This is a genomic window from Sporolactobacillus sp. CQH2019 (assembly GCF_028765345.1).
Taxonomy (GTDB): domain Bacteria; phylum Bacillota; class Bacilli; order Bacillales; family Sporolactobacillaceae; genus Sporolactobacillus.
On the sequence record NZ_JARAJZ010000007.1, the window covers coordinates 172404 to 228863 of the forward strand.

The 56460-nt window shown below is 44.7% G+C and carries 68 protein-coding genes and 1 riboswitch (1 of these 69 cut by a window edge); of the genes, 52 read left to right on the top strand and 16 right to left on the bottom strand.

Going from position 1 to position 56460, the window contains the following annotated elements; translation table 11 throughout:
- Positions 1 to 144: 144 nt before the first annotated feature.
- Positions 145 to 357, bottom strand: coding sequence for a hypothetical protein (locus OYT88_RS11660; RefSeq protein ID WP_274400211.1), 213 nt, complete (start codon positions 355 to 357; stop codon positions 145 to 147).
- Positions 358 to 791: 434 nt separating this feature from the next.
- A complete protein-coding gene (locus tag OYT88_RS11665; RefSeq protein ID WP_274400213.1) occupies positions 792 to 989 on the bottom strand; it encodes a hypothetical protein in 198 nt (65 codons plus the stop codon).
- Between the two features lie 309 nt (positions 990 to 1298).
- A riboswitch (cyclic di-AMP (ydaO/yuaA leader) is annotated at positions 1299 to 1437 on the top strand.
- A 102-nt stretch (positions 1438 to 1539) separates the two neighbouring features.
- Between OYT88_RS11665 and kimA the strand changes: the two genes are divergently transcribed.
- Positions 1540 to 3444 (top strand): potassium transporter KimA, encoded by a 1905-nt coding sequence (gene kimA / locus OYT88_RS11670; protein WP_274400215.1) that lies wholly within the window; start codon positions 1540 to 1542, stop codon positions 3442 to 3444.
- Positions 3445 to 3699: 255 nt separating this feature from the next.
- Here kimA and yidA read toward each other — a convergent pair whose 3' ends face one another.
- Positions 3700 to 4512, bottom strand: coding sequence for a sugar-phosphatase (yidA, locus tag OYT88_RS11675; protein WP_274400216.1), 813 nt, complete (start codon positions 4510 to 4512; stop codon positions 3700 to 3702).
- Positions 4513 to 4744: 232 nt separating this feature from the next.
- On the opposite strand from yidA, the gene OYT88_RS11680 reads away from it, so the two are divergent.
- From OYT88_RS11680 to OYT88_RS11690, 3 genes are all read left to right on the top strand, one after another.
- Positions 4745 to 6217 carry a nicotinate phosphoribosyltransferase gene (locus tag OYT88_RS11680; protein ID WP_274400217.1) on the top strand — a complete coding sequence of 491 codons (1473 nt, stop codon included), beginning with the start codon at positions 4745 to 4747 and terminating at the stop codon, positions 6215 to 6217.
- Positions 6218 to 6493: 276 nt separating this feature from the next.
- Positions 6494 to 7252 (top strand): exodeoxyribonuclease III, encoded by a 759-nt coding sequence (locus tag OYT88_RS11685; RefSeq protein ID WP_274400219.1) that lies wholly within the window; start codon positions 6494 to 6496, stop codon positions 7250 to 7252.
- 145 nt (positions 7253 to 7397) lie between these two features.
- Complete coding sequence (locus OYT88_RS11690) at positions 7398 to 8519, top strand: NADH-dependent flavin oxidoreductase (RefSeq protein WP_274400221.1); 1122 nt, start codon at positions 7398 to 7400, stop codon at positions 8517 to 8519.
- A 338-nt stretch (positions 8520 to 8857) separates the two neighbouring features.
- On the opposite strand, the gene OYT88_RS11695 is transcribed toward OYT88_RS11690, so the two are convergent.
- A complete protein-coding gene (locus OYT88_RS11695; RefSeq protein ID WP_274400222.1) occupies positions 8858 to 9985 on the bottom strand; it encodes an iron-containing alcohol dehydrogenase family protein in 1128 nt (375 codons plus the stop codon).
- A 257-nt stretch (positions 9986 to 10242) separates the two neighbouring features.
- Here OYT88_RS11695 and acsA point away from each other — a divergent pair, with 257 nt between their 5' ends.
- Together acsA and OYT88_RS11705 are read left to right on the top strand one after the other, a co-directional pair.
- Positions 10243 to 11964 (top strand): acetate--CoA ligase, encoded by a 1722-nt coding sequence (gene acsA / locus OYT88_RS11700; RefSeq protein ID WP_274400223.1) that lies wholly within the window; start codon positions 10243 to 10245, stop codon positions 11962 to 11964.
- 280 nt (positions 11965 to 12244) lie between these two features.
- Positions 12245 to 13207, top strand: coding sequence for a D-2-hydroxyacid dehydrogenase (locus OYT88_RS11705; protein ID WP_274400224.1), 963 nt, complete (start codon positions 12245 to 12247; stop codon positions 13205 to 13207).
- A gap of 106 nt (positions 13208 to 13313) precedes the next feature.
- Here the strand turns inward: OYT88_RS11705 and OYT88_RS11710 are convergent, their stop codons facing one another.
- The 4 genes from OYT88_RS11710 to OYT88_RS11725 all read right to left on the bottom strand — a co-directional run bounded on the left by OYT88_RS11710 (position 13314) and on the right by OYT88_RS11725 (position 17941).
- Complete coding sequence (locus tag OYT88_RS11710; protein WP_274400225.1) at positions 13314 to 13946, bottom strand: mannosyltransferase YkcB-related protein; 633 nt, start codon at positions 13944 to 13946, stop codon at positions 13314 to 13316.
- Between the two features lie 34 nt (positions 13947 to 13980).
- Positions 13981 to 15162, bottom strand: coding sequence for a glycosyltransferase family 39 protein (locus OYT88_RS11715; protein WP_443217513.1), 1182 nt, complete (start codon positions 15160 to 15162; stop codon positions 13981 to 13983).
- A 2308-nt stretch (positions 15163 to 17470) separates the two neighbouring features.
- On the bottom strand, positions 17471 to 17590 hold the full coding sequence (locus OYT88_RS11720; protein ID WP_443029666.1) for a YjcZ family sporulation protein: 120 nt from the start codon (positions 17588 to 17590) through the stop codon (positions 17471 to 17473).
- A 177-nt stretch (positions 17591 to 17767) separates the two neighbouring features.
- Positions 17768 to 17941, bottom strand: a complete 174-nt coding sequence (locus OYT88_RS11725) for a YjfB family protein (protein WP_274400229.1) — start codon at positions 17939 to 17941, stop codon at positions 17768 to 17770.
- Positions 17942 to 18228: 287 nt separating this feature from the next.
- Between OYT88_RS11725 and OYT88_RS11730 the strand changes: the two genes are divergently transcribed.
- The 3 genes from OYT88_RS11730 (at position 18229) to OYT88_RS11740 (ending at position 20136) form a co-directional block, all read left to right on the top strand.
- Entirely contained in the window at positions 18229 to 18465 is a 237-nt protein-coding gene (locus OYT88_RS11730) for a hypothetical protein (RefSeq protein ID WP_274400231.1), read from the top strand.
- Positions 18466 to 19301: 836 nt separating this feature from the next.
- On the top strand, positions 19302 to 19688 hold the full coding sequence (locus OYT88_RS11735; protein ID WP_274400232.1) for a Spx/MgsR family RNA polymerase-binding regulatory protein: 387 nt from the start codon (positions 19302 to 19304) through the stop codon (positions 19686 to 19688).
- Between the two features lie 160 nt (positions 19689 to 19848).
- Complete coding sequence (locus tag OYT88_RS11740; protein WP_274400234.1) at positions 19849 to 20136, top strand: ATPase, T2SS/T4P/T4SS family; 288 nt, start codon at positions 19849 to 19851, stop codon at positions 20134 to 20136.
- Here OYT88_RS11740 and OYT88_RS11745 read toward each other — a convergent pair.
- From OYT88_RS11745 to OYT88_RS20940, 4 genes are all read right to left on the bottom strand, one after another.
- A complete protein-coding gene (locus OYT88_RS11745; RefSeq protein ID WP_274400236.1) occupies positions 20087 to 21406 on the bottom strand; it encodes a tyrosine-type recombinase/integrase in 1320 nt (439 codons plus the stop codon). The genes OYT88_RS11740 and OYT88_RS11745 overlap by 50 nt on opposite strands.
- Positions 21407 to 21470: 64 nt before the next feature.
- Positions 21471 to 22385, bottom strand: coding sequence for a 3'-5' exonuclease (locus OYT88_RS11750; protein ID WP_274400238.1), 915 nt, complete (start codon positions 22383 to 22385; stop codon positions 21471 to 21473).
- A 39-nt stretch (positions 22386 to 22424) separates the two neighbouring features.
- Positions 22425 to 23594, bottom strand: a complete 1170-nt coding sequence (locus OYT88_RS11755; protein ID WP_274400239.1) for an ImmA/IrrE family metallo-endopeptidase — start codon at positions 23592 to 23594, stop codon at positions 22425 to 22427.
- A 3-nt stretch (positions 23595 to 23597) separates the two neighbouring features.
- Positions 23598 to 23909, bottom strand: a complete 312-nt coding sequence (locus OYT88_RS20940) for a helix-turn-helix domain-containing protein (protein WP_274400241.1) — start codon at positions 23907 to 23909, stop codon at positions 23598 to 23600.
- A gap of 255 nt (positions 23910 to 24164) precedes the next feature.
- Between OYT88_RS20940 and OYT88_RS11765 the strand changes: the two genes are divergently transcribed.
- From OYT88_RS11765 to OYT88_RS11840, 16 genes are all read left to right on the top strand, one after another.
- Positions 24165 to 24365 carry a helix-turn-helix domain-containing protein gene (locus OYT88_RS11765; protein ID WP_443217511.1) on the top strand — a complete coding sequence of 67 codons (201 nt, stop codon included), beginning with the start codon at positions 24165 to 24167 and terminating at the stop codon, positions 24363 to 24365.
- Entirely contained in the window at positions 24362 to 25240 is an 879-nt protein-coding gene (locus OYT88_RS11770) for a hypothetical protein (protein ID WP_274400245.1), read from the top strand. The genes OYT88_RS11765 and OYT88_RS11770 overlap by 4 nt, the downstream gene beginning before the upstream one ends.
- Positions 25237 to 25866, top strand: a complete 630-nt coding sequence (locus tag OYT88_RS11775; RefSeq protein ID WP_274400246.1) for a hypothetical protein — start codon at positions 25237 to 25239, stop codon at positions 25864 to 25866. The genes OYT88_RS11770 and OYT88_RS11775 overlap by 4 nt, the downstream gene beginning before the upstream one ends.
- Positions 25867 to 25882: 16 nt before the next feature.
- The gene (locus OYT88_RS11780; protein ID WP_274400247.1) at positions 25883 to 26173 is read left to right on the top strand and encodes a DUF771 domain-containing protein; all 291 of its coding nucleotides are present in this window, start codon (positions 25883 to 25885) and stop codon (positions 26171 to 26173) included.
- 14 nt (positions 26174 to 26187) lie between these two features.
- Positions 26188 to 26526, top strand: a complete 339-nt coding sequence (locus OYT88_RS11785; RefSeq protein WP_274400248.1) for a hypothetical protein — start codon at positions 26188 to 26190, stop codon at positions 26524 to 26526.
- Between the two features lie 2 nt (positions 26527 to 26528).
- Complete coding sequence (locus OYT88_RS11790; RefSeq protein ID WP_274400249.1) at positions 26529 to 26843, top strand: hypothetical protein; 315 nt, start codon at positions 26529 to 26531, stop codon at positions 26841 to 26843.
- Positions 26827 to 27141: a hypothetical protein gene (locus OYT88_RS11795; RefSeq protein ID WP_274400251.1), complete on the top strand. Its 315-nt coding sequence runs from the start codon at positions 26827 to 26829 to the stop codon at positions 27139 to 27141. The genes OYT88_RS11790 and OYT88_RS11795 overlap by 17 nt, the downstream gene beginning before the upstream one ends.
- 96 nt (positions 27142 to 27237) lie before the next feature.
- On the top strand, positions 27238 to 28206 hold the full coding sequence (locus OYT88_RS11800) for a phage replication protein O (RefSeq protein WP_274400253.1): 969 nt from the start codon (positions 27238 to 27240) through the stop codon (positions 28204 to 28206).
- On the top strand, positions 28193 to 28513 hold the full coding sequence (locus OYT88_RS11805) for a hypothetical protein (protein ID WP_274400254.1): 321 nt from the start codon (positions 28193 to 28195) through the stop codon (positions 28511 to 28513). The genes OYT88_RS11800 and OYT88_RS11805 overlap by 14 nt, the downstream gene beginning before the upstream one ends.
- Positions 28506 to 29798 (top strand): replicative DNA helicase, encoded by a 1293-nt coding sequence (locus OYT88_RS11810; RefSeq protein ID WP_274400256.1) that lies wholly within the window; start codon positions 28506 to 28508, stop codon positions 29796 to 29798. Before OYT88_RS11805 ends, OYT88_RS11810 begins: the two co-directional genes overlap by 8 nt.
- Before the next feature lie 2 nt (positions 29799 to 29800).
- Positions 29801 to 30070: a hypothetical protein gene (locus OYT88_RS11815; protein ID WP_274400258.1), complete on the top strand. Its 270-nt coding sequence runs from the start codon at positions 29801 to 29803 to the stop codon at positions 30068 to 30070.
- Between the two features lie 52 nt (positions 30071 to 30122).
- Complete coding sequence (locus tag OYT88_RS11820) at positions 30123 to 30329, top strand: hypothetical protein (RefSeq protein ID WP_274400259.1); 207 nt, start codon at positions 30123 to 30125, stop codon at positions 30327 to 30329.
- A gap of 92 nt (positions 30330 to 30421) precedes the next feature.
- A complete protein-coding gene (locus tag OYT88_RS11825) occupies positions 30422 to 30562 on the top strand; it encodes a hypothetical protein (RefSeq protein ID WP_274400261.1) in 141 nt (46 codons plus the stop codon).
- 15 nt (positions 30563 to 30577) lie between these two features.
- On the top strand, positions 30578 to 31045 hold the full coding sequence (locus OYT88_RS11830) for a hypothetical protein (protein ID WP_274400263.1): 468 nt from the start codon (positions 30578 to 30580) through the stop codon (positions 31043 to 31045).
- A 67-nt stretch (positions 31046 to 31112) separates the two neighbouring features.
- The gene (locus OYT88_RS11835; protein ID WP_274400264.1) at positions 31113 to 32171 is read left to right on the top strand and encodes a hypothetical protein; all 1059 of its coding nucleotides are present in this window, start codon (positions 31113 to 31115) and stop codon (positions 32169 to 32171) included.
- A gap of 647 nt (positions 32172 to 32818) precedes the next feature.
- Positions 32819 to 32989: a hypothetical protein gene (locus OYT88_RS11840; RefSeq protein WP_274400266.1), complete on the top strand. Its 171-nt coding sequence runs from the start codon at positions 32819 to 32821 to the stop codon at positions 32987 to 32989.
- Positions 32990 to 33029: 40 nt separating this feature from the next.
- On the opposite strand, the gene OYT88_RS11845 is transcribed toward OYT88_RS11840, so the two are convergent.
- Positions 33030 to 33689, bottom strand: coding sequence for a hypothetical protein (locus tag OYT88_RS11845; RefSeq protein ID WP_274400268.1), 660 nt, complete (start codon positions 33687 to 33689; stop codon positions 33030 to 33032).
- 153 nt (positions 33690 to 33842) lie between these two features.
- Here OYT88_RS11845 and OYT88_RS11850 point away from each other — a divergent pair, with 153 nt between their 5' ends.
- A complete protein-coding gene (locus OYT88_RS11850; RefSeq protein WP_274400270.1) occupies positions 33843 to 34604 on the top strand; it encodes a hypothetical protein in 762 nt (253 codons plus the stop codon).
- 150 nt (positions 34605 to 34754) lie between these two features.
- Here the strand turns inward: OYT88_RS11850 and OYT88_RS11855 are convergent, their stop codons facing one another.
- Both OYT88_RS11855 and OYT88_RS11860 read right to left on the bottom strand, forming a co-directional pair.
- Positions 34755 to 35177, bottom strand: coding sequence for a type II toxin-antitoxin system HicB family antitoxin (locus tag OYT88_RS11855; protein ID WP_274400272.1), 423 nt, complete (start codon positions 35175 to 35177; stop codon positions 34755 to 34757).
- Positions 35178 to 35236: 59 nt separating this feature from the next.
- The gene (locus OYT88_RS11860) at positions 35237 to 35431 is read right to left on the bottom strand and encodes a type II toxin-antitoxin system HicA family toxin (RefSeq protein ID WP_274400274.1); all 195 of its coding nucleotides are present in this window, start codon (positions 35429 to 35431) and stop codon (positions 35237 to 35239) included.
- Between the two features lie 76 nt (positions 35432 to 35507).
- Between OYT88_RS11860 and OYT88_RS11865 the strand changes: the two genes are divergently transcribed.
- The 26 genes from OYT88_RS11865 to OYT88_RS11990 all read left to right on the top strand — a co-directional run bounded on the left by OYT88_RS11865 (position 35508) and on the right by OYT88_RS11990 (position 55745).
- On the top strand, positions 35508 to 35798 hold the full coding sequence (locus OYT88_RS11865) for an HNH endonuclease (RefSeq protein ID WP_274400275.1): 291 nt from the start codon (positions 35508 to 35510) through the stop codon (positions 35796 to 35798).
- Between the two features lie 112 nt (positions 35799 to 35910).
- Positions 35911 to 36276 (top strand): hypothetical protein, encoded by a 366-nt coding sequence (locus OYT88_RS11870; protein ID WP_274400276.1) that lies wholly within the window; start codon positions 35911 to 35913, stop codon positions 36274 to 36276.
- Positions 36273 to 37946 carry a terminase large subunit gene (locus OYT88_RS11875; protein ID WP_274400277.1) on the top strand — a complete coding sequence of 558 codons (1674 nt, stop codon included), beginning with the start codon at positions 36273 to 36275 and terminating at the stop codon, positions 37944 to 37946. Before OYT88_RS11870 ends, OYT88_RS11875 begins: the two co-directional genes overlap by 4 nt.
- A 9-nt stretch (positions 37947 to 37955) precedes the next feature.
- Positions 37956 to 38087: a hypothetical protein gene (locus tag OYT88_RS11880; RefSeq protein ID WP_274400279.1), complete on the top strand. Its 132-nt coding sequence runs from the start codon at positions 37956 to 37958 to the stop codon at positions 38085 to 38087.
- 75 nt (positions 38088 to 38162) lie between these two features.
- Positions 38163 to 39257 carry a phage portal protein gene (locus OYT88_RS11885; protein WP_274400362.1) on the top strand — a complete coding sequence of 365 codons (1095 nt, stop codon included), beginning with the start codon at positions 38163 to 38165 and terminating at the stop codon, positions 39255 to 39257.
- Positions 39258 to 39270: 13 nt separating this feature from the next.
- Entirely contained in the window at positions 39271 to 39972 is a 702-nt protein-coding gene (locus OYT88_RS11890; protein ID WP_274400280.1) for a head maturation protease, ClpP-related, read from the top strand.
- Positions 39965 to 41218, top strand: a complete 1254-nt coding sequence (locus OYT88_RS11895) for a phage major capsid protein (RefSeq protein WP_274400281.1) — start codon at positions 39965 to 39967, stop codon at positions 41216 to 41218. The genes OYT88_RS11890 and OYT88_RS11895 overlap by 8 nt, the downstream gene beginning before the upstream one ends.
- 13 nt (positions 41219 to 41231) lie before the next feature.
- Positions 41232 to 41384, top strand: a complete 153-nt coding sequence (locus tag OYT88_RS11900; RefSeq protein WP_274400282.1) for a hypothetical protein — start codon at positions 41232 to 41234, stop codon at positions 41382 to 41384.
- Between the two features lie 11 nt (positions 41385 to 41395).
- The gene (locus tag OYT88_RS11905) at positions 41396 to 41710 is read left to right on the top strand and encodes a head-tail connector protein (RefSeq protein WP_274400364.1); all 315 of its coding nucleotides are present in this window, start codon (positions 41396 to 41398) and stop codon (positions 41708 to 41710) included.
- Positions 41707 to 42012, top strand: a complete 306-nt coding sequence (locus OYT88_RS11910) for a phage head-tail adapter protein (protein ID WP_274400283.1) — start codon at positions 41707 to 41709, stop codon at positions 42010 to 42012. The genes OYT88_RS11905 and OYT88_RS11910 overlap by 4 nt, the downstream gene beginning before the upstream one ends.
- Entirely contained in the window at positions 42002 to 42352 is a 351-nt protein-coding gene (locus tag OYT88_RS11915; RefSeq protein ID WP_274400284.1) for an HK97 gp10 family phage protein, read from the top strand. Before OYT88_RS11910 ends, OYT88_RS11915 begins: the two co-directional genes overlap by 11 nt.
- A complete protein-coding gene (locus tag OYT88_RS11920; protein ID WP_274400286.1) occupies positions 42349 to 42690 on the top strand; it encodes a hypothetical protein in 342 nt (113 codons plus the stop codon). Before OYT88_RS11915 ends, OYT88_RS11920 begins: the two co-directional genes overlap by 4 nt.
- Positions 42683 to 43492, top strand: coding sequence for a major tail protein (locus OYT88_RS11925; protein ID WP_274400287.1), 810 nt, complete (start codon positions 42683 to 42685; stop codon positions 43490 to 43492). The genes OYT88_RS11920 and OYT88_RS11925 overlap by 8 nt, the downstream gene beginning before the upstream one ends.
- A gap of 13 nt (positions 43493 to 43505) precedes the next feature.
- Positions 43506 to 43853 carry a hypothetical protein gene (locus OYT88_RS11930; protein WP_274400288.1) on the top strand — a complete coding sequence of 116 codons (348 nt, stop codon included), beginning with the start codon at positions 43506 to 43508 and terminating at the stop codon, positions 43851 to 43853.
- Positions 43850 to 44062, top strand: a complete 213-nt coding sequence (locus tag OYT88_RS11935; protein ID WP_274400289.1) for a hypothetical protein — start codon at positions 43850 to 43852, stop codon at positions 44060 to 44062. The genes OYT88_RS11930 and OYT88_RS11935 overlap by 4 nt, the downstream gene beginning before the upstream one ends.
- An 18-nt stretch (positions 44063 to 44080) precedes the next feature.
- Positions 44081 to 46693 carry a phage tail protein gene (locus OYT88_RS11940; RefSeq protein WP_274400291.1) on the top strand — a complete coding sequence of 871 codons (2613 nt, stop codon included), beginning with the start codon at positions 44081 to 44083 and terminating at the stop codon, positions 46691 to 46693.
- Positions 46690 to 47409, top strand: a complete 720-nt coding sequence (locus tag OYT88_RS11945) for a phage tail family protein (protein ID WP_274400293.1) — start codon at positions 46690 to 46692, stop codon at positions 47407 to 47409. The genes OYT88_RS11940 and OYT88_RS11945 overlap by 4 nt, the downstream gene beginning before the upstream one ends.
- Positions 47406 to 51608, top strand: coding sequence for a phage tail spike protein (locus OYT88_RS11950; RefSeq protein WP_274400294.1), 4203 nt, complete (start codon positions 47406 to 47408; stop codon positions 51606 to 51608). The genes OYT88_RS11945 and OYT88_RS11950 overlap by 4 nt, the downstream gene beginning before the upstream one ends.
- Positions 51608 to 52057: a DUF1617 family protein gene (locus tag OYT88_RS11955; RefSeq protein ID WP_274400295.1), complete on the top strand. Its 450-nt coding sequence runs from the start codon at positions 51608 to 51610 to the stop codon at positions 52055 to 52057. Before OYT88_RS11950 ends, OYT88_RS11955 begins: the two co-directional genes overlap by 1 nt.
- A gap of 152 nt (positions 52058 to 52209) precedes the next feature.
- Positions 52210 to 52461, top strand: coding sequence for a hypothetical protein (locus tag OYT88_RS11960; RefSeq protein ID WP_274400297.1), 252 nt, complete (start codon positions 52210 to 52212; stop codon positions 52459 to 52461).
- 17 nt (positions 52462 to 52478) lie between these two features.
- Positions 52479 to 52883 carry a phage holin family protein gene (locus OYT88_RS11965; protein ID WP_274400299.1) on the top strand — a complete coding sequence of 135 codons (405 nt, stop codon included), beginning with the start codon at positions 52479 to 52481 and terminating at the stop codon, positions 52881 to 52883.
- On the top strand, positions 52880 to 53926 hold the full coding sequence (locus OYT88_RS11970) for a GH25 family lysozyme (protein WP_274400301.1): 1047 nt from the start codon (positions 52880 to 52882) through the stop codon (positions 53924 to 53926). The genes OYT88_RS11965 and OYT88_RS11970 overlap by 4 nt, the downstream gene beginning before the upstream one ends.
- Before the next feature lie 27 nt (positions 53927 to 53953).
- A complete protein-coding gene (locus OYT88_RS11975; protein WP_274400303.1) occupies positions 53954 to 54355 on the top strand; it encodes a hypothetical protein in 402 nt (133 codons plus the stop codon).
- A 133-nt stretch (positions 54356 to 54488) separates the two neighbouring features.
- On the top strand, positions 54489 to 54665 hold the full coding sequence (locus tag OYT88_RS11980; protein WP_274400304.1) for a hypothetical protein: 177 nt from the start codon (positions 54489 to 54491) through the stop codon (positions 54663 to 54665).
- Complete coding sequence (locus OYT88_RS11985) at positions 54634 to 54936, top strand: hypothetical protein (RefSeq protein ID WP_274400305.1); 303 nt, start codon at positions 54634 to 54636, stop codon at positions 54934 to 54936. Before OYT88_RS11980 ends, OYT88_RS11985 begins: the two co-directional genes overlap by 32 nt.
- Complete coding sequence (locus tag OYT88_RS11990) at positions 54936 to 55745, top strand: hypothetical protein (RefSeq protein ID WP_274400307.1); 810 nt, start codon at positions 54936 to 54938, stop codon at positions 55743 to 55745. The genes OYT88_RS11985 and OYT88_RS11990 overlap by 1 nt, the downstream gene beginning before the upstream one ends.
- 196 nt (positions 55746 to 55941) lie before the next feature.
- Here OYT88_RS11990 and OYT88_RS11995 read toward each other — a convergent pair whose 3' ends face one another.
- Positions 55942 to 56460: the 3' portion of a hypothetical protein gene (locus OYT88_RS11995; protein ID WP_274400309.1), read on the bottom strand. The gene runs 132 nt beyond the window's last position; only the last 519 of its 651 coding nucleotides appear in the window; its start codon lies beyond the right edge, outside the window; its stop codon occupies positions 55942 to 55944.

Sequence of the window (56460 nt, forward strand, 5' to 3'; positions counted from 1 at the left end):
TGCCTTATTAAATAAATCATCGAAATCACGTGCCGGTATCGTCAGAACCGGCCTTTTTAATGCCCTTTTTTCAAAGCGCAGGAGAGAGGCTGATCGACTGTCGCTGCACCGGCGAATTCCGGGCACTGAACGGCTTATATAAAATCAGATTGAAGAATCGCTGCTGCCCTGCCCGATTTCGATCAGATTCATCCAGCCGTTCTGGATCGCAAGTTCTGTCGGCCTGCCGGTTTCATCGATCATATGAAAGGCGACAAGCTCATTGAATAATTCTTTGTAGCTGAGGCCATAAAACGACCTGAGCTGCTCGGATCCGATCGGCAGCTTTTCTTTGTATTCCTGTTCTTGTTCTTCCATTTGATTTATCTCCTTTATATGTGGTCTGAGAGTTTCTCCGGATAAAAAGGAACCCGGTCGGGCTTTGCTGAATCATTCCATGCTGACGCTGGTGAAAGGCGAATTTTTTTGCTTAATTTTTATTTCAATAACGTGACGGCCGATCCCTTCTCTGCTAAGCGTCGGCCGCGGAAAAGCGCTCGACAGAAAAAACCTATTTATTAAAATATACGTTCCCCAGGGGACAAGATTTAACGTTTGTACAAATTATCATGCAGAAACCGCATCTTTTTTCAGTACCTGTTTGTTGAATCGGAGAAAAAGAAGGAGAAATATTTTACAAAGCAGCGAGAAGGAGGCAAAGAATCAGGAGACGATCCGAAACGGCGCTGTCAGAACTGTTTAGCTGAAAAATAAAAAACACCCGGACATAAATCCAGATGCTTCAAAAAAAATCAGGCACGTACGTCAATGAATTTTCCCGTCGTTCCGCTGTTGTCAATGTCCCGGCTGCCCGCTTTGTCACTATCATTGTCGTGATCCTGGTCTGTAGAAACAGCCTGGTTCTGTACGGCAGTCTGCTGCGAACGCTGAGTTTGAGATTGCTGATAAACAGCAAAAGAAGAAGGGCTTGAAACACCGCTTACTGGCATATTTTCACCTCCCCGTCAGTTGATATATCGGAATCCCCGCATTAAATGTTATATAAGCAGGCCGATTGTCACATCCATCAAAATAATTACATGACAATAGGGCAAAATATTTAATTATGTTATAATTAATAATTTGGTTATAAATAATAATTATAAAACCTTCAGTAAAAAAGGATATTGTTCGGAAGTCTCTGTTTTCCGCTCATTTTTCCGCTTTATTCGGGGAAAATTATAAATAGAAATGGAATTTTTTTTCTTTACAAACGAAACTTTTGGAACTAAGCTAGACTATAATCTAATCATAGCTTAAATCTTAAATCGCTTAATTCGTTACGAAGCGGGGGAACCAGTGGCGGCGAAAGCCGCATGGGGTGAATCCTTTTACAGGAAGGGCAACTTCTTATGCCCGAATCCGTCAGCTAACCTCGCCAGCGTTCAAGGAGAAGGTTGCGGCAGCTGGTATAGTCTGAATGAAACCGCAGAGCCTGTGCTCTGCGGTTTTTGCCTCTCTTCGAAAACAGTTTGGGAATTAAGGAAAGGTGAGGTATTCATGGGTGAGGTTGAGTGGTTGAATATTTTTGTGATTATCGTTGTCGCTTTTGTAGGCTGGCAGGCCATTTCGCATTTTAACTTTGTGAAGCACCTGCTGATCGGCCGGCCGATGAAGAGTGAAGCGTTACGATCCAATCGTACACTGTTATTATGGTGGATCGCTCTGCCGGTTTTATCTGCGGATCTGTATTCATCCGTCGCTTACGGCCCCGAGTCAGGCATGACCGAACTCGTTCAGCTGGGTCCGGGTGCGAAGTGGCTGATTCTTCCTCTGACGGCTGCGACGGTCGTGCTGCTCGTAATATTAATCAGTTCCTATATTATGGGCGTTATTGCCTATCCAAACGGCGGCGGCGCCTATGCGATTGCGAAAAATAATTTCAGGCAGCCGTGGGTGGCCGTTACGGCATCAAGCGCGCTGCTCATCGATTATGTACTGACGGTGGCCGTTTCTGTCTCAGCGGCCATAGCGTCTATTGCCTCCGCCTATCCAGCTGTTTCCCCCTATCGGACAACGCTTGCTTTAATTTGCATTCTCGCGCTGGTCATTATCAACATGCGCGGCGTTGCCGATGCGGCCAGCCTGCTTGCCTGGCCGACTTTTTTATTCATGGCCAGTATGCTTGCCCTGATCTTTTTCGGTTTTGCCGATGAAATGCGGCACGGCTTCGTCCAGGCGGCAACGCCTGCGTTCGGAACGGTGCCGAAGGATCTGACCGTCCTGCTGATTTTAAAGGCGTTCAGTTCCACTTGCTCGGCTCTGACCGGCATCGAAACGATTTCCAACTCGGTGCCGATTTTCCGTGAACCCAAACAAAAAAATGCGATAAAAACTTATGTGGCTCTGGGGATCATCGAAGGCGTGACGCTGCTTGGCTATGCCTATCATCTGTATGTCCGCGGCATATCCGTTAATCCAAACAATACGATGCTGTCGCAATTGGCGGGTGTCACTTTTGGTCATGGATGGGTTTACCAGCTGATTATCTGGTCGACTTTTGCTGTTCTTATCCTGGCTGCCAATTCTACCTTCAATGGTTTTTCACAGCTGGCGGCGATCGTCGCTTCGGACGGCTATCTTCCGCGCAAACTGGCACAGCGCGGCGACCGCTTGTCCTATTCCAACGGCATACTGATGGTGGCGGCGCTTGCCAGTCTGCTCGTCGCCATCTTTCATTCCAGGACAAACAGTCTGATCCCGCTTTATGCAATCGGTGTATTTGTTTCCTTTACCATCGCCCAGGTGGGGCTTGTCCGCCGCTGGAATCGTGTGAAGGGGCGCCATTGGCGGGCATATCGGGCGATTAACGGCATCGGCGCCGTCGTGACAGCGGTAGTCGCGCTCATCTTCGCAGTGACGAAGTTTACGGGCGGTGCCTGGATGATTATTGTTATTCTGCCGCTTTTTGTCCATTTCTCATTGACCATATCGCGGCACTATCAGGAAGTTGCCGGGCAGCTTCACATTGACCTGGTGAAAGATCGCCCGGTCGCTCATAAAGTCACCTCGATTGTTCTTATTTCCGGCATCCAACGCGTGGTGAATAACACTTTGTCGTTTGCCAAGAGTCTCGATACCCATGTCATCGCCGTCTATGTCGGTTTTGACGATGCGTCGATAGAAAAGGTCCGGAAACGCTGGCAGGAATGGGGCTCACCGTGCGAACTGATCGTGCTTAAAAGCCAGTATCGCTCTCTGCTCGCACCGATCGCCTCTTTTATCCGCAAACTGGAGGCTGAAAAGGGCAAAGAAGATTATATCCATATTCTGCTGCCCCAATTCATTATGAAGAAGGGCTGGCACAACTTGCTGCACAATCAGAGCGCATTGATTCTCCGCACCTGGCTGGTTCTGCACAAAGATGTGGTTGTCACGACTGTTCCGTTCCATTTGAAAAAGTGAGGCATATTTTCAGATCGTCTGTTTTTGAATCTGAGAAACTGTTGAGCCAGCTCTTTCGCCGGATTGTTCATGATGGATTTCAAAGCGATTAAGAATGAAGCTTAAAAAAGTTGAATGCTTTATTCCATGTTACGTAAAGTATCAGAAGGTTTTGGCCTGATAAACCAAGGTCAGGAATAGAAACGGCCGGCATGAGCATTTTCACTCATGCCGGCCGTTTCTATTGAATAGGGTGCTTTTCTTGAATCGAGTGATTCACCGGTTCAGCACAAACCTTTCGACAGCGTAAGCGACGCCGTCTTCCGTATTGGTCCCGGTGATAAATTGAGCCGTTGCTTTCACACGGTCGATCGCATTTCCCATAGCCACGCCTAAGCCTGCATAGCGAATCATAGCCAGGTCGTTTTCCTGGTCGCCGAGCGCCATCATTTCACCGGCGTGAATACCGAGGCGGCGGCCGAGTGCCTGCAGACCTTTGCCTTTATCGACTTCTTTGTTCATAATTTCCAGGAGGATCGGCCTCGATTTCATAAGGGTGTATCTCTCCGTAAAAAAGGAGGGAATCCGGCTGATCGCCTGATCCAGGGTCGGCTGATCGGTACAGAAAATCGCTTTGTTGATTTTCAGATCGTCCGGCAATGTATCCATCGATACACGGACGAACGGAAGCGCCGTCATGATATTTCCGTACAGTGAAGGCCTCCCTTTGGGCGGCGCCGGGCTGTATATTTTCTCCAGATCAATAAAGTTCATCGGCACACCCAGCTCGCGGCTCAGGTCATAGAGCGAAACGACGTCGCTTTTGGTCAGAATCTTCTCGGATAAAACTTCTCCCGTGTCCGTTTTCTGTACGAGACCGCCGTTGTAGGTAATGGCGTAGTCGCCGTTTTCTCTCAGCCCCAACTCATCCAAATAATGGGCGATGCCGAGCAGCGGCCTGCCCGAACACAGAACCACCCGGACCCCCTGTTTTTTGGCTTCTTTCAGTACAGCCTGCGTTTTCGCTGTAATGGTTTTCTGATCATTCAGCAAGGTTCCGTCCAGATCAATAGCGATTAGTTTAATCATTCATTTTTCCTCCATGAAAGAGCACTTTTCATAATAAGTTAAGTATACTGCTTTCTCTTTCGAAGTGGGAGCCGGAGGCCTGAATGACTGCGATCCTGTCACTAGCGATCATGAGATTGAAAAGACATGATTGAATTCGGCGCGTGCCTTCCGTTTTACAAGACGGCCCGGCAATAGTATACTCAAAACAAAGTTTGACTTATATAACCGACCATATTGGGGGAAATACGACATGGAGAGCAGGTTTGACGTGAGAAACGACAGAGATCTGACAATGTTGGTGGATTTCTATGAGCTCACGATGGGAAACAGTTATCTGGAGGAAGGAGTGGGCGATCAGATCGTCTATTTTGATATGTATTTCCGCCGGGTACCTGACGGCGGCGGCTATTGTATCATGGCCGGCGTCGATCAGCTGATCGACTATTTAAAAAGTCTTTATTTCACGGAAGCTGATATCGATTATCTCAGGTCGACCGGCCAGTTTTCTGAGAAATTTTTGGATTATCTTGCGAATTTCAAGTTTTCCTGTGATGTCTGGGCGATTCCTGAAGGTTACCCGGTTTTTCCGAATGAGCCGCTTGTGACGGTCAGAGGCCCTGTCATACAGGCGCAGCTCCTGGAAACGATGGTGCTTGTCACCATCAATCACCAGACGCTGATTGCGACGAAAGCGAATCGGATTTGCCGGGTTGCCGGGAAGCGGCCGGTGATGGAATTCGGATCCAGACGGGCACAGGGTTATGACGGCGCGATTTACGGAGCACGGGCCGCGGTCATCGGGGGCTGCTCCGCCACGGCTAATACGCTGGCCGGAATGATGTTTGATATTCCTGTTTCGGGGACGATGGCGCACAGCTGGATCCAGCTGTTTGATAGTGAGCTGGACTCTTTCCGTGCCTGGGCGAATGCCTATCCGGACCAGTGCCTGCTTCTGATTGATACTTATAATGTGTTGAAATCCGGGCTGCCGAACGCGATCACCGTATTCCGCGAATTGAAAGAAAAGGGGCATAAGGCGCTTGGCATCCGGATTGATTCCGGAGATATTACTTATCTGACAAGAAAGGTCAGAAAAGCTTTGGATGAGGCCGGATTCCCGGATGCTATTATTGTCATTTCAAATTCACTGGACGAGCATATTATCAAGGATGTGCTTGCCGAGGGTGCCCGGATTAATTCTTTCGGTGTCGGTGAACGGCTGATTACGGCCAGGTCCGAACCGGTTTTCGGCGGCGTTTATAAAATGGTTGCCGTTGAAAAGGGCGGAAAAATTATTCCCCGTATAAAAATCAGTGAAAATGAAGAAAAGATTACAAATCCCGGGTTTAAAAAAATCTACAGAATCTATGAAAAAGAGGCCGATAAAGCGATCGCCGATCTGATCTGCGATCATGATGAATCGCTGGACGCCAGCCGGTCCCTGACCATTTTTGATCCCGTCTATACATGGAAAAAGAAAACCTTGACGAACTATAAGGTGGAACTGCTGCGCGAACAAATTTTCGACGGCGGCCGGCTCTGCTACAAGAGCCCTTCAGTGCGGGAGATACGAAAGATCGCGGGGGAACAGGTCGAACGGCAATGGGCCGAAGTGTTGCGTTTTGAAAATCCGCATAACTATTATGTGGATCTGTCCAGAAAGGTATGGGATACGAAACATCGTCTGCTGAACAGTTACTCGGAACAATTCAGCGGGAAATAAGCAGGCGGCTTTCTGCGAAATGATGCGGTGCTTGTGAAATGTTTCAGTTCGGACGGATGATTAAATTCTTTTTGTGAAACATCTCACAGAAAACAGCCAAGTTTTTTTATCAGCGAATGACGGAGCCGGCTTACGGATCAAGGCCGGCGAGAGGGTTCGAAGGTCGAGACGGCGGGGGAAGCCGTTTTTTTTACCTTGAGGTACGTGGATTGAAATCGATTCTATGCAATAGAATCGCGGCAGATAAAGATGGACCAAGCGAGGAGAGACTGGAATTTGAAATTTTTATCTTGGAATGTCAACGGCTTCCGCGCTCTGCAGAGAAAAATGGATCTGCCGGAGTGGCTGGAGAAGACGGGCGCGGATGCATTATGCATTCAGGAAACAAAGCTGCAGCGCGATCAGGTCGACGTGCAGATGCCCGGCTATTATCAGTTTTGGAATGATGCGGAAAGAAAGGGCTACTCAGGCACGGCCATTTTTACCAGAGAAGAGCCTTTGAATGTCGTCTACGGCATGGGGATTGAAAAGCATGATCACGAGGGCCGCGTCATCACGCTGGAATATGAATCGTTTTATTTGATCACCGTTTACACGCCGAATGCACGCCGGGATCTGAAACGGCTGGGCTATCGGCTTGAATGGGGAGAAGATTTTGTCCATTTCATTTGCGGGCTGGACAGCCGGAAACCGGTTATTTTTTGCGGGGATCTGAACGTCGCCCACGAGAAAATTGACTTGAGAAATCCGAAAAGCAACATGAAAAACGCCGGATTCACGGCAGAAGAAAGAGAAGATTTTTCCCGGCTGCTGGCTGCGGGATTTTCCGATAGTTTCAGGTATCTTTATCCTGATCGGGAAGGTGCTTATTCATGGTGGTCCTACATGGGAAATGCACGGAAGCGGAATATCGGATGGCGAATCGACTACTTTGTTGTTTCCGATCGCCTGACTTCAAAGGTGGAAGACGCCAAAATTTTAAGCGATATCCCCGGATCCGATCATTGTCCGGTGGAGCTTGATATCGCTCAATAAACAGTCCCGGCTGTTTTCGCGCCGGGACAGGGGACTTTTAAAGGCGGCAGCAGGGCATATCGTTGTTACCGAGTGGATGATTCATCTATAATAATCTTTGAGCAGTTTTTCTATCGATCATCTTCGGGAAGAGGGAATGTTATTGATGTCATCTTACAATGAATTATTTCAGCCGCTTGATCTGCCCAATGGTGTGCATCTTTCCAATCGGATCGCGATCGCACCGATGACGACCTGGTCGGGCAATCTGAACGGTACCGTTTCCGACCAGGAGCTGGCCTACTATAAACGCCGTGCGGCGCTGGCCTCTTTGTTTGTTTCGGCCTGCATTGCCGTGTCGCCGACAGGGCTTGCCTTTGATCATCAGTTTATTGCTTTCGACGATGCCGTGCTTCCGAGATTGAAAAAACTGGCGGAAGCAATGAAATCCGGAGGAAGCAAAGCGATTCTGCAGATTCAGCACGGCGGCAGCGAGGCGGATAAAAATCTTGTCATCTTTGATCAGACAGTCAGTGCGAGTGCGGTGCCGTCCTTCTCAAAACCTGAAGAAGTACCGGTTGCCTTGTCGGAGGAACAAATCGAGACGATTATCAAAGAATTCGGTTTTGCCGCAAGACAAGCCATCAGAGCCGGTTTTGACGGAATAGAGATTCATGGAGCGAATCATTATCTGATTCAGCAATTTGTATCCGCACACTTTAACCAGCGCAGCGATGAATGGGGCGGAACGCTCGATAAACGGCTCCGTTTTCCTTTCGCCGTTCTTGAAGAAGTGCAGTCGGTCGTCAAAAAATACGCTGACGATTCGTTTATTGTCGGCTATCGCTTCTCACCTGAAGAAATTCATCGTGCCTACGGATACAGTGTCGATGACACGCTGCATTTGGTCGACGGGCTGATCGAACGGGGCGTTCATTATCTTCATGCTTCGCAGCAGGATATCAAAACAACGCCGCACGGCAGTGAAGCGGGCAGTGAAACGATTGTTCATGAATTGGCGGAGCACATTCACGGCCGTGTTCCGCTGGTCGCGGTCGGAGGCATTCATTTGCCCGAAGAAGCGGTGAACGGTCTGAAGGACGGTGCCGATATCATAGCCCTCGGCCGCGAAGCCATCATGGATCCGGATTGGACGCAGAAAGTCCGCGATCAGCAGATTGATAAGATCGATGTGACCCTTTCTGCGTCGCGTCAAAAGGAACTGGTTGTACCCGATCGTCTTTGGAAGATCATCACTCAACCTTCGGGCTGGTTCCCGCTTGGTTAAGAAAAGAGCCGCTCAATAGCGGGATCCGTCTGGTAAAAATGCATCGGAAAGCATTCGCTTTCCGGTGCATTCTATTTTAGAAGCCAGCCGCCAAGCACGTAAAGTCATACAGGACTTCCACACCCGGTGTTATTCATGTTTTTACGGCAGAACGATTCGATAAATCTGAAGAGAGGCTGGAGGACAGTGCAGAGGGACCCCGGATCTTGATAATCACAGGGGCATCTCACCGATCGATCTCCGACGGCGCGATGCCCCTTCATTTCATAGAATACAGCCGCTTACTGTGGTCCGGGCATTTCACATTCGCCCGGATCATAATTCTTTGTAAGCGCTCCTTAATTGGATAAATCTCTGATTTTGTAATGATTTTTTCCCGCCCAGTCTTCAAGTTGAAGTATCGCATCCAGCACATTCTGAGCAGTGATGTTCAGCGGATGAAGATGGATCAGGGCCTTTGGCCTGACTGTCTCGTCTGCAATCACCCGCAGCTCGCTTTGTGAAAGCGAATCCAGATTGAGATCTGCTAGTGAAATCGGAAGGTTGAAAGATTTGTAAAAGGGAAGAAGGCGTTCCATTTCATCCCATTTATTTTCGATGACCAGCTGAACCATGATCCCGTAAGCAACCTTGATTCCGTGCAGGAACTGATGCGTTTCCGGGCGTGCCGTGATGGCATCGTGAATCGAGTGAGCTGCCGTTGCACGGCCGTATTCATCGCCGAAACCTCCGACCAGCCCGCCTGCCATTATGTTTGTTTCCATGACGTTGATCCATTCATCGGACAGCCGGCCGTTCTTCATGTCATCGATCGCTTGTTCGGCAAATTTCAAAGGGATATCGCGGCACAGCCGGGCAGCTTCCCGGGAAAGTCTCAGAGCCAGCCGATTTTTAGCTGTGTGTGTCAGCAGAAAATCCGATTCATACCATTTTGCGAGGGTATCGGCAACGCCGGCGATAAAGTAATCAAGCGGCGAATCGAGAATCACTCTTGGTTCGACAAGTACGAGACTTGACGAATGGGGGTAAATTTCATGGCCGATTGAGGCGCCGCTGTCCGTGTACAGGACGCTCAGAGGAGACCATGCCGCACAATTGCTGGCCATGGTCGGCAGGAGAATCACGGGAAACGAGCCGGCCTTATAGCCTGCAGCCTTAGCAGTGTCCAGGACCTTTCCGCCGCCCAGTCCGATGATCCCGTCGACCCGTTCTTCTTTCATGATGCCGATTACCCGGCTGATTTCGTTTTTTGAACATTCTCCCCCGAACGGTACATCGACCGTTGCAATGCCCGCTTCTGACAGATCGGGCAAATAGCGGCGTGCTTTCTGCAGCGCCTTTGTGCCGTGCAGAAAAAGGACGCGTTTGATAAAACGGGCCCTCAATCCGTCAGCCAACCGATCATAGGCATTTATTTCCGAGACATATTCCTGCGGGGCAATTCTTTGTACGAACTGTAGTGGCATCGTCAAACCTCTCTCCTTATCTATGCAAACTAGCTGACTATGTAATACCAAGTAAGATTAGGTTGTTAATTTAAGTGAATTAATTGTATACGGATTCATAAATTATGTCAATTTTAAACAGGTTTTTGAAAGACTGTGCCCGAATTGGGCGGACGCGTTGAGTCGTTCTTTTTGATAAAAAGAACATTCCATCGTATAATGATGAAAGCGCTTAATGTGACAATTCTGTGACAATTATATCGACTGGAGGTAACTAGATGTTAGATCATTTTGTCTTACCGGCCGACCACGGAACACATGTCCTTGATGATGTTGAAAAGCTGCGGGAGACTTTTGACTGGCGCCAGGCGGAGACTTTTTTCAGCTGGTATAAGACCGGAAAAATCAATGCTGCCTATGAAGCTATTGATCGGCACGTTGAGGACGGCAAGGGTGATAAAATTGCGCTTTATTATTCAGATCAGGACAGGGATGAATCTTTTACTTTTTCGGAAATGAAGCTTCTGAGCGATCAGGCCGCCGCTGTTCTAAAACAGGAAGCGGAAGTCAACAAAGGGGATCGTGTTTTTATTTTTATGCCGAGGTCGCCGGAACTCTATGAACTGTTTTTAGGAACAATTAAAGCCGGTGCGATTGTCGGTCCGCTGTTCGAAGCATTCATGGAGGCGGCGGTTAAAGACCGTCTTGAGGACAGTGAGGCGAAGGTGCTCTGCACGACACCGGAACTTCTGAGCCGGGTTCCCTACAAAGCCCTTCCCCATCTTAAACACATTGTCCTGTTCGGCGACTCAATCAAGGAAGACGGCTACTTTATTGATTTTAACAAGGCCATGGCCCGTGTAAATGAGCCTTTTTCCATTGAATGGATGGATAAGGAAGACGGTCTGATTCTGCACTATACTTCCGGATCGACGGGAAAACCGAAAGGCGTCCTGCATGTCCATCAGGCGATGGTTCAGCATGCGCAGACCGGCCGGTGGGTGCTCGATCTCAAGGAGGACGATATTTACTGGTGCACGGCCGATCCCGGCTGGGTGACCGGGACATCCTACGGTGTATTCGCGCCGTGGCTGAACGGAGCGACCAATGTCATCCGCGGCGGCCGCTTCAGCCCGGAGGACTGGTATCAAACCATTGAGAAGTACAAAGTGACGGTCTGGTACAGTGCGCCGACAGCCTTCCGCATGCTGATGAGCGCCGGAAAAGATTTGGCGGAAAAACATGATCTGTCGAGTCTGCGCCATATTCTGAGTGTCGGGGAACCGCTCAATCCGGAGGTTGTAAAATGGGGTTGGGAAGTCTACAAAAAGCGGATTCATGACACGTGGTGGATGACGGAAACGGGGGCTCAGCTGATCTGCAATTATCCGTCGCTCGATATCAAGGCCGGATCGATGGGAAAACCGATTCCGGGGGTTATTGCCGCCATCATCGACGATAACGGCCGGGAGCTTCCTCCGAATACAATGGGCAATCTGGCGATCAAAAAAGGGTGGCCGTCCATGATGCGGGCGATCTGGAATAATCCGGAAAAATATGATTCCTATTTCACGGCAAACGGATGGTATGTATCCGGAGACTCTGCCTATATGGATGAAGACGGCTACTTCTGGTTCCAGGGAAGAGTGGATGATGTAATTATGACGAGCGGGGAGCGGATCGGTCCTTTTGAAGTTGAAAGCAAGCTGGTCGAACATCCGGCAGTTTCCGAGGCCGGAGTGATTGGTATCCCCGATCCGATCCGCGGCGAAATCATTAAGGCCTTTATCTCCTTGAGAGAAGGATTCGAAGCGAATGAAAAATTGAAAGAAGATATCTATCATTTTGTAAAAAACGGCCTGGCCGCCCATGCTGCGCCGAGGCAGATTGCCTTCAAGGATAAGCTGCCGAAAACGCGCAGCGGGAAGATCATGCGCCGCGTACTGAAAGCCTGGGAACTTAATTTGCCGACAGGAGACCTGTCAACGCTTGAAGATTGATTGTCCTCCGCCGCTTCTTCATCTAACAGCGGTATTTTCAGAGATCTGCCGAAACTTATTATTAGATGGGTTGATTTGAAAAAACGTTTATGACGCCGCCAGGCGCCTTTTTTTTAACTTTTTAGCGCTCCGCGGCACGAATTCCTTTTTAAGAGTCCGTTTTAATAGATTAGAAACGGTGAAATATTCTATAATGAAGCGGGAAACCAAAGAAATGCCGCGAGGAACAGGAGTTTTAAAAGAAATCAAGCGGGAAAACGAGGCGAAGGGAGAACAAACAATGGCCAAAAAAGAGGTCGTATTCGGAATCGATGAGAAATTTAATCTGCCGGATTCTTTAAGGGAGAAAATAAAAGAAGAATTCACAGATGTTTTTCATTTCGTTGAAGTAAACGGCGACGGTGAGTTAGGCCGGCTGGCCGACCCCGATGTTTTCATCGGCTGGCCGAGCGACAAAATGCTCCGGGTTATGCCCAATCTGCATTGGCTGCAGCTGCCGAGCGCGGGAGCGAATCATTATTCGGATCATCCGCTGCTGGCGGATCATGTGGTGATAACGAATGCCAGCGGTGTCTATGGTGTATCGGGTGCCGAACATATTCTTGCATTAATTCTTGCCTTTGCCAGAGGACTGCCTGTACATATAGGCCAGACGGCGAAACATATCTGGCAGCCGTACGAACGCCCTGTTCTGATCGAGGGGGCGACGGTGGGAATCATCGGACTTGGCGACATCGGTTCGGAAGCTGCTGTTCGTCTGAAAGCATTCGGAGCGCATGTCATCGGAGTCAGGCGGCACGTTCATGACAAACCGGATTTTGTCGACGCGCTTTATGAAATGGATGAGATGAATCAGGTGCTGGGCAAGAGTGATTTTGTTGTTAATGTGCTCCCGCAGACGGATGAAACGGAAGGGCTGTTTGATTCCGAACGGCTTTCCTGCATGAAGCCGGGTGCCTTTTTTATTAATGTAGGCAGGGGACAGACAGTCGATGAACGGGCCCTGGCTCTTGCGCTCAGAAACGGGAGGCTCGGGGGCGCGGGCCTTGACGTCACTTATGAAGAACCTCTGCCGAAAACGAGTGAATTATGGGATCTGCCGAACATCGTGATTACGTCCCACTCTCTCGGCCTTTCTCCGGAAAGGCTGGAAAAACTTGCTGCTTTGATCAGCCGGAATCTCAGAAATTACCAGGACGGGAAGCCGCTTGTCAATGTCGTTAACCGAAAACTCGGTTATTAATCCGGGCCTGCTATTTCAGAAAAAAGATGGCGTATTTTATGAAAAAAGACCGAAGAACAGACACTTCGGTCTTTTTTTCAGGCCCTGAAAAATGCCGGCACCGGTTTTAACGAGCCGCCTGCTTCGCCGCTCCGCCGTCCGGCGCGTTTTCCGGAGCCAGCTGATAGAGCAGGCCTGTCGTACTGGAACCGAGTCCCCGGCCGCGGCTCTTTTTCACGGTGACTGCTGAATCTTCCCACATTGAGGTCGGAATCAGCCGGCCGTTCTTCTCGATCCATTTAATGATCGGAGTCTGCTGCGCTCTGTTGTTTGCCGGAAGATAAAAATAATGAATCTGTCCTTTTTTGACGAGCTGGGTCAGCCTGCCCGGGCTTAATATCGGGTCGGTTCCGTTGTAACCGCCGATTGCCATGACGGCCTTTCCCGTTTTTATAATGTATGGGGCGGCTGTCGGCGCATCCGTTGTTCCAAACAGGTAAGTCGTTCCGGACTCATGTTTGTTCAGGTAACGGATTAATCCGGGGTCGATATGGTTATTGGATAAGCCGCTTGCCGTTTTTTTAAGCGAAAGCTGAGGCCCGGCTTCGGGAAGGGCGTTGTTGCCGCCGAATAGAATAGGCGTCACAGCCCAGCAAAGCGGAAAGAAGACAAGAAACCCGATAAGAGCCGCTATCTGGAAGCGGCCGGGCCTGTGGATCCGGCCGCGTTTTTTCCGCTTATACAGAGCGTACGATATCATGATTCCTGCCGCCGCCATGAGCATTCCCGGCAGTTTAAAATAGTACCCGACGAACAGGNCGCTTATACAGAGCGTACGATATCATGATTCCTGCCGCCGCCATGAGCATTCCCGGCAGTTTAAAATAGTACCCGACGAACAGGCTCTGCAGGAGCGCGGTTGTCAGAATGGACAGTGGAAAGAACCAGGCCGAGCGATTCCTTTTTTCTTCATAAAGCTGCTTCATCGTTTTCCATCCGATGCCGCTTAAAGCGGAAATGGACGGCGCGAGCATAATGAAATAATAACGGTGGAAAAATCCCGCGAGATTAAAAAATATAAAAGCAGGAATGAATGAAGCCGCCCAAAATACGGTTTCCCGTCCTTTTTTGCTTTTGAACCATGTTTTATGATCTTTTTCTTTAAGAGTCAGATAAAGTGCCGGCATACCGAAAAAAACAAAGGGAAGAAACCAGCTGATCTGTGTTCCGTAGCCGACACGCAACAGCCGCGGAAAACTTAAAATTCGGCTGACCGGCGTTGATGCTGCTGCCGGCTTTGCGGATCCGAGACCGGTCGACTGGCCTAAAAAGCGTTCGGATCCATTGTATCCTAAAGCCAGCTCGGCTACGGAATTCGTCATGCTGCTGCCGACGTAGGGACGGGCATATTTCGATATATGATCAACAGTAAAAGCCCAGGAAAAGGAGATCAGCACCATAATCACAAGTGCGACAGTCAGCTTGCTCAGCCTTTTTCGCATGTTTTCGTTGGATGCGACCAGATAAAACAGAATAAAAGCCGGAAGGACAATATAGGCCTGAAGCATTTTCACATTGAAACCGAGCCCGAGCATGGCAAAAGAGGCATAAAGCCAGCCGTTTTTATTGGTTTTAACAGATTTGAACAAAAAGAGCGTCCCGATCAGGAGGACGAGAATCAGAATGGAATCGACATTGTTCGTCCGGGCAACGGCGACGGCCACAGGGGTTGTGGCGAGGAGAAGCGCTGCGATACGTGCATTGAACCGGCCGAAGGAAGGTTTAATCAAAAAATAGATGAGAAGCACGGATCCCGCCTCGGCCAATGCCTGCGGGAGAACGACGCTCCACCCGTGAATGCCGAAGACAAGAGCAGATACCGTTTGAATCCAGAACGCCAGGGGCGGCTTGTCCACCGTAACAAAGCCGGCCGGATCAAAAGAGGCAAAGAAAAAATTATGAAAGTTCCGGGTCATACTGGTAATAGCCGCCGTATAATAAGGGTTGGCGATTTGTATGGTCCAGACGCCCCAGAGGTCAAGCACCAGAGACAGACAAACGATCAGGACGAGCCACCCGTCTACCTTGCGAAACACTTGCGTCACTTCTGTTCCCCCGCTTTAACAAGATCTTTTTCTGATTATTGTGTCGAAATCAAAAACAGGCTTCACTCAAACTCCCGAGACAGACTTGCATGTATTCTTGATATGTTAATAATTCGGTTCGCCTGGTCATAATCCTTTCGCTTAAGCACAATTATTTCTCCCAGTCTAAATCCTGTCCGGAAACAAAAAAATAGGATGAATATCCACGGGATTAAACTTGTCGGCTTCATCCTCTTCGAAATATCTATTCGTTATGTCTTCAACTTCTTCAAGGGTAACGGATAGGCGGGAAGAGATCTCTTGAGCCGGGTTATTCAAAATTATTTTTTCCCTTCCCACAATCCGACTTTAGTCCTCTGAACTGTATTCTTTTTTACGAGCATTCCTTTAGCTCGTTGTCCTTCTGTCAATTGATGATCGACTCTTCCTGAAACCATTTCTTGAAAGACGGAGAACGCTTCCATGATCCATGAATTTTTGCAACGGCCGATAAACTTCCAGATCTGGCCGGAAGGAGCCCGAAAATGGCCGGTAAACTTCCAGATCTGGCAAATGGCCGATAAACAGCTAAACTGCCTGCAACGGTCGATAAAGGACTGGAATCCAATCCATACGGCCGGTCCGCCGGTAAGTATCGCCCTGAAAAAAGAGTGAATCGCCCTACAGCAGTGAACGATCGCCCTGAAATGGTCCCGATTCGCCCTGTTCCAGCAGAGTATCGCCCCGCCAAGAGTGAATCGCCCTGAAAAAAGAGTGAATCGCCCTACAGCAGTGAATGATCGCCCCGGAATGGTCTCGATTCGCCCTATTTTGGCGGAGTATCGCCCCGAAAAAAGAATGAATCGCCCTACAGTAGCGAACGATCGCCCTGAAATGGTCTCGATTCGCCCTGTTCCAGCGGAGTATCGCCCCGTCAAGAGTGAATCGCCCTGAAAAAAGAATGAATCGCCCTACAGCAGTGAATGATCGCCCTGAAATGGTCTCGATTCGCCCTGTTCCAGCAGAGTATCGCCCCGCCAAGAGTTTAGGCCGAAAATAACGGCTGATAAACTGCTTGCCACGATTAATTAAATCAATCAGGTACAATCTTGATGTTCCCATTATTCACACTTATTGATTTCGGTCCATTTAACATTGATTTTTTGGCTGTTACTGTCGATTTTCACCACGATTTACAGCGGTACGCGGCAGGGCGAAGAAAAAGATCGGCTGTTTCCGCCAGGTAACACCTGTCCATGCCGGATATTCCCTTTCTCAGCGGAATAAATCACCGTTCGGGCCAAACGATCGTTTTTCAGAAGAATCAACAGCGTTTTTACGCCGCGGCCTGACTGGATACATGAGTTGAGGGATATTCACTTTCTTTTTTTAATTCGATAATAAAGTTTTGGTCTATGGCGTGATTGACATTTTTAACTTTTATAAATCCAAACTGGACAAGTCATCCTTTTGCCTGCGCTCGGCGGCTCCGGGACGTCTGCGATTTGTTTTCTCGTGCAGCCGTATAAGCGAATCCAAGAGCTTGCAGATAAAGCGGAACATAATCGGATGATGGCAACTGGATCATTTAAGACTTTTGGGAATCGCGGTGAAGAGAAGATGAACCAAGTATTTTTTCACCCCCGATAAAAGGGCGCCAAGGGTCAAAGTGACGCATTCTGCAAAAAAGTGCGGAAAACAAATAGAAAAGCCCCAGTGTCGGCCGTGACTTTTCAATAAGCAAAAATGAATGTTGACTGATTTATTTTATCACGGCCGGAACGGGGCGGACAACTCCGTCATGCAGGGGCAGTGCCCGATGCGGCTGCATGAACCGCCGCCGAAGCACGATCTCAAGGCGCGGAAGCGTGATAAGAAGCCTGCTCTTCGATATTGTGATTGCGTGATTAATGATTATGATGCGCCAGTGTTGATTTGTGGAAGCTATGAACGAATAGCACTGGACCGGATTATGAAATATGCGATGTTTCAGCGGGGGACTGCGCGAAGAGAATCGATTAAGATATTGTTTCTTGGCCCTTACCGCGACGGGATTATATAGAAAAGCAAAAGAGATTCCGGCGATCCTCAGGATGGCACAGGCGCGGGTGAAAATGCAAATTAATTAGATGGGGAAAGAGAAAAAAGGTGGAAAGCAAACCAAAAGGAGGTTTGCATGAATGGATACGGCAATTTGTTTTTAATAAACGAAAGAAGCTCCGACAATAATTAACAGAATGAACAGCACAACAATTAGAGCAAAGCTGCTGCCGGCTCCGTATCCGCCACTGTATCCGCCATCATATCCCAAGAAAAGCACCTCCTTATCACGTGATAATACACTGTATGAGCGGACAGGCGATCATGAAGGGGACAAATGGATGAATGATAGTGCCTGTTTTGTCGGCTGGCTGCGGCGGCGCAAAGCGACCATGTTCGCTCTGGTGCCGGGAAAAAAAGAAAATGTATCCTGTTAGAATACATTTTCTTCACTGATTTATCCTTTTAGGTCGATAAAATTACCTAGATTCGGATCTGAAGCCTGTATCATTTTAGTTAATTGAGCTGCATTCTGTTGCTCATTATCCAAAGTCATTTTGGCTACATCAATTCCGACATTCTGACTAAGTAAAGCTTGGCTCATGCTAGTTGATAAAGCTGCAATGTCCAAGATATTCACCTCCACTGTTGTTATTATCGGAAAGATATTGAAAATCTAAAATGCGGGCGGATGGGCCTGGCATAGCTATAACTGGAAGAAGCAAATCAGCGCGCGGGCGGCAACAAAACAGGCTTTATGAAAAGCTTCGCGGAGCTTTTAAAGCGATTAATCAAAAAGGACTGAATCATAAGTACTTGAATCACTTAAATAGGCCTTTTTCAGGGCCTTAAAATGATGCAAAGTTATCATTAAATTAAGCAAATACAGGCGATATTCGCTATGAGGAGATGATTGATTTGGCACCCTGCAATGATCAAAATGAACTGAGAGAAATCATTTTGCTTTTGAATGCTGAACAGAAACCACTCCATTCTGACGAAATTGCCCGCAAATTAAATCTGGATTCCATTCATCTATTGAAAATGTTATGGAGCCCATCCGACAAAAAATATTTTAAAATTATCGTCAATAAAAATCAGAAAAATGGGATATGCCAACCTAGCTATCGATTGAATGTGGAGAGTGCGGAGTGAACGTTCTTAAGGGTACATTTTTGAATTTCGATGGAAAGGCCGGCACTCATTGAACGTTGGGCACATGATGAACTTACTGCCATAAAAAAATTTAGAGCTTTTCGTTATGTTTGATTTACAAATTTTATTGAATTTTATAAAATGGGTATCCTTTCAACTCATATCTATGGCCGGAACGCAGCCCGTTCTTCCGGTTTTATTGAGCCATGTGATCGGACGTTAACATTTGAACAGCCGATATCTGTCGCCTATTCAGATAAATCCTGACGGAAATCGTTCATATAGGTTGGAAAATCAGCGGTAAGCTGCTCCTATCATCAATAACTGACGCCTTATCGTTAGTAAGCTGGCCGATATCAACGGTTACAGTCAAGAAATCATCGGCAAAGCACCGAATATCGACCAACGGTCAAAAAATAAATAAGTGTGAATAATCAGAACTGAGAAAGATTTTTTTAACAGACATCGTGCCGTTTTCAACGGCAGCGGAACGATCATTATGCATGTAATCGGTACGGAATGCTATTTGCCGGATTGGATGAATAAGAAGGATCATCATATTTTATCATTTATATCGTGTGACTGCCTGCCGAGATCAGAAATTGATCGATTTTTCAGGCTGGATTTTATTCGATAAAACGGTCTGATAAAGGAACGGTTTTTGGAGCAGTCAATACGTCCGGCTGCGTCAGGAAACCTGAATTCATTCTGATCGGAGAACCTTTTACATCGGGCACAGAAAAAGGACGAGGAAAGAAGAAAAATGTGTTTAATTTTAGAAAAATCGGGGAATTCGTAAAGCAAGCCTGTTTCTATCATTTCGAGGAGGGAAGCTGATGAAAAAGCTGATTTTCTATACGTATCCGAGTTGTACATCGTGCAGAAAAACGAAGGGCTGGCTAAGGGATCATGCAGTCAGTTATGAAGAACGGCACCTTTTCCGCAACCGGCCGAATGTTGCCGAGCTGATGGAGTTAATTAAGTTGTCGAAATCAGGAGTGGAAGATATTCTCGCTACCCGAAGCACAACGTATAAGCAGCTCGATTTTGATCTGGATAATCTTCCCCTGAGCCGGGCGCTTCGTCTTCTCTCTGAAGAACCCAGGCTGCTGAAAAGGCCGATACTTACGGACGGAGAACGCCTGGTTGTCGGCTATCATCGGGATGATCTGATGCAAATGGTTTTTCAGAAAGCAGACGATCAGGCGCCTGTCAAATCGTAATCCTTCCAGTGATGCCTGTCCGGGCATCTTTTTTTTGCCGGAATCCGACATTTTTTTCTCGGCCGAGAAGGAATTTGCTTTCCGTGTATGGAATAAGTTATTCGGTCGCCTTTTCCCGCAGACCGATTGATAGCCGATAAGGCAGAAAGAAGGTGCATTTTTGCAGGACCTGACAAATGACGTCGAAGAAAGAAGCCGGACACTGCTGCAGCATGCATACAGGGCCGACGCCTCCGACATCCATTTTATTCCCCGGAAAAAGGATACGCTGATCGAGCTGAGAATCGACGGCTATCTTTATGAACTGGCGATTCTGGCCAGGGAAGAAGCAGAGAGGATTATCAATCATTTTAAGTTTCTTTCCGGGATGGATAAGCAGCGTAAAATATCCCATTGTATCAGTGATTTTGAGCTTTATCTTCACTTCTGCCCCACAGCTGCCCCATGAAATTTTCGTAACGTTCCGCGCTTGCCTCAGCCACATGATGTGAAACATGATGATAGATATTCATGGTCGTATCTACTTTTGAATGGCCTAAACGTTCGCTGACATATTTTGAGTCGGCCCCTGAGTCCATTTCCATGACCGTATGTGTATGTCTCAGAGCGTGAGTAGAGATATGGTCAATGCCGGCCTTCTCACAGGCTTTACGGATCCAGAAACGTACGGTAAGATGGGAAAGGAAGGATTGACCATCTTGACCTGTAAAAATGAGATTGCGGGTATTCCGGATCCCATTGGCCATATTGAATTCATGCTGCTTGTGTTTCCAGGCGAGCAGTATTTTATTTGTCTCGGAGTCCAATTCAACCATTCTATGAGAGGATTTAGTCTTAGGCTCTGTGATTACCGTACCAACGTGAGTGATATGAACAGCTGTTTTGTTTACCTCAATGCTCTGATCATGGTAATCATCCCAAGTCAAAGCAATTAATTCACCACAGCGAAGGCCTGTATTCAGATCAAAAAACAGGGCGGTAAATGATTTCATGGCTTTTTCTTGCAGATCGGTGAGCCTGGATAAATGTACGACATTCTTATTGATTTCCACTGCTAATTTAGCATTTCGCTCTCCGTTCAATTCTAGAAGCTGTTTTCTTTGTTCACTGATCACTTTTTGCAGTACAAAGATGGATTGAGTCAGACGATCATATTCCGATCTTGCAGCAATCATAAACTTCGGAATCTCGTCATATTCCAGTATTTTTTTCTTTTCTTTGTCTATCTTTCTGTTTGTAATAACTACGTCTGCGGCGGGATTCGTCTGCAGGTAACCGGTCTTCACTGCAATCTTAAACGCATCATGATAGCGCCGGTGAAAGGTGCGGACAGATGATATGGCATATCGCTTAGAAAGTCGATTAATGAATTTCTGATAGGTGATGCTGTTGAGCTTGTCCAGCATCAAGTTTCCTAGTTCGGGCTTAATCACTTTGATAGATCGCTTGATATTCATCAATGTATTGTACGCTAATTTGTCCTCTTTATAGGTCTCATACCAAAAATCTAAGAAAGCACCAACGGTAATCCGATCATTCTTGTAGGCACCATCTTCAACCTTACGGGCTACCATCCGGCCTTCAGCCCGAGCATCGCGTTCCTTACTATAGCCTCCTTGTGATTTTTCTTTCCAATTTCCTGTATTCGGGTCCATATACCGAACGCGATATTGCCACTTTCCATTGCGTTCTCGAGTTGTCAAAGAAACTCCAATCATGTAATTTCCTCCTTTCGGCATCCTGTGGGGCAGGGGAGAACTTGCATCACCTCCTTATTAAAATTCATTGTGCCTTTTGATAACAATTCAAATATAATATTCCCGTTGTGTAACAATCGCCTAATGCATCATGTGATTTGTACGTACCGAGGCCAAGCTCTTTTTTAAGCGTTTCTAGCTTATAATTTGTGACACCGCCGATCAAGCGGCGAGAAAGGAAAAGTGTGTCGATTACTCTGAATCTATCAGTGTTAATTTGGCATCTATCACATGCTGAAAATAGGAATTTCATATCGAAAGAAGCGTTGTGAGCCACCAGTGTTTGACATTTTATGTATTCAATGAATTTTGGTAAGACATCCTGAATTATGGGTGCATCGACCAACATATCTTCTGTAATGCCTGTTATATTTGTGATTCTTGATGATAATTTGCTGAACTGTGGCTTGATGTAGCTTGAGAAAGTATCGACGATTTTCCCATCTGCATATTTTACAGCACCAATTTGTATGATTTCACTGGTTTCTGGACTTAGGCCAGTGGTTTCAAAATCGATAACTGTGAATGCGCTAGATAATTTTCTTGCCTTAATGTAGCGGCTTCTGTTAGCTTGCCTGTGTTCTATATGAGGAGTGACAAATCTAATGTCTGGTTCAACCGTAGGTTCTTTGACAGGCGGTGTTTCAACTACCATGTCAAGTATTTCTTTCAATTGCTGATTATGGCTCTTTTTTGAAAAATCAACTTTTTCATCATTGATTGGTGCTTTGCTGTCCAGCGGTTCAGACTGCTTTAAATCTGGATCTCTAAGTTTTTGTACCAGAGATTTTGCTGGTTTATTCGGACAATTAACTTTCTTGGTTGTGACCTGCTGCTGCTTTTGCTGCGCCTCTTTGCGCTCGATTATCGCACCGATAATGGCAAAAATAACAAAAAGTGCAAACGCAATGCCTACTAACCAAAGAATAACCGACATCATAATGACACCCCCGCTATATTAAGCTTTACTATTAAAAAATCAGAATGGAAGATCGTCATCGGAAATATCAATTGGCTTGTCATTCTCTGCAAATGGATCTTCAAATGTTGGCTGAGATGTAGCTGCCACTTCATTTTGATTGTCACTGTCTTCTTCTGTATTATTTTCTTTTCTAATGGCGCTCCACGGTTTTAAAAGCTTATCTTGAAAAAATGTTGTCTCGCTACCGCATTTTGGGCAATACCTTGCATTTCCATCAACTGTTATTCCACATGGTTCATCATAATTGTTTCCTTCAATATTTGTACAACGGTTAACTATATGTGTACCGCATATTTTGCAAAATTCACCGTCAACGATTTCTTCATTTCCGCATCGAGGGCATACTGTCGCTTTTCCGTTTTCATCAATATCATGGCCTGGATAAATCATTTTGTTTTTACCTCTTTCCTTCTGCAATCTAATAAAATTTTTAATGGAATAAGTATCAAAATCACTTTCGCCACAAATAGTGCAGTATCTGATATTAGGATCCAATGTCTCATGACCACAATTACGACACTTTTTATACCATGTAAACCAATGCATTCTGGGTGTTAATAATTGAACAATACTTTTTCTATTTTCTCTTGATGTATATCTGTAGTCGCTCTGCTGCAGCCATCCGACACAACGAACTTTGGCAGCTGGTTCTGTTACTTTAAACAGTGATTGGACTAACTCAATATGTTTATCTGATTTATCCATTAGTTTTAATCTAAGCATTGAAATTAGATGAACAGGTTCTAGTAAATTTCTAGCAAAACAATCCGCCTCCCGTTCAAGTACAATTTCTCCCGAAAGGTTCACAGATGACAAATTAAAATCCCTTAAGTGTCCGAGTTCTATATGCCCGAGCTCATGCGCTAAGTCAAATCTTAATTCACCAATACTCTTTGGCAATTCTTTTTTTGTTAATTCGTTATACCAAACTTGGTAATTTCCTTTATTCGTTATTCTTGTTATTGCACTTGCTGAATGTCTGAGCCTTCGTAAATTTATTGAATCCCAGCCAATCTGATTACACAGCTCAGTATAAGAAATAACAATAAATCCTTTACTTCTCATTATTTTTATGATATTTGGTACCCAGATCAATTTGTTGTCGATCAAAAATTCATATGCCGTGTTTGTAGCAAAATCATACCGTGGCGTAGTTGGAATATTCATTATTTATTTTTTGTCAAATTTCCTTTCCACAGTTTCGAATAACGCGTCAAAAAATTCTTGCTGATCCGAGCTAAAATTGTCATATCTTCTGGCAATAGACTGTGCCTTTGGTGAAGGTTCATTTCCACTTCGATCTAAGAGGGAATCAGCTGTGACATTAAAGAAATCAGCAACTTTTTGTAGTCGGTCGACAGAAGGAGACTGTTTGTCCCATCTTCTTATTGATCCGTTGCTAAAATCTAATTTTCGCTCTAATTCAGCGATTGTCATTTTTCTTTCATCAGCAAGCATTTTAATCTTTGCAACGATACCCATGCTCAACACCTTTCTCTACAAGAATAATTAACATATATGCTAATATATATTGACAAATAGAATATATGAGATTATTATTCTTGTATAAGCTATTTGATAAGCAGTGAACAAGTACAAAATGTTTGGCGGCATTTAATAAAGGTACTTTTGAACTGCCCTTATTACTTATGCTTATATGTTAGCATATAATCTAATTATGTTCAATATGCTAATAGATTTATTTATTGTTTTATTCTATTCGTTGGAGGTGTGCAAATGACGAACTTTGGAATGAAAGTTCGAATCAAACTGCTTGAAAAGGACAAGTCAATGCGTTCCTTGGCCGGCGATTTGGGTATTACCAACGCTTATCTGTCTGACATTCTAAGAGGGAACCGAAAGGCAGAAAAACAGCGGAAAAGGATTGCAAAACTGCTTGGCATTGATCTTGAAAAAGAAAAGGAGGCAACCAAATGACAAAAAGTGACGCATTCATCGAAAGTAAATCGTTACGCGAATCGGTGATCAGACATACGGAAGTTCTCGACAAGGTTAAAGGATTAACAATGCTGCCGGATGATCTTCATGTCACTGTGCAAATGGCAGCAGATTATTACGAAGTTGGGGAAACAGCAATTTCAAGCCTCATTCATGACAATCGAGATGAGCTTGAAAGTGATGGATTAAAGTCCTTAAAAGGTGATGATTTCAAAAAATTTGTGACTTCCTTGAAGGAAGAGGCAAATATTGTAAGCCCGAAAACTCGGTCGCTCACTATCATTCCTCGTCGTGCCATTCTCCGAATGGGTATGCTCCTACGTGACAGTGAAGTTGCCAAGCAAGTACGGACCTATTTGCTGAATCTTGAAGAATCAAGTCCAAAGAGAGAAAGAGTAAAAGCAATCAGTAAAATACCAATTGGTAGCTTGAATAACGCTGTAAAAATTGTTTCTCCTTTTATGGACAAACTTGGTCTTTCTCCGGAAGTACAGGCATTGACCGTAAGAACGATTTACAGGGCCGGCGGGATTGAGCTTCCTTTTCAAATCGAATCACCGGATAAGTTCAAGGACACCGTTCAAATCGCTCGTGAACTCGGCATGTATAGTAAATCAGACAAGCCTGCTTTCACGGCAGTCAGTCAACTGATTAAGGCACAGATTGAAGTTCTGGAAGGCGAGTCTGAGACATTCATGGAGAGTCGCAACGGTTGGCAAGGTCCGGTTGAGAAGTACGCGCCTGCGGTGGTCGAGAAAGTCAGACAATGGCTTGAGGATCATGGTTATCCGATGCAGATTAAGGGATCTAAGAAGAACTACACTGTTGCTTACCGCAGGGAGGCAGTGAAATGACAGTACAAAGAATGCCTGTTGATGGAGTGCCGAATGTTTATCTCAGGGCACTTGGCAGAACGATGAACAAAGCCATTGATCGTGGATGTGATGATTTCTCAAGAGAGGAAAAAATGAGGATGGCCATCTTATCAGTCAAGTATCTGATTAATCGGGATAAACCGAAGCAGCAAACTCCGGATGATGTTGAAAATTTAATGAATTTCATTTTCATGGTTGATGAATATCTGGGCCAATTTACACCACGGGAGTTTATGAGGGTATTTCCGGTAGACAAAGAATACGACGGCGAGAAGTACGGATCAAAGGACTATTTTTACACAATGAACTATTTAAAATCACTAGACATGGATAAACCAATTGGTCGTAAAAATCTTTCATCTTTCCTTTGGGATTACATGAACAGAACGATGCTTAAATTCTCTGCGGTAAAGATGGATGCTTTATCAGATGTGCAGCGTGCCAGAGGAGAAAAAGACTGGTTTGAACAATTTGCTGAAGATAATGATCTGACACTCTATTCCATGTTTGAAGACGGATCCGGCCAATTTATTCAGAATACAAAAACTGGCGAGATTTCCAAGGTCCAGAAACCGCGGCCAAGATATTTAAGACGGCTTAAGTAAAGGATGTGAATCCGGAATGGCGGAGCTGTTTAAAATCAATCAGGAAATACTGTATGAGCGTGTCGATACCAAAGTTCTGGAACGAGTTGATGAACGCATCAATGACATGGGTGTCGGTAAATGGTGGACCTTACAACGTCTGGAACGAGAAACAGGGCATAAGCGAGACTGGCTGAAGGATCACATTCTTAATGATTCCCGCCTTTATAAAGAGCCTAAACCTATTGCCAAGTTTACCAATGGACGGTGGATGTTTCGTGGGCCTGAGATGGCAAAGTTTCTTGACATGAAATTTGATGAACTATAAGGGAGATGAAATCTATGAATCTGGCAGAACAAGATGTTACGGAACGTGAATCCAATGAGAAATTTAACGATAAGTTTGCAAATGTGTCTGAAAAAACTGCTCAGTTATCCATGCTATTCATCAGTTTTGCCGATCTTGAAAATAAGGTCCGGAGCCATGAGGATAAGCCGCATCCTAGATTCTTAAAATGGGTAATCAATCAAGAAGTTAAATATTACAATGCATTCGTTGATCGCTTTTTTGTTGAAATGGGCTATATAGCCGCTAACGCAAAATTAAAGGTTGTATCGAAGCCCCCAAAACTTTTCATTGAGTTGAGAAAATTGGTACTGGAAAAATTGAAGGAGGAATAATCGTGAAAGTTGAAAAGGCAGCAAAATTATTCAAACTTTGCATAAAAGCTGAACGTCAATTTGAAAATGAGCATCGACATTCTTTAGTCAGACGATCAATTAGAAGACAGCATCAGTTATTTTGCTTCATAGCGAAAGAGACAAGCGATGAATATCACCGCGGATCATTTAAGGTTGGTAAATTGGAACGGATGACATATGAAATTCTCAAGCTGAATTTAACAGGTCGATTAAGTATAGATTTTGACGATGTTCGGAAAAGGGTCAACTTATCGCACAGACGAAAGAAGGCTGCTGCTAATGATTCCAGTCTATGAAGCCATCAAGATAGGCGAAACAAAAACTGCCGATCGAACGATCCCAACATCAGACGAATTATCCAGATTATTCATTGCCTGTGTCTTTGCTGAACAGGATTTTATAAGAGAAAAACGCCCTGATCTAGCAAAGAGAGCGTCTGCCAAAGCAAAAATATTTTCAGATATGTCCGTATCCACACGCTGCAAAGAAAATGGATGGCCAGTTCCCTCGACAAAGTTAGCTGACTTCATTTTCCAATCGTCTTACAAACGGATCGTTTCTGAGTATTTCACTGCCGTCAGTATAGCACACTGAGCGGCGGGATGTCACCATTCAAAATTTGAGGGGCGACTGAGGTCCTTAAAGGACCCGGCAAATTTCACAAGATCCGAAGCAATCCGGGTGATGTATATGCAAAAAGGTTGGATAAAAATCTATCGAGAGCTGATTGACAAACCGATTTGGGCCGAATCGACACCTGAGCAGAAAACCATTCTGATTACACTGCTTTGCATGGCTAATCATGAAGAAAAAGAGTGGGAATGGAAGGGGAGAAAGTATGTCGTTAAGCCAGGGCAGATGATTACCAGTTTGCCAAGTATAGCAAAAAAATCTGGTAGGGGAATTTCTGCTCAGAACGTCAGGACTGCTTTAAATCGATTCAAAGTTTATGAGTTCCTAACAGACGAATCAACAAACAAAAGTAGGCTTATAACCATTGTCAATTGGGGAAAATATCAAGCCAAAGAATATGAGCTAACAGGCAACCTAACAGGCAGCCAACAGGCAGAAAACGAGGAAAATGAAAGTAAACCCGATTTTTCAACAGGCAACCTAACAGGAAAAGAAGGAGAGGAAAACGCTGATGGCAAGGCTTTTTCTGGACAAGAAAACAATGAACTAACAGACGATCTAACAGGCGGCCAACAGGCAGCTAACAGGCAGCTAACACCTAACAAGAATGTAAAGAATGTAAAGAATGTAAAGAAGAATAATAAAAAGACCTCTCGTCGTGCAAACAAGTTTGACGACCAGCAGATGACATTAGCCAATAAATTATTAGATTTAATACATGAACGCTTGCCAGACTTAAAACAGCCTAACCTTGAAAGCTGGGCCAATGAAATAAGGATCATGATGGAACGAGAGAAACGAACAGTAAGACAGATTGAATATCTTATCGAGTGGTCACAGCAAGATCCGTTCTGGAGCACCAATGTTCTTTCTCCAAGTGGCCTGCGGAGAAACTTTGACAAGATGGTCGCTCAAATTAAAGCAGACAAGCAAAAGAAATCTTTTAATTCCAATCAGCAACAAAACGATGAGTTTTTGAAAAGGTGGCGAGAACGTGAACGAGGGCCAAATAATGAACTTGGTTGAAAATATCGTGAGAGTTTACGCCTATATAAAACTGGACGAACCCTATGTTAATATCTGGCGGCAGACAACAAAAAAAGCTGATTATGATCAAACAATGCAACGATTCTATGACTATATCAGTGATCCCAAAAACAAGCATGCTGCTCCGATTCCTGCGGACATTGTAATCAATGGTCAACCGAAAGATGGATTCGATCTTGAACGGGAAAAAATGCAACGTTGGGAAGAAGAAGCTCGGGAAGATCCTCCCGATTGGGATCGTGCTCGTGAACTGTTCAAGAGATTAGAGGTGGACGGCGATGCTTAATAACCTGCAAAACATGGAGGCTGAGCGGTCTGTCATTGGTTCTATTCTTTATGAACCCGACCTCATGGATGAATGTACTCTCACGGCAAAAGAATTCAGTACAGAGGCGCACAGAACGTTATTCGATACATTTGAAAAGATAGCGAAACAGAACCAGAAAGTCATCCCAGCACTGATCGTTGAAGAATTAGGCGACCGTTTACAGCAAGTGGGAGGTACCGGCTATCTCGCACAATTAGCGGGATCAATCGCGACAACAGCAGATTTTGAAATTAACGTGAGCATTGTCCGTCGCTGCTACTTGATGCGTCATATTCGAGATAAGATGCTTTCGTTTGTCGAGGATCCGGACGAAGATAAGGTCCTTGAAGTAGCCAAAGAACTGGACAGTATGATCGACTCAGCCACTGATAACGTTGACGATAAATCGGACCGTGAGATGCTCTTAGATATTTACGAGGACATATTCAAAGATCACGGTGAATTATCCGGAATCACGACGGGCTCACATGAGTTGGACAAGATGACCAGCGGTCTTCAAGACGGCGAACTTGTCATCGTAGCTGGCCGACCAGCAATGGGCAAATCGGCCTTTGCGATTAACACTGGGATTTCTGCGGCGAGTCGAGGAACCATCGTTGACCTGTTTAGCATGGAGATGCCGCGCCGTATGGTTTTGCAAAGAATCGTTTCCAATGTTGGAAGAATCAGCGGCGGGAAATGGAAGAACCCAAAGAGACTCATGAGTCAGCAGGATATCAGTAAAGTCGCTAATGCCATAGATGAGTATCTTCACTGGAAAATGAAAATTCATGGGGAATCGTCGCAAACGGTTTCCAGCATACGGTCCGTAGTCCGGAAATCTATGAAACAATATCCGAAAGAAAAGCACCTGGTTATTATCGATTACCTGTCATTCATGGATGTATCCGGCCATTACCAACGTAAGGATCTTGAGATAGGAGCCATTACTAAAGGGCTGAAGCAGATTGCCAGAAGGTACAACATATCAATTGTTCTATTATGCCAACTCTCGCGGGAAGTGGAGCGGCGTAATGATAAACGTCCTATGATGAGCGATCTACGAGAATCAGGCAACATTGAACAGGACGCTGACCTAATCATGTTTCTGTATCGTGATGATTATTACAACAAAGATAGCAAGAACAAAAATATAGCAGAAATCATCGTAGCAAAGCAGCGTAATGGTCCTGTGGGAACGGTCGAAATGGTCTTTATTAAAGAATACGGAATGTTCGCCAACCTAGAAAGGAGTGCGATTTAGAAATGATCGATAATAAGCAAATCGAAATTAGCCCGAACGTTGATGAATGGGAAAGAAACGCAAAAATGTATCAATCAATGTATGAATCAATGAGAAATAAGTTCAATGACTTAGATAAAAAGAAACGTGAAGAATGGGCGAACGATGAAATAAAGCGGTTGAAATCAATGATCGAATTAGGTAGCAATCAATCTGAAGCACTAGCAAATCAATTGGAAATTTCGACAAAAATAATAATCGCGATGCAAAAACTAGTTTTTCAGGATCGGTAATCAATATATTTACAGACTTATCAAATTTTCGTAGAATGAAAGTAGGGAAAACATGGAAAACCCCTTACAGATCAACAAGATCGAAGTACCTGTGGTAGAGGGTAAAATAGAAATCGACACGTCAGAAGGCGGGAAATTTTATATCGTTAGTCAAGGCAAAGCGACCATGTATCCTTTGCCGGAATATGGAACTGTTAAGATAAAAAGTCACGGATTTTCAGTCGATCATCCTGAATATACTATTTTCGCTGACAACTAAATAGCCTAACCGAAGAGAGCGGAGGCACTTACTCAAGCGTAGAAATGCGCTGGGTGGGTGCCTCTTTTATTTACATAAGGAGCGTGAGCCATGTGATCCATTACAAAGGCGGCAAGCCAGTCAAGAAGAAACGACAGGGTAAGCCATTGACTAAAGAGGATATTGAACGATTGATGAATGTCAATATGCCAACCTATCACCGAGCCAAGGGCGGCGCTTGGAAGCAAAAATGAAGGAGATGCGGCGGGATGAGCATGAGGCGGTTGATATACGAATACAAACTGTCAATCCGAAAACTGAAACCGGCTTATGAAGCCGCGGATCTGGAAGAGAAGAAGATCATTGGCGGAATGATCCGGGACATGGAATATGCGGTGAAGTGGATGGAGAACGGGCGGGATCCGGGACGAAATCATATGGATGCAGACCAAAGCCGCGTCTATTATTATGATCCTGCTGTCCTGGATGAAATCGGAAGTATTTTGTATCAGCAGCATTGGCAGCACAATCTGGAGAATGATGAGCGGGTTAGTAACTTCCTTGGTGCATGTCTTACGAAGCGAGAAGAGGATGTTTACCGGCTCTATGTCGGTGAAAGTATGAGTATGGCGAAGATTGGCGAACTTTTACATATTGCGAAAACGAGTGTACAGAACTTGGTGGAGAGAGCAGAGAAGAAAGTGGATGCGGAGAAGGAACAGGTGAGATTATTTTGATAAAAATGGAGTAAAATGGAAGAAGAGATGAAGGCTTATTTAATTTATGAAACGAGGGGGAGTAGGAATGCCAAATATAAAGAATACAACAATAAAGGGTTACGAATTTTGTACACCTAAGTTTGGAGGAGAAATTCAATTTGAAAAAGTTTATGATCATGAATTAATTGATACTCTGTTTGATTCGATTCTTCAGCTAGATAAAAAAATAAGGAAATATAAAAATGACACTGTCTCGTTTAATCTAGGGAACTATCAACAATCTGAAGATGCCAATATTGCAGAAGGTTATTTTATTACTGCTAGGCATGGAGTTAGACGCCCTGAAATTGATATTAATACTCAAGAAGAAGTCGGTATTCTTGAAAAAACTCAGGGTGTTGAAAATAATGTATACTTTATGCTCGACAAAAGAACTGGATTATTGCTTGTTCAAGATGATTTTAATAAGGTTTTTAACAGAAAACTTCTTCACACTTTTTTATCTTATCATAAGAACATTGTCTATCCTTACATTGATGAATTTAATAGAATTAATAAGAAGACTCCTTTAAAGATACATAAGAGATCATGCTTTAGATTATTAACACTGCCGCCAGTTAATTTTATGGAAAAATTAAAAGAGTTTACTGAAATAAAGTCAGCAATTTTAACACTTGACAGTACAACGGAGAAAAAGAAGGTAGATGTTAGTGAAATATTAGATAAAGAGTTAGAGGATAATGAGATCAACAAATACGATTTGGAAATTAAAATTAAAAATAAATCAGGAAAGGCAATGGTTAAGATATTTGAAAGATACTTTGAAAAAATAATGGATTTACAAAAATATGATTCTTATGCAATAGAGGGAAAACTATTAAACGGAAAAATTAAGAGAATATCTCCAGATACAATTACGAGAGATTTTTATACTGACGTCGAATATAACGATAATGGGGAGGCTTTAATGAGTAGTATATATAATCAGATGGCTGACATTATATTGCATGACAATCCGATCAATGGTAAAGGCATGACACCGAATATCAAAATGGTGGGTGAAAATAATAATGTCGATATGGCCATTCAGAAAGAAATATCAGTTAGGAACCAGGATAGACCAGATCAACAAGAGATCTCATAATACTCTGCTAATTTGGAATTCATATGAGGAAGGATTCAATTCAAAACGCATTATTTTAGAATTGCTTTTTCCCGCAATTCTGTCTTTTATTAGTGTTCTTATTGCAATATTAGCTCATACTGGTAGTGCTGGTCTATTGAATAACATAGAATCAATCAACTCGGATACATTTTCAATAATATCGATTCAAATAGGGTTTAATATAACAGCGTTATCATTAATAGCATCATTTAATAAGGAATCACTTCATAATGCCTTCTCGAAAGTTGAAAATAATGAAAAAGAGGATGCTTTAAAACAACTTTTAGCTTCTTTCGTTTATTGTGTCTTTGTTCAAACGGCTCTACTTACTTTAGGAATTTTTTATAATGCCAACTTAAAATTTCTTACGTCAATTAAGGCACTTATTAATTTAAATGATACGTTGAAAATATTTGGAAGTTATTTACTTTATTTTATTTGGATCTTTATTATATTTCATAGTTTTATGGTATTTGTAAGAAATATAATTTTAATATTCAAATTCATACTAGTAGTTTTCAAAAAATAATGCATGTGGTACGAAATCTCAATATAGTGAAGAGGTATTTTAAGAGCGCTTAACTGGCGTTCTATTTTTGTGAACAAATTCATAAGGAGGTATGGCGTTGGGTGATCATATCGTGATATTAACTGATAATTATCGTGCCTTGAAGCTTCTGAGATTTGATAATCAAGCAGACGCGGAGAATGCTTATCAAAAGTACAAATCTGAGGGATTTGGGGCCATAAAAGCACGAATTGAAAAAGCACACGAACTTAATATTGTTAATATTTAACCCCAGATAAGTGGTCTGGGGTTGGAGGAGGACCTTTTAGTTAGTATTTATACTTAACTAAGAAATCTGGATCATTTTGATAGAAAAAGCTAACTACTTGTACGCCGTTTGCAACATTTGCTGGAGTACCTTCTTGTATCTGCTGTCCGTTTAACAAAGTTCCTTTTGTTGCATTTGTGTCACAAGTTGCACCAACAGGAAGGACGACAATTAATCTCACTTGTCCTCCTGGGGGCATCTGGAATCCCTTATATGGCAGTGTGGTCTTCAACTCAAAAGTCCCATCGTTTTCCGGAAGCAGAATAAAATCATACGACAAATGATAGAATGTACTTCCGACAGGATCTGCTTTCATTGAAACCTGTTGCATATATTCCTGGGTGGCGATACCCATAACTGCGTCTGAAATAGCTGCAACAGGTTGATTTTGTGATATTTCCTGCGCATAGTCAGTAACTTGCCGAATGACTTCTGATTTTGGAATTGGTTCAAAGCTAAATCCACCATTTTTAATCATTTTTAAAATGTCAGGTGGAATCGGCTGTGTCCCAGGCACAAAGAAAATATTCTCAGCGTCCGGGATTGGTACATCTGTTGTAAAAGTTGAATCAACGTGAATTAAGTCATGATCGTGACTGGGAGAGTATCTTGAGGTTGGGATAACGGTCATGACGGTTTCATGAGTTTTGCAGTTAACCATGTTCTGCCTCCATTTGATTTATCCTCCTCCAGTAAAAGAATTCGACATGTATGTATTTATTCCTCCAAAATTTGGTACTGGTTTACTGCTTTTGCAGGAATAATGTCCTGTTTTGTAGAATATTTACGTATTCTGGAAAAAAGAGGGATATTCATGACTAAATTACTAAGTGAAATTGTAAGGAATCCAGATAAAATTATTGGATTATTAAAATTTTCTAAAAGGGAGTATCTAGAATCTCTTTTGGAAGGAAATCTTTATTTGAACAATTTTCAACATTTTAAGGACCAAGAACTTAAGGAAAAAAGAAAGGGTCAAGGTGATGCATATGATCTTACACTCAAAATGTCTTCAGTTCATATTGAAATACGTGACAATGCGACAGGAATGACTGTTGCTTCTGGTACGGGTAATGCTCTAATGGAATCTAAAGAGGATTATCAAAAGCATGTTTATTGTACTACTGCGATTACAGCAGACATGTTAGAAGTGCTTGATATCAAGGATGGACGATGCTCTACTAAGTTGATTATTCCTGACGAGTTGAAAATAAAAGCAGAAGAAACATTTGGCGATTCTGTCATGTTGCTTGATGTGAATGACTTTGTGTCAAAAATAAGGAGGTATTGCGATGTAAATAAAATAATGTTAGTACACAATATTGTTGATTATAAGGATATGTCCAAAAATCATTTATCAAGATTTAAAGCATTCAATGAAGAGATGCCATCTTTTTATTTTGAAAAAGATATATTATTTGCTTATCAGCACGAATACAGATTTGTTTTTCCAAATATCATTAGTGAAGAACCTGAAACACTGCATTTAGACAAATTAAAAGACTCCAACATTATAGTGTCTATTAAGCAATTTTTGAATTCAGATATTAGGTTTGGAATTAATTTAGAAAACTAAATATAAGTGAATTTGTATTGACACCTTATTGGGTGTTTTTATTTTGTTTTAAAGATGTTCTATTTAGGCGAATGAAGTTTAAATAAGTAGATATAAGGTAACAAAAAAACAGGCAGCGTACATAATATTAAAAAAAAAGAACCTCCAGATTTATTTCTGAAGGTTCTCTTTAATACCTAGGTGATCCTTTAAAGCATCTTGTAAGATTCCTGAATAATTCACTTTATTTTCTTTTGCAACGTCATCCAACCATTTAGGAATGGTAAGCGTTTTTTTGACTGACTGATTTTCCATTCTGTATCTAAATGGAGGCATCCAAGCTTCGATCATTGTTGAAAAACTGTTGTTAGTAGATGGTTTTATCTTTCTGAAATCTGTTGGTTCAGGAATCGTTTCGCCATCTTCTTCCATACCATAAAGATGTAAAGATAACGCTTCTTTGGCATTTTTGAAGGCTTCATTTGTATCTTTTCCGTATGGAAGACATCCGGGAAGATCTGGAAATTCTACAGATATCCCATTTTTATTTACTTCAAAAACGGCTGGATAGATGTATCTATCTTTGTGTTTCAAAATATCACGTCCTTTTATTATATTTAATTATTTATATTTATTCATAAGGGAAGTGAGGTTCAAAACTGAACCCCAGATTGTTGTTCAATACTTTTTAAAGTGCCGGATGGTATGTCTTTTCTAGGATGTGTCAATGTGACCCGTCCTTTTTTAGCTGGATGTTTTAGTTGAACATGATCACCAACTGTATGAACTATGTACCAACCGTCCTTTTTAAGTTTCTTTAGAACTTCCCTTGATGAATAGGATTTCAATATCATTTCCTCCTAACAATATTATAATAACACGTATTTATATACGTGTCAATAATTATTAAGAAGGCCGTCATTTATGAAGCCATGGGCAAAGAAGTTCTATCGATCGGCGGCATGGCAGAAAGCCAGGCAGGCATACATCATTAAGCGTTACGGATTGTGTGAACGATGCGGCCAACCAGGCGTCATTGTTCATCATAAGATCTATCTCACACCTAAGAACATCAACAACCCGAGTATCGCATTGAATGATAAAAACTTTGAACTCTTATGCAAGGATTGTCATAACAAAGAACATTTTGAAAAATATTCAGCGACAAGAAAAGGATTTGCATTCGACAGCAGCGGGAACCTGATCCACCGATAGGCCCCCCTGTCAAGAATAACGTCTGCCCTACATGGAGACCGGTGAACGGACCACAATTTAGCTGGATATGAATTTATATGCGAGGGTGTAGTCCGAGAAAGGAGTTTTTAACATGATTTCAAAGGAGTTGTCGAAAGATGCCAGGATAAAAAAAGAGTTCAATCGTCTGAAACGAATTTTTAAGAACCTGCCTAAAGATCGGTTGACATCGGTCCAATCACTGATGAATAATGCGGCTTTTATGGCAGTCACTTTGGAAGATCTGCAGCAGGCGATTAACGAAAACGGCGTGATCAGCGAATATAAAAACGGCGAGAATCAATGGGGAACGAAAAAGAGCCCCGAGGTGGATGTCTATAACACGATGATCAAAAATTATTCTTCAGTCATCAAGCAGCTCTGTGATTCCTTACCCGATCAAGGGAATGGGAAGAACGGAGATAAGAGCGACGCGCTGATGGAGTTCGTTAAGAAATGACTTATCTCGAAGAGTACGCTCGCGCCGTTTTGAGTAGCAGGATCGTCGCCTGTCATCGGATCAAGCAAGTCTACCGGATGCTTCTCGACAAACTGGAACATCCGGAAAAATATAAACCGTGGATTTTTGATGAAGACGCCGGCAACCGGCCGATTGAGTTTATCGAACGCTTCTGCAAGCAGTCACAAGGTAAGATTGGGGCCCCACTTGAACTTCAGCTCTTCCAAAAGGCGAAGCATCAGGCGGTTTTTGGTTTCATCAATTCGCAGACCGGCGAGCGGCAGTATCAGGAAGTCCTTGATATTCGAGGACGGAAGAACGGAAAAACGACTGAATTGGCTGCAGATGCTCTTTTTCTTGATTTAGCTGATGGTGAAGGAGCACCAGAAATTTATTTTATTGCGACTAAAGAAGGGCAAGCAAAAAAAGGATTTGTGGAAGCTTGGAATATGATGAAGCATAGTCCAGATATTCGCAAACACTTGCGTAAAAGACAATCAGATCTTTATTCAGATTTTAATCTTGGATCGATCAAGGCACTGGCCAGTAATACAAATACACTGGATAGTTTAAATTCCAGCGGTGTTATTATCGATGAATTGGCTGCAATAAAGAATCGTGATATTTACGACTTGATGAAACAGTCGATGTCATCACGGAGTCAACCGCTCTTGACCTGTATCACGACAAACGGATTTGTCCGCGGCAGTATTTTTGATGCTCAGTATGACTATGCAATCGGCGTTCTGGACGGAAAGATCAAAGACGATCGCTTCCTGCCACTGATCTACGAGTTGGATGATCGCGATGAGTGGGACAACCCGAAAATGTGGATTAAAGCGAACCCGGGTATTGGCACGATCAAGTCCCTCGAGTTCTTGAAGGGCTGTGTTGAAAAGGCAAAGAAGGATCCTGGCTTCCGTCCGACCGTCATGGTTAAAGATTTCAATGTCAAGGAAAACTCGGCAAGTGCCTGGTTGACCTGGGACGAGATTGAGAACAAGGAACGGTTTGAGTTTGACAAAATGGGCTTTCGTTACGGCATAGGCTGTTTCGATGCTGCCGATACGACCGACCTGAACAGCGCACATGCACTGTGCATGCGACCGAACGATGACAAGATTTATCTGAGATCGATGTACTGGCTGCCTGAGGAAGTACTGAACCAGATGACGCAGGACGGCAACCGGCGAGAACGAGATAATGTTCCTTATCTGCTCTGGGAACGTCAGGGGCTGCTTAGGGCCTATCCGGGGAACAAGGTGGACAAGATTGTTTTTCTGAATTGGTTCAAGGAACTCAGAGATGAAGACGACCTGTATCTCATGTATATCGGTTATGATCCCTGGCATGTGGACGATTCGACGCTGCGTATGTTTCAGGGCGAGTTTGGTCCGAACAGCATGATCCCGATCCGCCAGGGTCCGGCGACGATGTCGCAGCCGTTGAAAGAATTGAAGGCGGACCTGCATGCCGGAAAGATCGTCCACAATGGGAATCCGATTGATATGTGGTGCCTGAGCAACGCTGAAATCAAGGCGGACATTAACGGAAATATTCAGCTGGTTAAGGGATTGGACAATCGGAAGCGAATTGATGGTGTCGCCTCATTGGCCGATGGTTATATCGTTTTGAAAGACAAATTTGATGAGTATAGCAACATGATCTGAGGTGAAAAAATGAAAACAATTCAAAGCGAAGTAGAGGATCAACTTCGAGAAGTGCTTGAGAAGATAAAAGGTATTAATATTCATGATCGTGTAGAAATGCTGAAACGTGTCTCTGAAATCTACCTGTCATTCCATAAATGACTTTGAACAGTATAGAAGGGAGGTGATGGCTTGTGGCCGTTTAATCGAACTGTCAAAGTGACACAGCAGTTTAAGATGATCACTGATCAGGGTAATGGCTTTTATTCCTGGTCCGGTAAATTGTACGAATCCGACATCGTGCGTGCGGCCATACGTCCAAAAGCTCGGGCAATGGGAAAGCTGATCGGAAAACATATTCGAGACTCAGCGACAGGATCCTCGGTCAATCCGGATGTCTATATGCGGATGCTGCTTGAAGAACCGAATCCCTATATGACCGGGCAAATGCTTCAAGAGAAATTAGCTGTGCAGCTTGAACTGAACAATAATGCCTTCGCCTATATCAATCGGGATCCGAATGGGACACCGATGGAAATTTATCCGATAACAGCAATGGGCGTTCAGGGTCTGCTCGACGATTCCGGAGAGCTTTACCTGCAGTTCAGTTTACTAAATGGCCGGACAGTTACCTTTCACTACACGGATATCATTCATCTCAGAAAAGATTTCAACATGGATGATCTGTTCGGTGAGAATCCGTCGAAGGCACTAACTTCGGTCATGGAGGTTGTGAATACAACCGATCAGGGCATTGTTTACGCGATCAAAAACTCAGCGGTTATCCGCTGGTTGCTGAAATTCACGACGACACTGAGGCCGGAGGACCAGAAGAAAGAGGTCAAACGATTTGTTGATGATTACCTGAGTACAACGGGCGATACGGTCGGAGTGGCTGCCACAGATGCCAAGGCGGACGCGAAACAGGTCGATCCGAAAGACTATGTTCCTAATGAAAAACAAATGGATCTGGCTAAGCAAAGAATCTATTCGTTCTTCAATACGAACGATAAAATCGTTCAAAGTACCTACAACGAAGACGAATGGATCAGCTATTATGAAGCGACCATTGAACCGGACGCCATGCAATTGAGTGGTGAGTATACCCGGAAGCTGTTCAACCGGCGAGAACGCGGTTTCGGAAACAGGATTGTTTTTGAAAGCTCGAACTTAACGTTTGCGAGTATGCAGACAAAGCTCGGGCTTGTTCAGTTTGTCGATCGTGGCATTATGTCTCCGAATGAGGTTCGGGCCATTCTGAACATGGCACCGACGGACGGCGGCGATGTGATGATCCGCCGTCTCGACACGCAACCGACAAAGACACAGTAGGAGGTGATCGAATGTGACGACGAAGGTTGATATTAAGGGCGTTATTATTCCGAATGATTTTCAGTGGGTGTATGACTGGCTGGAAATGGATTCAACCAGTCCGAATCAAGTGCATAGCCAGCTGACGGCGGCGAATGGGGATGATCTTGAAGTCGAGATTAATTCTCCGGGCGGATCCGTTTTTGACGGTAGCGAGATTTACACAGCGTTGAAGGAATACCCTGCTAATGTGGTTGTGAAAATTGTCGGCATGGCCGCTTCTGCCGCTTCGCTGATTGCCATGGCCGGAGATAAAGTGCTGATGTCCCCAACCGCGCAGATGATGATCCACAATGCAGCGGTATCGGCCGACGGCGACTATCGCACAATGGATCATGCCTCCGAGTGGCTGCAGAAAACAAATGAGACGGCACGAAACGCTTACAAACTAAAGACCGGTATGGACGACGCACAGTTAAAAGACATGATGGATCATGAAACTTGGATGACACCGGCTGAGGCAGTGCAAAAGGGCTTTGCCGACGAAGTTATGTTTCAGCAGCAGGAACCGGTTCAGGTGGTTGCAGCTGCCACTCCAATGCTTCCCGTGTCCGTGATTAACAAAATACGCAATAAATTGGGTCCGATCATCAAGCCGAAACCGATTGATGAGAGGGACCTTTTAACAGCTGAATTAAATTTATTATCGCTGAGGAGCGTGAGTGAAAATGAATAAAGAACAGTATCTGAAACAGCGAAATGAACTAATGACTGCGGCACAGACGCTGATTAATGACGGGAAAGCCGCAGAAGCAAAAGCCAAAATCGAAGAAGTCAAAGCACTGGATAAGCAATGGGATGATATCAAGCTTGAACAAGCGAATCTGGCTGCTCTGCAGAATAAAACAAAAGGGCTTACGTTAGAAAGCAAAAGTGTGAAAGTTGTGGGGGCAAAACAGGTGGATGAAATTGAATCGATTAAACCGAAAGACGAAGCGGGTCTCTATAAGGTCGCGTTTTACAAAAAACTGACCGATCGTTCCATGAATGCGGACGAAGAGAACATCTTTAAGGCCCGGAATGTGCGGCCACAGAACGCATTCACGCATGATACAAGTAATACTGGCATCTTGATTCCTGAAACGGTTGCTTCTGCCATCTGGAAACGAGCGGAAGAGGCTTATCCGCTGTATGCCGATGCTCAGAAATTCGGCGTTTCCGGTAAATTCTCCATCCCGAAACACACGGGGATTGCCGCTGGTGATGCTAAATGGTATGACGAACCAACTCCGACAGAAGATGAGCAGAATAATTTTGGCACCTTTAATCTTGATGGCCGTGAACTGTCGAAAGCGGCGACCGTGTCCTGGAAACTGAAGTCGATGGCCATGGACGCTTTCCTTCCGTTTCTTCAGAACGAACTGGGTGATCGCTGCGGGGTTGCGCTCGGCTATGCGGCCGCTCGGGGTGCTGGATCTACTGCAACACCTCCGGAACCGCGTGGTGTTGAAACGGCTCTACTTGCTCAGTCAGGTACGCCGCAAATCGTGACTTATGATCCCGATAATACAACGACTCCCGTTCCGCTGACTTACGACATGCTGGCACAGGCGGTGGCGAAACTTCATTCTTCTTATACGAACAGTGCATCTGTTTATGCTAATAACGCGACGATCTGGAAACAGCTGGCCACACTGAAAGATAACACCGGTCGTCCGCTGTTTATCCCGGATGTAGCGAGTGGCGGGGTCGGCCGGATCTTCGGTATGGTAGTGAAGCCTGATGCGGGTCTTTCTGATGGAAATATTCTGTTTGGCGCTACACGTCAGGGATTGATCTTCAACGTTAATGAGGCTCTGTCACTGGTTACTGAAGATCACGCCAAAGAGCGTACGACTGATTATGTGGTTTACGGCATCGTTGACGGTGACGTAATGGATGAACAGGCCTTTGCGCTCATTCGTAATCTTCCAAATGCATAAGGAGGGACGATGAATGATTGGAACCGTACTTAAACCCTTTCAGGATAAAAAAACAGGTGAAATCTTCGAGATCGGGGATGAATATTCTGCTGAGAGTAGAAGAATTAATGATCTGGTTAAGAAGGGCTTTGTTGCGAAGTCTTCCGCCCTGAGGGATGATGCCTAATGGCAAATGATATCTTGCTTCCCGATGTTAAAACCGCGCTGCGCGTCTCGCATACAGCTCTTGATACTGAAATCAATGATCTGATTGCAGCGGCCCGTAAGGATCTATATTCTGGCGGAGTAGGTCAGGCATCATCAGAAGCAACAGACAGCATTGACCCGCTTGTTAAGCGGGCCATTATTGTATACTGCAAAGCCAATTTTTTAGACAACGTAGCTGACGCGGAGCGCTTTCAGTTATCTTATGATCTGTTGAAAACACATCTTGCCTTAGCCGGTGACTATCAGGATCCGGATACCACGACAACGGAGACGACGACATTATGAATTATATCCTGTTTTTTCCGGTGATCGCGGAAACCGTTGACGAACTCGGTCAGGCAACACAAACGGTGATCGATTATTCACGTCAGGTATTTTGCGATAAGAAGGCGATACCACAGAGCGAGTTCTTTGCCGGTGGTCAGCAGGGCATCAAACCGGCTATCTGTCTGATTGTTGGCAAGTTTGACTATCAGAATGAGACAACGGTGAAGTTTGAAGGCATCGTTTATTCAATCTACCGGAAATATGAGACGCACGATGAAACGATTGAACTATACGGAGAGGTGAGATCTGGTGCCCATTAATTTAGCCGATGAGATTGCCAGGGCTTTGCAGGAGTATACAGATGACGTGACGGTGGAGCTTGACGACGTAAAAGATACAATCTCGAAAGAGGCTGTTTCTGAGCTTAGGGCAACCAGTCCAAAACGGACGGGCGATTACGCAAAGGGCTGGTCTCGGAAGAAAACCGCTCATGGCTATGTTGTTTACAACCGGACGGATTACCAGCTGACGCATTTACTTGAGTATGGCCATGCGAAGCGGAACGGCGGACGTGTGCGGGCCTATCCGCATATTGCACCAGTAGAGCAGAAAGTGATCGACAAGTTCACCAACGCGACAGAAAAGGCGGTAAAAGGATGACACTTGCCGAACTCTATCAAATTCTTATTCAGACCGGGAAACCGGTCTTTTATTCGCATTGGAGGGCGTCTCAGCAATATCCAGAATGCCCGCCTCCGCCGTTTATCTGCTACTGGGTGCCGGAATCGCCGAACATGATTGCCGATGACAAGGTCTATCAAAAAATCGATTATGTCGAAATCGAGCTATACACCGACAAAAAGGATCTGACTATAGAAGCGGTGTTGGAACAGCTGCTTGATGATAACGATATTGCCTATACCTCTTCAGAGGTCTGGATTGATACGGAGAAACTCTTTGAAAAAATCTACGAAATGGAGCTGATACGAAATGGGTGAAAATAAGGTGAAATACGGCCTTCGTAATGCGCACTATTCTAAAATAACGGAAAACGCAGATGGCACGCTGACTTTCGGCGTGCCAAAGCCGCTGCCTGGATCAGTTAACCTGACGTTGACAGCCAGTGGTGATCCGGTACAGTTTTTTGCAGACGACACAACATATTACCAGGAAGCGACAAACAACGGCTATGATGGAAAGTTTGAACTTTCCCGGCTGACGGATGATTTCCGGCAGGATATTCTTGGCGAGCAGTTAGTTAATGGTGTTTTGGTTGAGAATGCGGACAATCACGGAAGCAAGTTCGCGCTGCTGTTTGAGTTCACAGGAGACAAAAAAGGAACGCGGCATGTGGTTTATTATTGCTCAGCGAGTCGGCCGGAACAGGCTAGCGCGACAAAATCTGACAAAACAGAAGTGCAGACAGAAACGCTTGAATTTACGGCGGCGCCCCGTCCGGATAATCGAATGGTCAAAGCGTCTACAAGCGGCACAACAAGCGACACGGTTTATAACGCTTGGTATGACGCGGTTTATGAACCGACAACAGTTCCAGTAACCGGTCTGACACTTGTTCCAGACGCGGTTAATATGGCTGTAGGGACGATTCAGCAGCTGGCGGCAACGGTCAGCCCGGCTAATGCGACAAACCGAAATGTTACGTACCTGTCCAGTGATCCGGCTATTGCGACAGTCTCTGATAATGGACTTGTCACTGCGGTTGCTGCTGGATCAGCGACGATTACGGCCAAAACGGCCGATGGCAACTTTACAGATACTTGCGCCGTTACTGTGGCTTAAGGGGGGATAACGGATGGAAAAAGCGATTACGATTGATGGCAAGAGCGTCCGTCTGAAAACGTCGGGCGCTTTTCCTATGCGTTTTCAGACGCAGTTTCATAAAGATTATTTTAAAGAACTGCTGAAAATTGCCCCATTAGGGAAGCTCGGCAAAAAGAAGCAGTTTGATTTATCTGATCTGGAAAAAATAGATTTTGATCTTTTTTACGATATCATCTGGACGATGGCTAAGACAGCGGATCCTTCCATACCTGAGCCGCTGACCTGGCTGGACGGATTCGAAGAATTTCCGATTATAGACATCATTTCTGAGATTCAGGATATGCTGATGGCAATGCTGCAGACGAAAAAAAAAGTATGAAAGAACAGGATACCGACGATCCGCTGACGACCGAACGGTATCTTGTTCTTTGCTATAAAACTGGATTATCTCGACTGGATCTTGACGATATGGAGATTGGCGGAGCTCTTGATTATGTGGAAGAATATGTTGATATTTTCGGAAATAAACAAAACAACTCAGAAGAAAGCGTAAGAGAAGCGGGGCAGGCAGACTTTGATTCCTTTTAGTGGACGGGAGGTGAGCGTATGGCAGGACGAATAAAGGGCATTACCATAGTTATAGATGGCGAAACAACTGGCCTTGAGAAAGCTCTAGGGAAGGTCAACGCTCAAGCACGTGCTCTGCAGTCAGAGCTGCGCGACACCGAGCGTCTGTTAAAATTTAATCCTGGTAATGCTGATTTGATCGCGCAAAAGCAGAAAATTCTTGCGTCACAAATCGAAAATACGAAAAACAAGCTGAATCAGCTACGGTCGGCTCAAGCACAGGTCGATCAGCAGTTTGCTGCAGGCAAGATTGATGAATCACAGTATCGTGGCTTTCAACGTGAGGTTATTAATACGGAACAGCGGCTGCGTGATCTGGATAGCAAACTGAAAGGCACAAGTACGGAATTCTCTAATAGTGATCAGACTGTGAGCAAAGCGACCAGTCATTTTTCTCACAATATGGGTAGCATGAAAAAGTCAGCCGACGACACGTCGAAAAGCCTATCAAACTTAGGGATGCACTCTTTTAATGACCTGATGAACTTGGGCATGGCCGGTGCAGCTGTAGCTGGCTTTGGTACGGCAATGGGAGCGGCAAGTACGGCAGCTCTTGGTTTTGGCTTGAAATATGATGCCAGCATGGAGCAAACGGCTAAAGGATTGACGACGCTGACGGGTTCGGCTGATAAAACGAAGGCAATTATGGCCGACCTGCAGAACTTTGCGGTCAACACGCCGTTCGATTTTCAGGGCATGGCCGATGGCGAACGTATGTTAATCGGTTTCGGATTTGCTGCTGACAATGCTACAGCAATGCTTAAATCTACTGCAGATGCTGTCGCGGCCACAGGCGGAAACAGTGATACTCTGAACGGCGTTATCTTAGCCCTTGGTCAAATCCAGTCGAAAGGGAAACTGTCAGCCGACGAAATGAACCAGCTGGCCGAACATGGTATACCGGCATGGAAGATTTTATCTAAAGAGATGGGTAAGTCTCCGGCTGAGCTGATGAAAATGGCTGCATCCGGAAAACTTTTGTCCAGCCAAGCTCTACCAGCCCTGCAGAAGGGATTTGCACAGTTATATGGCGGCGCCGCGGCTAAGTCAGCAAACTCATTTACCGGACGATTGCAAAATTTAGGAGAGGTACTAAATAAACTGGCTGGTGCTATTGCGAAGCCCTTATTTCAGCCGTTGTCGGATGCCATGGGGAAGGCTTTAATTGTCATTCAGCAGCTGACTCAATGGTTTCAGACGCTATCACCGGCTATTCAAAATCTGGTGCTTGCTGTCATGATATTGGTTCCGGTCATTACGATACTCGCAGGATTATTTCTGACGTTTATCTCTTTCCTACCAATGGCCGTTTCGGGCTTTACAATTTTGCCAGCGGTCTTGTCGGCGGCAGCGGCAGCATTTACTTCGATTGTTTTGCCGATCGTAGGCGTTATCGCAGGTATTGCAGCTTTAGTGGCCGCCTTCATCGCTTTCTATAATTACAACGCGACATTTCGAGCAGGCGTGACTGCGATCTGGCAGGCCATATGGGTGGAAGCGATGTTGATCTGGAATAATATCGCAAATGTCATCCGTTCGGTATGGGCTGCTATCCTTCCATTTATCCTGCAGATATGGGCACAGATTACTGCATTTTGGAATCAATATGGCAGCATGATTGTACAGGCGACGATTAATATTTGGAACGGCATTGTTACGGTCATTACCACTGTGCTTAATGTTATTATGACCGTTATTCAAACGGTCTGGCCGATCATTACAGCGATTACGTCCGGAGCATGGAACATTATAAAAGGCGTGATTCAGGGCGCACTTAATATCATCATGGGGGTTATTAAGGTTTTTTCCGGCTTATTTACGGGAAATTGGCGCGCCGTATGGTCCGGTATTCAACAGATTGCCAGCGGAGCCGTTGGCATTTTACGTAGCGTAATTAGTGGCGGATTTAATGCCATTCGATCGATTATCGGCGCGGTTATGGGAGTAGTTAGAGGGATTATTTCTAGCATCTGGAACGGCATCCGGGGGACAATCTCCGGCGCTGTAAATGCTGCCAGGGGCGCTGTCAGCGGTGCGTTTAGTGCCATGCGTAATGTCGTTGGAAGTATTATGGGCGGCATTCGCGGAGTTATCTCTAGCGGGTGGAATGCAGCTGTCGGATTTTTGCGTGGCATCAATTTATGGCGAATCGGACAGAACATTATTCAAGGGCTGGTTAATGGTATTGGTAGCATGGCAGGCGCTGTCTGGAATGCAATAAAACGGGTAGCCGGTGGGATTAAAGATAAGATGATGTCCATGCTCGGCATTCATTCTCCATCCCGTGTGATGGCCTGGGTTGGCCAGATGACCGGTCAGGGTCTCGTTAATGGCATCGCGGGAATGGCAGGCGCCGTGTCTTCGGCGGCGGGTCAGCTTGCACAGGCGGCTGTACCGTCGATTCCTGCAGTCACTGCACCGACAGTCAATCAGTCAGTTAATACTGCGATGACGCAGTCGGGGACATCCCAACCCACGCTGGGCGATTTAGTTTTGCAGATTACGAATTTTAATAATTACTCTAGCAAAGACATTGAACAGATCATGAATGAGGCCGCGTTTTATTATCATCGAAGGGTGGCGACAACATGAGCAAGCCTTATTTTATTTTTGCAAATAACAAATCCAGTGATATGGGTCTGATCATGCAAAGCGGGCATTCCATGGGCGCACCGGATCGTGATGCTGATTTTGTATCGGTTCCTGGTCGCAATGGCGACCTGATTCAGGACAATGGCCGGTTTAATAATTACACCGATGAATACGACTGTGCGCTCAATCCGAATATCGGAACAAATGTTGAAGCCCAGGCAAAGAAAATTAAAAATTGGCTGCAGGGATCGTTCTCCTATCAACGTTTGATCGATTATAACGAGCTGGATTATTACCGCATGGCGGTCTGTACATCAAAGATCGATATTCAGAAAACACTGGCCCGAATTGGCTGGGCGAAGATTATCTTTAACTGCAAGCCATATCGTTATCGGATTGACGGTGACACTGTTCAGACGATCACAGCGGCCGGAGAAATCACCAATCCTGAAGTATGGCCGTCGCTTCCGTATTTGAAAGTCTATGGTTCCGGAGATATCACACTCCACATAAACGATCAGGATGTCGTTCTAACCGGAATCAGTGACTACATCGAGATCGACAGTGAATTGCAGTCCTGTTTTAAAGATCTTGTTCTGCAAAACAGTCATTACCGGTCGGATTTCTGGCCGCAACTTGACCCGGGCCCTGTACAAATTAGCTGGACGGGGACCGTCAGTAAGATTGAGATTACGCCGAGGTGGTGTTGCTTATGATCCCGGTACTCTATGCACCTACTGAAACACAATTTAATCATATGGGCATCGGTGCTCTGGCGGATACGATTTCGGCGCACGTCACCGAAGAGCGAAACGGGTCGTTCGAACTGGAATTTGTCTATCCGGTTGACGGTCCGTTGTTTGATCAGATTGAAAAGGATTGCATCGTTAAGGCAAAGGCCAACGATGATGCGAACATGGATCCGCAGCTGTTCCGGATTTATTACATCTCGAAACCGATAAACGGGCAGGTCGATTATAAGGCGGAGCATGTCAGCTACGAGCTTGGCAAGAATCCGATCACGAGTATTAACATCACGGGCAACGCACAAAGTGCGCTGAATGCCATCCTACAAAACACCGTCTTTACGCATCGCTTTACCGGCGTGTCGGATGATGCGACGAGCCTATCTATGAATCTATCTCGTGTTGCCGCGCGTTCGGCCATTGGTGGTACTGAAGGCAGTTTAATTGATACCTGGGGCGGGGAGCTGACTTTTGACAACTGGCTGATTCGGCACAGTTTACACCGTGGCACGGACACCGGCATTATTGTCGGCTACGGCAAGAACCTGACCGATGTCACACAGGAAGAAGCGATCGATCAGACTTATACGTCGATTTATCCATACGCCAATATACAAGACGCGAGCGGCAATCAGACGACGCTAGAGCTGCCAGAAAAAATTATTAGTAGCCAGTACGTAAATAATTTTGCTTATGGCCGCTGTCTGCCCGTTGATTTATCCGGCGATGATGTCACTGGCGAAGCAAGCCTGCGGACCAAGGCACAGGCATACGTAAAGGCAAATAATTTTGGTCAACCGAGCGTCAGCCTGACGATCAAATTTATCCAGCTCTGGCAGACAGAAGAATACAAGAATATCGCCCCGCTCGAACATATCAACTTGTGCGACTGGGTCACGGTCCGGTTTAAAAAACTGGGCATCGATGTTAAGGCAGAAGTTATTAAAACAGACTTTGAGGTGTTACTTGAGAAGTACATTTCCGTCGATCTGGGCGATGCAAAAAACAACCTGGCTGATGATCTCAATGGGATGCAGTCTAATATTGCTGATGTCTCAGCTGCAGCTAATCAAGCTGTCAAAACTTCGGGATACGCTCTGACACAGGCAAACGGTAAAAATAAATCTTATTATTCAGCTACGGAACCGGTTGGGAATCTAATTTCTGGCGATCTATGGTACAAGATTGTCAACGGTCAGTACACTGAGATGTGGCGTTTTAACGGTATCAGCTGGGATCAGATTCTCTCGGTCGATGCCAATGACGCGATGAACAAAGCAATAGATGCTCTTACCGCGGCAAATGGCAAGAACACCGTCTATCATCAGTCTGCGCAGCCAGCAGCCGGTAATGAAGACGACATCTGGTTTCGCGAGAATGCCGATGGCACGATTACGCAATTTATTTATCAAGATGGTACATGGGTTAATCCGCTCGATGATGGTGTGAAGCAGGCACAGGATGACGCTGATAATGCGGTAAATCAGGCAGGCAGTGCGATTGACTCGGCGACATCGGCAATCAACACGGCTAACAACGCCTTGACGACCGCACAGGGAGCAGCTACTGCTGCTAACGATGCTCAGCAGTCTATATCCAGCAAGGTGTGGATGTCCGATGTCAATGGTGCTGTGGCAGCGGTGCAGGTCGGCGGAACGAACCTCGTTACTAATAGCACTTTTTCAGATGGTTCCTTGTCTGGTTGGTCATTCGGTACATTTGATCCCACTACTACTTATCTAGGCTATGCTACAGCCAAATTAGTTCCGGGAGATAGATTTAATCAGGACGCCTTTAATAAGATAAAGCCAAATACTACTTATACATTATCCTGCTATGCAAAATATGTCGGAGTCTCTGGGAGTGGTGTATTTGGTTTATATTTTGAAGATGGGGCCAGTGGCTCATATAGCAGTCTGCCTACAGGAGATGCGGATTGGAGTAGGTATACTAAAACTTTTACTACATCTGCTGCGCCTACTCGGTGTAATGTGGGTTTTTATTTTCATTCCAGTCATACGGCAGGTACAGTTTGGGTAACTGCTTTTAAGCTTGAGCTTGGTAATAAAGCTACCGACTGGTCCTCCGCTCTGGAGGACATGGCAACGGCCATCCAGTTTTCTCAATTGAATCAAACCGTAAATGGCATCAGCACTCAAGTTAGCAACAAGGTTGATCAGTCTGTATACAACAGCTATACAGCCCAAACTGCGAGCACAATCGCAACGTTGCTGACAAAAACGGACGCATCCGGAACTTATGCGACACAATCCGCGCTGAGTCAGACTTCCAGCATCCTAACGAGTCAAATAACGTCAGTCCAATCAAATTTAAACCAAGTGATCAGTTCAGGTAACAATCTTGTGCAAGATTCCGGATTTGAGCAGGCAGGGCGAGCAAATACAACGACCGCACAGGCGCACTTTGGGAAACAGTCATTAAAAGCTACGGCAAATGGCGGAATACAGGATTTCAATTTAGTAACTATTAAAACATCTCCTGGGCGTATCTATTATTTTGAAGCTTGGGTATTGGCTGGACAAGCATCATGGAGCGGCTCAGTTAATATCGCTATGTCATACGGCCAATCTAATGGCAGTAACCATTCATATCCGTCAATACAGGGCTTGCCTGCAAACGGGGGGCAGACGTGGACAAAGTTGTCCGGGTATACCACTGTCCCTAGCGGTTACGATCAAGCTGTATTTAGAATTTCTGTTCGCAATGATGTAACATCCGGAGCTGTCTTTTATTTCGACGATGCGATCGTCATGGACGTTACAGACTCTCAAATCGTTAATAGCAGCACCCAATCTCAAATTACTCAGCTTTCGAATGACATCAATCTTCGCGTGCAGAAAAACGACGTGATCAACCAGATTAACGTATCGACTGAATCTATTTTGATTGCTGGAAACAAAGTGCATATTACCGGTCAGACAACGATCGATAATGCTGTAATTACGAGTGCTATGATCGCCGCCTTGGATGCCGGCAAGATCACGACCGGAATATTAAATGCCGCACGGCTGGGCGCTGGATCGGTTACGGCAGACAAGCTCAATGTGACCAGCCTTTCCGCCATCAACGCTAATTTGGGCAATGTGACAGCCGGGACGTTAACTGGTGTTAGTGTCAATGCGGCAAACTTTACCGGCGGCACGTTTACAGGTGGGACCTTTACTGGATCAACTATCACATCAACTAATGGGAATAATCAGAAAATAAGGCTGTCTTCTGGAGAAATGGATTTTATATCATCAGCCGGGCAATTAATAGGATCTTTGGTTATGACCTATATTCCGACTACTGTTCTGAATGGTATCACTTTGGCAACTCGAACGGGTAATGACTATGTTTCGATAGGTTATCAAGATGGAAATAGTATCCCTTCAGCTTTTCAGGTAAACACAGATGGAACATCTTTTGTAGCTGGCCGTGGGGATTTCAAAATCAATATAAATGACACAGGAACCTTGGGGAGCTACTATACCGCAGCAGACATATCGCAAAAAGGCGCTACGGGTAGTCGGTATACTCAGTGGGATAATTACTCTGAATTTTATATGAACGGTCGTAGCTTGTGGCTGGGCAATAGTGGCACTACCGATAATCATATTTACTGCAATGACGGACTACATCTCATTATTGGGGCCGCGGGCGATGTCCACTTGGCCGCCAATGGCGCAGATTTTCTCGTCGGAACTGCTGGCTGGGCAAACCTTTATGGCACGCTAAATATGGCCAGTAATCCAATCAAGAATTGCACCGGTGTTAGTCAGCCATCCGTTGCCGACATGAAGCAAGACATCACTGTTCCGACTGACAGCGCGATTGACATTATTAAAAATACTGATTTCTATCAGTACCGATATATTAGCGATGCCAGCAAAGGAAAAATGAAGTATCGCTATGGTGTGATTATCGGCGCCGACTATCGGACGCCGGATCAGTGGCTCAATGAGGATGGCGACGGTTTTGATTTCGGTAATTCAATCTTTACAACAGCCCGAGCACTCAAAGAAGAAGTTATAAGAGGAGAAAGCAGAGATGTGCTCATTGATTCATTACATCAAAGAATAGCCGATCTGCAAAATAATAATCTATATTTACAAGATCAGATAGATAATTTAAAAACAAGAGTTTCGGCATTAGAGGAGGCCGCATAATGGAAATTAAAATCGAAAATCAGAAACTGGTACCCGCCATCAATTTTTTATTTGGACTCAGCCTGAAAGGTCAGCAATCCCGGCATCGGACACATTTTATCAATCTCCTTCGCGCCAAATATGAGGTCTTTATCGAAGACGAACAGGACATGAGGAAAGAGGAATGCAATTGTGATGATGACGGAAAGCCGATCACATATAAGTACCAGGGACAGGACATGCTCGACGTCAAGGACCTGGACCACTTCAAGCAGGCCAAGGAAGAGCTTTACAAGGAGGAGCGTGTCATTGACGGCGGGGACAATCAAGTGATGCTGCAGACGATTAAAAAAATCCTTAATGATTGCGATCAGGAGTTATCCGGCCAGGATGCAGAAGTTTATGATTATCTGCTCAACCAGTTCGAGAAAGCGGAAGCGGAAGCCAAAAAAGGAGGTGCAGCAAAATGACGGTCAAAAAAATAATCGAAGATGCGGATAGGTCGCAAAGAAATGCATCAAAGGCGATCAAAGCGGCGGAACAAGCGAATAAGAAAGCCAACGAAGCACTCGGCAAGTGAACGGGCGCTTTTTTAATACAAAAATTTTAGGAGGTCTTTCTCATGTCCTTAACAAGCACACAGCAAACGACGGTCACCGGAACAAGCTCTGTCGCCAGCAAACCGGTTGCCAGCATGACAGCGTCCATCACAACCAGCGGCGTTCTGGCTTATCTCAATGTCAACATTAACGATGCGGCGACTTATGCGGACAACAAAGCAGCCGTTCGGGCTGATATTCAAGCCTTTCTGACTGATCTATTTAACAAGGAAGACGGGACAGACACGACGACTTCGACGACCCAAGCCGGATAATTTTCCGAGGTGGAAAAATGAATAAATATGAGCTGATCTATCGAACGATTGCCGCGATTATTGGGGCGATTACAGGATACTTGTACGGGAGCTGGTATCCGCTGATGGGTATTCTGATCGCGTTTGTCGTGATTGACTATGGTTCCGGAGTGCTGGCCGCTGCTTATCTTTGCAAGCTATCAAGCAAAGTCGGCTTTCGCGGGATTGCGAAAAAGATCATGATTTTTTTCATTGTTGCTGTCGCGCATTTGTCAGACGTGGCTTTCGGCTTTAATCACGTCGTGATGAATGCAGCGATCTATTTTTACCTGGCTAACGAATTGATTTCGATCATTGAGAATGCGGGCAGGATGGACCTCCCGGTCCCCAACAAAGTGAAGAATATGGTTGAACTTTTGAATGGAAAGGATAATGCAAAATGACCAAGTACAAAGGCATTGATATTGCATCGATGCAAGGGAACGTCGATTTTAAAAAGGTCAAAGCGGCCGGTTATTCGTTTGTCATCATAAAGGCGACAGAGGGCAGTGAGGCAGGATCGCATTATATCAATCCGTATTTTAGGCAGAGCGTCACGAATGCCGAAGCTGCCGGCCTGGTCGTTCATATCTATCATTTCTTTCGCGGGGTATCGGAGGCGGACGCCCGAGCAGAAGCTGACTGGCTCAAAAAGAATCTGGCCGGAATCAACGCGAAAGGTTATCTGTTCTGCGATGCGGAGACCACCAACGGCGCACCGAATGCGGGGGCACTGACTGGCTTTGTTAATGCGTTCTTTGATCGGTTAGAAGCCGCTGGGCACAAGAAACTCGGAATCTATTCTGGACTCTACTTTTTCAAAGATCATCTCGCCGAATCTCAGCTTCGCCCTGGTCTGTTGAAATGGGTGGCTCAGTATAACGATCACTGCGACCGCGCGGCGGATATCTGGCAGCATACGTCCATCGCAAGCGTGCCAGGGATCACCGGCAACGTCGATGAAGATATTGCCTATACGGACAAGCTCATCGGCGCTGGGGCCCCCGCATCGTCCGTCAAGCCAGCCCCCAATCCATCCAGCCGTCCGACATCCGGAGGGATCCTGAAGCAGGGTGATCGTGGATCTGCGGTTTTGGATCTGCAGAAAAGGCTGTCTTCGGTTTATTTCTATCCGGACAAACCGGCTGTCAATCATGGATGTGATGGCATCTATGGTCCAAAAACTGCGGATGCGGTTCGCCGCTTTCAGATTACGCATAGTTGCACGGGCGACGGTGTCTACGGACCACAGACGGCAGCCGCGCTCGACAAAGCGATTGCCGCGCAGAAAGCTGCTCCCACAAGCCGGCCGGTCCACACGGTTGTCAGTGGTGACAACTTATGGGATATCGCACAGAAAAACAAGACAACCGTACAGCAGCTTAAAAATATTAACCACCTGACCAATGACACCATATTCCCGGGACAGAAACTGTATTTGAAGTAATCACAATTAAAAAGGGAGACGATTCACATGTTTCAGACAATCATTTCATCCGGACTTACTGACCTGATCAAGCTGGTAGCACTCGCTGCCGGCTCTTTTTTAACGGTTTTTATCAAACACCATGCGGATCTGGCAAAACTGAGCAAAGTTGAAGCTTTTCTAAGCAGTAAAAGTGCTGCAGCAGAATTGACGAAGAAAGTAGCCAATGAGGTTTCACAGGTCCTTGAGTCGCCAGCAACGGTTGATAAAGGGTCCGAAGTCATTGCGGCCTTCGCTCAGAAGAAGGGGATCAAAGTCACTCAGGATGAAGTAAAGGCGCTGCTGTCGGAGCTGCAGAGTGAAGGGAAACAGGTTGCTAACGAAGTGAAGGCTGCCGCTTCTGGAACAGTTACGGTGCAGTCGCCGGCAAGCCCAGTTCAGAAAGCATGACATAATGAAAAAAGCCCGCAAGCGGGCAATACATATTTGCCGAATATCTTTTTTGAGTGTAACTAAAATATACTAGAACCTAAGATCTAAAAGTAGTAATATAAAAATAAATTCATAATTGGAAGATGATGCCATGGGTCTTTTATTACCAAATTTTATGATAGCTTGTGAGGATTTTGTTGAGCATTCAGACAATACATATTCAATTAAAAACGGCTTTATGGTTAAAAAAATATCTTCATATCCTCAAAAAATTACTTTTAAATTAGTATGTGGATTTGACTATAATCCGACTCCTAAAAAAAAATGAATCTAAGCAAGACAATGAATCTGAGCAAAACAATGAGCAAGAAGAATCTACAATTCTTAGACTCCTTATTTTTGGTCCAGATAATAAAAAATTAAAGAAAGAAGGGAAATTTGATTTAAGCAATATTAATGACAACCCAGCACAAATTATTTTACAGATAGAGTTTAATATGTTTACAATTAAAGAAGAGGGAACATACCATTTTTTGATAAAACAAGGTAATCATTTTATCTTTGGTAACAAATTGGTCTTTACAAAGGATGAGGACTAATGTCTGAACTTGCTGTAAGAATTTATTCAACTCCTATTCCGTTAAATCATAAATCTGCTGCTATTCCTCGTGATGAGGAAGTCGATGTGTCTAAAGAAATTTCAGATATGTTAACTCAAGCATCAAAGCAACAGCACGTTCTTGACCAATATAAGAGCATTAAATGCGAAGCTGTATTATATAGAGACATTGTAAAAATAAAAAAAGTTTACCTTTATCCTAATAATGGCAACGTCCGAATTATTAACGGTAGTTATAAATTGGAGATAGTTAAGCATAACATTTTTAAAAATGCTTATAAAAAAGTTGGTGGTTTACTCATGAGTTTCCATCTGCCAATATCTTTACATTTATATGCTGTCGAAATATCGGGATCAATCAAAGATGGATTTGCTATTAAAGCATTATTTGCGAGTTTAATGAGTGCAGTGTTAACCTTTTTTCATGTATCTGTATCACAGTTAGTTGGAGGATTTGTTCTTCTATTTGTTTTGGCATTATTAGATTTAATTCTTGGATTAATTCCAGGAAATATAAAAGAAGGAACAGAAAAAGAACACGCTTTGCAATCTAGAGCATTAACCTTTACGACAAATATTATTGCTATTGTAGCTGGTTTAATAGCTCACGTAGCGTTAATGTTTCTTGTGGGAGAGAATTCTTCATGGATTACACAAATCGGGATAAATGTTCATTATTTTATTATAAGTTGGATAATTTTAATTTACGTATATCGAATAATTGGTTATATAGCAAATAGCAATCACGTACGGGTACCAAAAATCGTTAAGAATTTCGTTAAGAAGTAATTTTATTACGGGCTTCTCCAGATAGGAGCCTGTTTATTTTTTTATATAAATTTATAAATACTCTTTCATCCGCTCACCGATCCAATCTGCTGCGATTGTTTTATGGTAAGCGACCGGAAATACAAAGCCCCTGACATTAACTTTATAGCTGAGCCAGTTTTCCCGCGTCAGCTGGTGGTAAGCTAGGATGACCGCATTAATTCATGGGTGTTAGAGTCACAACCGCTTCAGTTTGAATCTGATCATCGGCCACCGTATTAAAGGTATAAGAGGGGACGCCGTTGCTTCCAAGTATGGTATTGACTACACTTGCACCGCTTGAATCGTGGACAAAGAAGTTACTGCCATCTCCTACGGGCGTAACGGTATATCGCCCTTCGGGTACGTCCTTACCGACGATATATGTTCCCGGTTGCAGAGTTTTAGGGGCGCCCTGTGCTTTTGTTAATTGACCGCTGGCCTGAGCAACCTGATTTTTTAAAACGTCGAGCTTGCCCTGAGTGCCGCTTACCTGTTGCTTAAGTGCATCAAGATTGGCCTGTGTTTCGGTAACTTGTGCGGTAAGTTGATCCTTTTTACCGGCAAGGGCAAACTCGGCTTGGTGTTCTGACTTAAACTGGTTAAATTGGTCTTGAGCATCTTTTAAATTTTGATTTTGGTCGTACCATTTAACGTTAAGTTTTTTTATTTCGTTCTGCAATTGAACGGCTTTTGT

Coding starts and splice junctions, on each gene's coding strand:
- acsA (WP_274400223.1), top strand. CDS start 10,243: ATGTTAGATCATTTTGTCTTACCGGCCGACCACGGAACACATGTCCTT.
- OYT88_RS11800 (WP_274400253.1), top strand. CDS start 27,238: ATGCAAAAAGGTTGGATAAAAATCTATCGAGAGCTGATTGACAAACCG.
- OYT88_RS11930 (WP_274400288.1), top strand. CDS start 43,506: ATGGAAAAAGCGATTACGATTGATGGCAAGAGCGTCCGTCTGAAAACG.
- OYT88_RS11880 (WP_274400279.1), top strand. CDS start 37,956: ATGAAAACAATTCAAAGCGAAGTAGAGGATCAACTTCGAGAAGTGCTT.
- OYT88_RS11935 (WP_274400289.1), top strand. CDS start 43,850: ATGAAAGAACAGGATACCGACGATCCGCTGACGACCGAACGGTATCTT.
- OYT88_RS11900 (WP_274400282.1), top strand. CDS start 41,232: ATGATTGGAACCGTACTTAAACCCTTTCAGGATAAAAAAACAGGTGAA.
- OYT88_RS11925 (WP_274400287.1), top strand. CDS start 42,683: ATGGGTGAAAATAAGGTGAAATACGGCCTTCGTAATGCGCACTATTCT.
- OYT88_RS11990 (WP_274400307.1), top strand. CDS start 54,936: ATGTCTGAACTTGCTGTAAGAATTTATTCAACTCCTATTCCGTTAAAT.
- OYT88_RS11960 (WP_274400297.1), top strand. CDS start 52,210: ATGTCCTTAACAAGCACACAGCAAACGACGGTCACCGGAACAAGCTCT.
- OYT88_RS11710 (WP_274400225.1), bottom strand. CDS start 13,946: ATGATATCGTACGCTCTGTATAAGCGGAAAAAACGCGGCCGGATCCAC.
- OYT88_RS11965 (WP_274400299.1), top strand. CDS start 52,479: ATGAATAAATATGAGCTGATCTATCGAACGATTGCCGCGATTATTGGG.
- OYT88_RS11755 (WP_274400239.1), bottom strand. CDS start 23,594: ATGAATATTCCAACTACGCCACGGTATGATTTTGCTACAAACACGGCA.
- OYT88_RS11780 (WP_274400247.1), top strand. CDS start 25,883: ATGGCGGAGCTGTTTAAAATCAATCAGGAAATACTGTATGAGCGTGTC.
- OYT88_RS11665 (WP_274400213.1), bottom strand. CDS start 989: ATGCCAGTAAGCGGTGTTTCAAGCCCTTCTTCTTTTGCTGTTTATCAG.
- OYT88_RS11910 (WP_274400283.1), top strand. CDS start 41,707: ATGAATTATATCCTGTTTTTTCCGGTGATCGCGGAAACCGTTGACGAA.
- OYT88_RS11870 (WP_274400276.1), top strand. CDS start 35,911: ATGATTTCAAAGGAGTTGTCGAAAGATGCCAGGATAAAAAAAGAGTTC.
- OYT88_RS11745 (WP_274400236.1), bottom strand. CDS start 21,406: ATGATTGGAGTTTCTTTGACAACTCGAGAACGCAATGGAAAGTGGCAA.
- OYT88_RS11795 (WP_274400251.1), top strand. CDS start 26,827: ATGATTCCAGTCTATGAAGCCATCAAGATAGGCGAAACAAAAACTGCC.
- OYT88_RS11820 (WP_274400259.1), top strand. CDS start 30,123: ATGGAAAACCCCTTACAGATCAACAAGATCGAAGTACCTGTGGTAGAG.
- OYT88_RS11735 (WP_274400232.1), top strand. CDS start 19,302: ATGAAAAAGCTGATTTTCTATACGTATCCGAGTTGTACATCGTGCAGA.
- OYT88_RS11785 (WP_274400248.1), top strand. CDS start 26,188: ATGAATCTGGCAGAACAAGATGTTACGGAACGTGAATCCAATGAGAAA.
- OYT88_RS11705 (WP_274400224.1), top strand. CDS start 12,245: ATGGCCAAAAAAGAGGTCGTATTCGGAATCGATGAGAAATTTAATCTG.
- OYT88_RS11805 (WP_274400254.1), top strand. CDS start 28,193: ATGAACTTGGTTGAAAATATCGTGAGAGTTTACGCCTATATAAAACTG.
- yidA (WP_274400216.1), bottom strand. CDS start 4,512: ATGATTAAACTAATCGCTATTGATCTGGACGGAACCTTGCTGAATGAT.
- OYT88_RS11940 (WP_274400291.1), top strand. CDS start 44,081: ATGGCAGGACGAATAAAGGGCATTACCATAGTTATAGATGGCGAAACA.
- OYT88_RS11980 (WP_274400304.1), top strand. CDS start 54,489: ATGGGTCTTTTATTACCAAATTTTATGATAGCTTGTGAGGATTTTGTT.
- OYT88_RS11815 (WP_274400258.1), top strand. CDS start 29,801: ATGATCGATAATAAGCAAATCGAAATTAGCCCGAACGTTGATGAATGG.
- OYT88_RS11850 (WP_274400270.1), top strand. CDS start 33,843: ATGACTAAATTACTAAGTGAAATTGTAAGGAATCCAGATAAAATTATT.
- OYT88_RS11750 (WP_274400238.1), bottom strand. CDS start 22,385: ATGATGTCGGTTATTCTTTGGTTAGTAGGCATTGCGTTTGCACTTTTT.
- OYT88_RS11885 (WP_274400362.1), top strand. CDS start 38,163: ATGATCACTGATCAGGGTAATGGCTTTTATTCCTGGTCCGGTAAATTG.
- OYT88_RS11835 (WP_274400264.1), top strand. CDS start 31,113: ATGCCAAATATAAAGAATACAACAATAAAGGGTTACGAATTTTGTACA.
- OYT88_RS20940 (WP_274400241.1), bottom strand. CDS start 23,909: ATGGGTATCGTTGCAAAGATTAAAATGCTTGCTGATGAAAGAAAAATG.
- OYT88_RS11810 (WP_274400256.1), top strand. CDS start 28,506: ATGCTTAATAACCTGCAAAACATGGAGGCTGAGCGGTCTGTCATTGGT.
- OYT88_RS11945 (WP_274400293.1), top strand. CDS start 46,690: ATGAGCAAGCCTTATTTTATTTTTGCAAATAACAAATCCAGTGATATG.
- OYT88_RS11770 (WP_274400245.1), top strand. CDS start 24,362: ATGACAAAAAGTGACGCATTCATCGAAAGTAAATCGTTACGCGAATCG.
- OYT88_RS11765 (WP_443217511.1), top strand. CDS start 24,165: ATGACGAACTTTGGAATGAAAGTTCGAATCAAACTGCTTGAAAAGGAC.
- OYT88_RS11955 (WP_274400295.1), top strand. CDS start 51,608: ATGGAAATTAAAATCGAAAATCAGAAACTGGTACCCGCCATCAATTTT.
- OYT88_RS11830 (WP_274400263.1), top strand. CDS start 30,578: ATGAGCATGAGGCGGTTGATATACGAATACAAACTGTCAATCCGAAAA.
- kimA (WP_274400215.1), top strand. CDS start 1,540: ATGGGTGAGGTTGAGTGGTTGAATATTTTTGTGATTATCGTTGTCGCT.
- OYT88_RS11690 (WP_274400221.1), top strand. CDS start 7,398: ATGTCATCTTACAATGAATTATTTCAGCCGCTTGATCTGCCCAATGGT.
- OYT88_RS11895 (WP_274400281.1), top strand. CDS start 39,965: ATGAATAAAGAACAGTATCTGAAACAGCGAAATGAACTAATGACTGCG.
- OYT88_RS11970 (WP_274400301.1), top strand. CDS start 52,880: ATGACCAAGTACAAAGGCATTGATATTGCATCGATGCAAGGGAACGTC.
- OYT88_RS11975 (WP_274400303.1), top strand. CDS start 53,954: ATGTTTCAGACAATCATTTCATCCGGACTTACTGACCTGATCAAGCTG.
- OYT88_RS11775 (WP_274400246.1), top strand. CDS start 25,237: ATGACAGTACAAAGAATGCCTGTTGATGGAGTGCCGAATGTTTATCTC.
- OYT88_RS11845 (WP_274400268.1), bottom strand. CDS start 33,689: ATGGTTAACTGCAAAACTCATGAAACCGTCATGACCGTTATCCCAACC.
- OYT88_RS11695 (WP_274400222.1), bottom strand. CDS start 9,985: ATGCCACTACAGTTCGTACAAAGAATTGCCCCGCAGGAATATGTCTCG.
- OYT88_RS11875 (WP_274400277.1), top strand. CDS start 36,273: ATGACTTATCTCGAAGAGTACGCTCGCGCCGTTTTGAGTAGCAGGATC.
- OYT88_RS11680 (WP_274400217.1), top strand. CDS start 4,745: ATGGAGAGCAGGTTTGACGTGAGAAACGACAGAGATCTGACAATGTTG.
- OYT88_RS11950 (WP_274400294.1), top strand. CDS start 47,406: ATGATCCCGGTACTCTATGCACCTACTGAAACACAATTTAATCATATG.
- OYT88_RS11865 (WP_274400275.1), top strand. CDS start 35,508: ATGAAGCCATGGGCAAAGAAGTTCTATCGATCGGCGGCATGGCAGAAA.
- OYT88_RS11660 (WP_274400211.1), bottom strand. CDS start 357: ATGGAAGAACAAGAACAGGAATACAAAGAAAAGCTGCCGATCGGATCC.
- OYT88_RS11920 (WP_274400286.1), top strand. CDS start 42,349: ATGACACTTGCCGAACTCTATCAAATTCTTATTCAGACCGGGAAACCG.